Raw genomic sequence first — 46213 nt, 5'->3', positions numbered from 1 at the left:
AAGGAATGGTGGACGCGACAGGGATTGAACCTGTGACCCCTACGATGTCAACGTAGTGTTGGCCTCTGAAACCCTTGCTGTTGCAGGGATTGGCGTTCGTTGGTTCCCTGTTTTGTTCACGCCTTTTCGACGCCATTCTGGGAAATTACTGGGAACCAGCTTGCTCCGCCTGCCTTGGCTTTGGGGTTGGTGGAAAGCGGAAACTGATCTTCATCGCCGGATGCTCGGCCTTCACGAACGCGATCAGCTTCTCGGCAGCGCCCAAGGCGTTGAAGTACGCCTCGTCGGTGTCGGTCCATAAGAAGGTGGCCATTTGAAAGAGGCCCGGAAATCGAGGGTCCGCTTTGGCAAGGGCCTCGTTGGATGCGCCTTGGTTGATCAGATCTATATACTGCAGCGTCACCGCTGCCCGCGTTTCGGAGTACGATCGCATCAATGTGGTCACCCCCCGCGCATTGATCTCACAATCGTTTAGCTGTGCAACCAGATCGCTGCGGCCCTTTCGAATGAAGACGCCAAGGTCATCTGAATTAAAGCCGATAACCTCCGAGGTCAGAACGGGCTCGATCATCACGCGCCAGTAATCCTCCGGCTTGATGTCTGGCGTTGCGCTAAGGAAATTTTCCACCCCCAACTTGGCTCCGATGACGATTCCGACTATCCGGCCGAAGTTGTGGACGACGCGCCAGGTCGCGATCTCTTCCCTTTCGGCCTCAGCCTTTTTCTCTGCTCGAAGCGCCAGACTCCGGGTGTGTGCGTTGGCCATCGCGGTGGCGGTGAGCGTGACCGCGCCACCGATTACGGAACCGAACAAGGCGGCGATCAGCTCGGTCGATGTCCAGATGCTTTCAGCCGCAGGGGTGTTGCCAAATACAACAGTCAGGTCCGACATTTAGCTGAGTGCCTTCCGTGCCCGGGCGTTGTGGCTGGGCCGGTGATGGCCGTAGTTGTCCTCGAGCGTCTTCATGGTCATGCCGGTGAAGGCGGCGGCCTCCCAGGCCGGGCAATCAGCCTCCATCAACCAGGTGCAGCAGGTGTGTCGGAGCCAGTGCGGCGTGACCTCGGCCGCCAGGCCTGCGTCGGCGACGATCGCCTCAAAGCCCGTCCGGACGCTGTCGATCGGCGCGCCGCCGTGGTGCAGGACCGTGTTGGCCATCTCCAGGTTCTCCTCCTCGAGGAGCCTGGCGGCTTTCATGTCGTCGAGCTTTTTCCAGCGACGCATGTGCGCCAACAGGCGGCCGGTGATCTTCACGACAGGCCGGCGCTTGGTCTTGTGATCCTTCTCGCGCTTGCCGCGGCGCCAGATCATGCCGGCGTCGAGATCGATCCAGGCCTGCACGGGCGATTCCGCCCAGAGCAGCTTCATGGTCACCGTCGGCCGGCTGCCGGAATAGACGCCCATCACGACGAAGCGGCGTAGGTGGGCGCGGTTGGCCCGCACGCTGCCGCCCAGATATCTCCAGGAGCGCTTTCCGGCGGCGTCGACCTCGATGCGGTAGCCGCGCGCGGCCATGAGCAGGGCCGCGACCTGGTCGCGCGTCAGGGCGTCGCGAGGGCTTTCGGGCTTGTCGGGAAGCCAGACCTTGGGGCGGTTGCTGAGCGGGTATTCGCCATTCCAGTAGTGGATGGCGGCCGACAGGTCCTCGAGCTCGCGCCGGGCGCCCTGATCGCTGACGCGCTTGTCCAGCGCGTCGCCGTACTTGGCCTGCTTGAGCGGCTGGGTGATACGATCGGCGACGTAGGCCTGGCAGGTCGAGCGCCGAACGTCGGCCAGGGTGTCGGCCCCGAAGAACTTCATGAGCGCCTGGACGCGGACGTTCGTGGCCTTCGGGTCGGCGAGCTTGGGGGCCTTCTCGGTGAGATAGAGGGCCAGGACCTCGGCGATTAGGACCTTAGCTGGATCACCTCGGCGCTGGCGATCATCGACAACTTCTTCTTCCTGGGTCCGAACCGCCGACTTTTGGAGGATGTAGGCGGCGAGCTGCGCTTCGGCGCCATCAGGGCCAGCGAGGCCATCTGGACCGCAGCCTGTGCTGATCTCAACCTGTCCGTCTCGGATGTAGTAGATGTCGGGGATCGGCTTGCCGGTGCGGGCGTGGATCCGGCCGGAGCGGAGGTGGAGGCGGGGGCCTTTCGAACGTCGGGACATGCTCTTGCGGGCTCGGGTTGGAAGAGCGCGCGGACGCTCGCGGGAGTGATCCACAATAGCCCTCGGACTCGGGCAGGGGTCAATCGGCCCTTGGCGATCTCGGTGCGCAGTGACGACACGGTCACCGGACCGGCCGGCCAGAACACGGCGGCGTACTCGGCCAAGGTCATGACCTCGTCGGTGGCCCATTGTTCGGGCCTGGGGCGCTGCTGGGCGCGCGCCAAGGGGTCGCGACGGCCGGCCATCACTCGCCTTCGTGCTCGATCTGGCGCTCGCCGATCGGGGCGCTCGGATCGGTGGCGAACATCCAATAGTGGGCCTCGACGGCGAGGGCGACCGCCACCCAGAACGCCAGGGCGGCCGCGACTGCGATGACGCGCCCCAAAGCGAACAGGTGGCGATCGACGGGTTTCATATGGCGGTCGCCGAGGGCTGGTCGAGCAGGCGGAAGCGGCTCGGGTAGAAGTCGCAGCTGGTGTCGGTCGGGACGTGGCCGAACATCGCGCAGCACTTGCGGCAATGGACGCAGTCGCCGCAGCTCTTGCCCTCCGGAAGGCGCATAGCGGCGTCGTAGTCGATCTCGTTCTCGACCTGAGCGAAGGGCTGAAAGCCTTCCTCCAGCGGGAGGGTTTTGGGCTCGATGAAGGTAAAGGTCATGCTTGACCGCCTTCGAGATGATGCAGCACCAGTTCGTCGGCCAAGGCCGCTGCGCCGGCGACGCCCCAGTCGTGATCCGGGTGTCCGACTTCGATGCGATCGCCGGCCAGTGCGTCGTCGATCGACATCTCGACGATCGCCTGGGCGTCCTCGCGATCCGCACCGCCGGCGACGCAGGCCTGAACGACCAGGGCCACGAAGGCGTCGTGCTGGCGTTTGCGGCGGCCGAGCTCGGCGGCGATCAGTGCCCCGGCTCTCGCCAGGTCGCGGCTGGCAGATTTGGGCTTCCACCATTCCAGCGCCCATGGCCAGCCGGGCGGCGGCGCACGCTGGATGTCGGCCGGGGCGTGGCCGCTGACGAAGCGCAGGGCCGAGAGGATGTAGCAGTAGCCCGCCTCGGCCAGTTGGCCGGGGTAGTTCTGGTCGTCATGGTCGGCGTCGAAGCCTTCCTCCCGAACCTGCCTGACCCGCTCGGTGCGAATGACTTCAGCGCCGTGGTCGCGCTGCAAGTCGCGGAACCGGTCACACAGCACGGCGACCCAAGCTGGATCCCAGGCGCGCTCGTCTTCGATCATCTCGCCGATCAGCGCGACGAGCTCGGGGTTGGTGAGAAGGATTTTCGCCATCACAGCCTCCCCATCTCGGCCAGCTTCACCCGGGCCCGCTCGAGGCGTTCCTGGATCTGCTCGGCGGAGAAGAGATTCGTGGCCTCGAAGGCGATGACGTAGTCGCGGGGCGGCTCGCTCTCCTCCTGCTCGATGCTTTCGGGCGGCATGCGGACCTTGTCGCCCGTCTTGATCGAGCCCTCGTCATTGCAACTGGCGTGCAGGCGAACGTCAGTGCATGGCACTTCGACCTCACCTGGCCAGATCTGCTCCCCACACCCTTCGCAGCGGTCGAAATACTCACCCGCGACAGCGTCCTTTAGGCCCTGGTAGGCGCTGAGCAGTCTCTGGACCAGAAAGGCCTTGGGCGCGGCTCGCACCTCGAGCGCCTGCAGTAGCTCGCCGATTTCGCAGGCCTGGTGCTCGCGCCAATACTGGCGTTCGGCCAACAGGGCGCGCACCTCGACCGGCTCGCCGGTCGTATCCAGTACCATGAGTTGGGCGGGCCCGATGTCGCCCAGCTCGACCCAGTGGTCGACCTTGCCGACCACAGTGAGGGCCGCCTCGTCGCCGCCGACGATGCTGATCTCCTTGGCCTCGATCTCCACGCGCCCGCTCATTGGTCGAGCTCCCGCGCCAGATCGGCGGCATTGGCGCGGCCTAGCATGGCCAGCGGACCGCGGAAGGTCTCGACCCCGCAGACCATCCCCGCCAGGGCCCAGCACACACCCAGGAGGGCGGTGATCCAGGTTCTGGAGCCGAAGACCAGGTCGACGGTCGAGCACAGCAGCAGCAGCAAGCCAAAGGCTACGGTGACGACAGCGCACGCCGTCTTGATGGCCGCCCAGAACGACCGCCAACGGCGGCGGCGGGCCTTTTCGGCGGCGCGCGCCGCCTCGATCTCCCTGTTGACCGGCGGCATCACGCCGCCCTCCCGATGGTCGGCGCCACCGAGTGGCGCGCCTCGAGCGCGGCCTGCAGCTGGCGGCGGCCGCCGCCGGCGAGCCACGCCCAGCCGATCAGGCGCGTGCGCGCGCCGTCCTCGCCGAGCAGCCAGACCGCCACGCCCAGGACCTCGCCCAAGCCGCGGATATTGAGGGGTGCTCGGTCCTCAAGCTCGATCGCCGCGTCGCCGCGATCGACTTGGATGGCGCGCGCCAGGTCGCGTAAAGTCTCGTAGGCCGTCGGCTTGGCCAGGGGGTTGGTCGGCTCGCGCACAAGCGCGTAGCGGACGTTGGGATCGTCCATGCGGGGGCTCCTGAAATAGGCCAAGGCGGCCTCGATGAAGGTTGCGGTTGGCGCGGGGGCGCGTCCGACCGGGGTGGCGAAGGCGGGGGAAGCGATGGCCATGGTCAGGCGTCGGCCATGTGGTCGGCGGCCACGCCCTCGGATGCGAGCGGCGCTCGCACGACCTGGCCGTCTTCAATGAAGTCTTCGGCCCAGTCGTTGGCGATCTGACGCGCGGTTTCCCGGTCCCATTCGAAGCCGTCGTCGCCAAAGGCGCAGCCGCTATCCTGCTCGTAGCGCTTGAGGGCCTGCACGGCCTGGACAGAGGCAACGACGGCGTCGGAGACGCTGTGTTCTTCGGTCAGGGTCTCGGCGATCCACGCCTCGAAGGCCATGGGCGTGACAGGCGCTTCGTCTGCTTCGGGCCAGCACCCGGTTACGGCGTTAAGCGCCAGAATGGCGAGCCTTGCGCTGCGGCTGGCCCTGACGGTTATCTCCGTCCCGCTGGCGGTCCGGGCAAAATTGTAGCTGTTGGCGACAGCCGTCCACGGAGCCGCCGCCGTCGCTTCCTCGAGCATCTGCCGGATTTTCGCGCCGAGCTTCGGGAGCTCCATTGTCGGCGCCACCGCCTCGAGCTCGGCGAGGCGGCGCTCGGCGAGCTCGAGGCGCGCCTTCTCCTTGGCCTCGTGCGCCGCCCGATCGCGTTCCGATTGGGCCTTCCGGTCGAGCAAGGCTTGGGCCGCCGGCGATACCGGGAACGGCGCGTTCAGCCATTCCGTCGCATAGGCTTTGGCCTTCCGGCACTTGTCGGCCGTCTCCCGGCCCAAGAGGGCCTCGCGCAACTCGCCGATGACCTTCGTCCTGACCGACTGGCTGGTCAGGACTTCGGCCTTCCACTGGCCCATGAGCGCGCGCTCGGCGCGGTTTGTGATCTTGATCCGCGTGGATCCGTCGCTGCTGGGCTTTTCGGGGTCGCCGCCGGTGATCAGGTCCTCGGAACGTAGGTTCGCGATGACGCCGGGCGGGGCGTTGAACCGCATGGGTACGCCTTGGTAGTTGTCGCCCATGTAGCCGCCGGGCTGACGTTTGAACGCGTCGTGGATCTCCAGGAGGATGAGAGCGTGCTCAGCGCGCACGGTCGGCGCTGGCCCGGCCGAGGGCGGCTTCGGTAGGTTCAGCCAATAGGTCCAGTACTCACCGGCTTCCTGCAGGCGGTCGTGCTCTTCGTCGTCGTGCAGCGCGTCGGTACGCGCGAAGCGCAGCCCGTCGTCGCCCGCATAGATCATGCGAGCGACGAACTTCTCGCCGCGAGACAGCAGCGACACGGCTGAGCCGCCGTTGAAATAATTGAAGGTGATATAGCCGCCCTGCAGCAGGGCCTTTTCCGCCGGGTGACAGTTGTCGTTGACGGTCGGGATCTCGGTGACCCGGGTCGACCGACCGACTGCGAGGGGGTGACTGAACGGCTTGGCCCGGATGGCTGCTGCGACCTCCACCAGCATCAACGCCATGTGTTCGGTCGGCTCTTCGTCCTCCTGGGCGGCGGCGGAAATCGCCTGCTCGAGCTCGACTTGGCGCGAGGCTTCGCCTTCCCCCGTTGCCGCCGGCGAGGCCTTCTCCGTCTGCACGCTTTCGCGCAACTGCTCCCAGGTCCACACCCCGCTCTCATGCAGGGCGATGTTCGTCGGCGTCGCTTCCTCGACGGCCTTGATCTTCTGCTGGACGTCCTTGACGCCGCGCTCGCTGCCCTCGATGGCGCGTCCCAGCTTGAAGGCCACGGCCCGGGCCGACAGGCCGGTCAGGGCCTTGTAGGCCGCCAGGCCCTGCGCATCTTCCCAGGGCGACAGGTCGCCACGCTGGGCGTTGGCGATCAGGGCGACGAAGAGGGCCTCTTCCTCGGTCCCTTCTCGCTCGGTGAAGGGCAGGCCCTCGGCCAGCGCCGGCGGCAGGCGGTCCTGGCTGATCAGCAGGTCGCACGCCCGCCACCGGCATTCGCCGTCATGCAGCATGCGAACGCCGTTCGCATCGGCCGGGCGGAGGACCAGGTTGTGCAGTAGGCCGCCGACCTCGACGATGCTCTCGGCGATCTCGGCGATCTTCTCGGCCGGGAACGTCTTGCGCGGATTGGCCGGGTTGCGTGCGATCTTGTCGTGCGGCCAGACGGCGGCGCCGCCGGCGCTGGGATCCTCCGCCCTGCCAAGCGCATCGAGCGCGTCGACGCCGGCACGCGCGATGAAGTACTTCGGCGGATCGGACGCCTCGGCGCTGATCAAGCCCGCGTCGGCGAGCTTGCCCAGATCGCGCCGAGTGTTGGAGGTGTCGCGGGCCGTTGCCTTGGCCACCTCGGCATGGGTACGGCCGACCTTACTGTCCTGCAGATGGCGCAGGATGTCGGCGAAGGTCAGGGCTAGCGGCGTGAGCGCGCTCATACGTCGTCTCCGGAAAAGTCGTTGAAGGGGTTGTCCAGGCGCGCGTCGGACTGAGGCGTCGGGGCGGCCGGCTTGAACTTGCGAAGGTCGACCCGGTGCACGGGCCGGCGGCCCAGGCCCAGGTTCAGCCAAGTGGGGGACAGCCCGTCGACGCGGGCCAGGCGCTCGCCCGGCGCGACGCCGATCGCGGCGCAGACCCAGGTGAGCTCGTAGTTGCGGGGATCGGCCGCGACGCCGATCAGCTCGCCGGGCGTGCGGCCCAGCGTTCGGCAGAGGGCCCGTCCGACCTCGTGCGGGGTCGGGCCGTACATGACGGCGCGGATCTCCGGGCGGCCCTCGAAAGCGCGATAGACCAGCTTGACGATCTCGCCCGGCCGGAACACCGCGCCCTCTGGAGGCGGCCCGGCCAGGTCGGCCTTGTCGCCCCGGACCTCGACGATCTCGCCGCCCAGGACGCTCAGGCGGTCGACGGCGTCGGCGAAGCTGATCACGGTCATGACAGCACGCGCTCGAGGATCAGGGCCGCGACGCCGATCAGCACCAGCGACCAGGACCGCAGGGTGTCGCCGGCGCTCATCGCGTCGCGTCCTCGAGGCGGAGGCGCAGGATCTGGCAGTGGGCGCGAAGCCAGAGCAGTTCGGTCATGGTGGCCGCCATGCCGATCGAGGCGGCCAGGGCCTGGGCGTCGGGCGAGGCGTCCTCCATGCGCACGGCTATCGCGACGCAGCGCGCCTCCTCGAGGCTGAGGGTGAAGTGCCGGCCCGCCGCGTGCAGGCCGACGATCGGGAGCGGGGCGTCCTGCGACAGGACGACGATCGGGGCGCAGCGGATCGTGTCGATCGGCTGGCCTTCCATGGCCATGAGGACGTCGGCGACGCGCTCGTCCTGGGCTTGCTGGGCGGGCGTGGCCATCACGCGACGCGCCTCGGATCGTAGACGTCCGACGGCTCGGCCGCTCGAACGTCGTTGCGCGCCTGCAGGAGCGAGAGGAACGGCTCGGCCAACTCGGATCCGCTAAGGCCCGCGTCGACAGCGGCGGTCGGCAGGTCGCCGGATCCGTCGGCGAAGCGCCGGACCAGGCCGGCGACGATCGATCGATCCAGGTTTGACAGGCGGCCGAAGTCCCCGGCGATCTGAGCGCCGTAGGGCGCGCCCATCATGACCAGCATCGGATCGGGACCCGTCGGAACGTCTCCGTCGCCAGCGGTGTCGGCCAGACCCTCGAAGAACCAGGCGACCGTGGTCGAGAGCGCCCGGGCGGTGTCGTAGAGTTTGGAGGCGCTGACCCGGTTGGCCCCGCGCTCGTACTTCTGGACCTGCTGGAACGTCAGGCCCAGTTCGTCGGCCAGGACTTCCTGGCTGACGCCCAGCATCTTGCGGCGCATCCGGATCCGCATGCCGACATGCAGGTCGACGCGGTTGGGGGTCCTGGCTTGATCGGCGTCGACGGGCGGCCGCGCGGCCGACGGATTGCTGAATTGGGTCCGGGTGGACGACATCGGGGCGTCTCCTCAGCCCCGCGCCGATCCCCTGTCACGATCACGCCCATGCTGAAGCGCGACCGCCGGTCGGACCCTCCGAAGCGACGCGAGCGAGCGAAGCGGATCGGCGCGGGGTTGAGGTAATTGATGGAGCTTTTCTCCATTCGTCAAGTCCATCCATTATTTCCATTTTGGAAATTGGATCGACGCATGGAGACCACACGCTCTTGACCGGGCCTGCGCTCGGCGAAAAGGATTGTTCGCCAAGGGGTGGAGAGCGGCGAAATGATTATCGGATTGGCGCTCGTAGCACTCGAGCTCGGCCAGGCGCCGCTCGTACCCTACGACCCCAGCGGCGAGGCTAAGGCCCGGGTAGCAGCGCGGACGTCAGGTAGGAATACGGTCGAGGGCGACGCGCTCCTCCGCACGGTTGGCGGAAACGTTAAGACCTGCGCAGGCTTCGTCGCCCACTTGATTCCAGTTCGTGCTGAAGTCCGCGCCGGCGTCGAAAAGGCGTACGGATCTGCAGAGGCGGGCTTCTTATCAGCTGACCGCGTCACGGGCGGCAGCGGCCCGCTCGAGTCTCAGCTCCTCGCAGAGGGGCAAGCAGTCCCTTGCGATGCGGCGGGCCATTTCCGCTTTGAGGGCGTACCCGACGGAACCTACTACGCTCAAGCACGGGTTCAGTGGTCCGTTCCCACGCGATCGTGGGGCGGCCGCTATCATCTAGAGGCTGAGGGCGGGTTCCTGATACAGAGGCTTACAGTAGAAGGTGGAGAGACCAAACGATTGGTCTTGACCAACTAGTTACCTCAGTCGCCTGGTTGGCAAGTCTACGGCGTGAATGGCTTTCACGCTCGCGCCGTCAAATCGCAGTTCGTTCTCTTGGCCCTTTGGTGGATTGTATTGCCATGTGAACACCTGCCCGTCGCGCTGACCCCGGTAGTTCTTGATCACTCCAGACCCGTCATTGAACTCAATTAAGCAATCCTGCCCACGCCCGGGTGGAAGGCCGATGTGAACGACGACGGCCTCGCCCGCAAAGTAGCGGGGCTCCATGCTGTCTCCGATTATCCTCACGACGATGAGATCGCCCAGGCCGTTCCAAAGTGGTGGAGCATCAACCCAGTCAATCACCTGGCCGGCGTTGATCGCGACGCGCTCCTGCCCGCCAGCGGCCGCATATCCGTAGACCGGAATGCGCCGCGGGGCCGTGCTGCGGCGAGAAGATAGGGCCTCGACGGTGGCTTCGCGGTCGACCTTCTCGCCGAAGAACTGCTCAATCTTGATCAGCTCGTCGGCCTTCAGCCTCCGCTCCCCTTTCAACGTCTTGGTCAGGCTTGATGGGTCGATGCCGAGGTGACGTGCGAGGTCGGACTGCGAACGCTTCATGCTTCGCAGACGGGCGGGGATTTCGGGGATTTCCATAGCGGCAAGCATGGAAGAAATTTCCGTCCGGTGTCTCTTGAGGTTTGATCCAAATCAGTCCAGCGGTGGACATGGAGATTACCTCTAGACGGATTTTCCATAATGGCAACGGTTGAGCTCGACGAAACGCCTGCGGTACGCGCGGTGCGTCTCCTTGGTTTGATTGATATCGCCCACGCCTGCCGGCTCACTACAGATGCGGTTCGGAAGTGGCAAAAGAGCAAGGGCGGGCTCATTCCCGCGCAACATCAAGCGGGCGTCCTTCAGCTCGCGCTCGACAAGGGCGTGCAATTCGACGCGTCTGATGTTGTCGCTTTCCCGGCGCGATCGCACCAATGAGCTTGGCCCATCGCGTTGAACTGTGGACGGCCCTGGCGCGCGAAGCCGCCGACCTGGCCCGCGACTACGACGCCAGTTTCATCGTCGACGCCGACCACGCCCAGCCCAGCCTTGACGTGCGCATGAGCGCCGCCCGAGGCCAGGCCCGCGGCCTGGTGGCCGAGCGCTTGCCGTTCCCCGCCTGGGAGGACGGACGAACCTTCCTGTTCCTGCTGAGCCGCCTGGTCGACGACGATGCGACGCCGGCGGTGCGCCGCCAGCATGTCGAGGAACTGGTCTCGGCCTCGATCCGGCTGGTCGACGTGCTGGGTCGCTGCAGCGCCCGGCCGCGCGCGGACCTGGATGACTGACATGACGCGCGCCGGCCCCGTGGCCAACCGTTCCGTCGTCGAGCGCCGCGCGCCCCGCCTGGTCGAGCAGGACGACGACCATACCGCCCTGATGCGGGCGCTGGAGTTCTACCCCACGCCCCTCTGGGCGGCGCGAGCCTGCGGCGAGGTCGTGCGCCGGTTCGACCGTCGGGCCCGGCGTGTCTGGGAGCCCGCCTGCGGCGAGGGGCATATGGCCAGCGCCCTGGCCGAGCGGTTCCGGGTGCAGGCCAGCGACGTGCATCCCTACGGCTATGGCCAGGTGCAGGACTTCTTCTCACCGGCCGCGCTCGAGCTGAACCCCTACGATGCGGCGCTGAAGCCGACCGATTGGATCATCACCAACCCGCCATTCGCGCTAGCCCAGGCCTTCGCCGAGATCGGCCTGCGTCGAGTGCGTCGAGGCGTGGCCCTGCTGTGCAGGCTGCCGTTCGAGGAAAGCGTGGGCCGCCACGATCTGATGCGCCGGCTGAGTGTCAAGGCCACCTTCTGCGAGCGCGTGGGCATGCAGCTGGGCAGCTGGGATCCGGAGCTGTCGACCGCCACGGCCTACGCCCTGTTCGTCTGGATGACGCCGGCCGCCGAGGCGAGCTCGTCGTTCGGCGGCCTGATCGCCGCCAACCGCGCCGCCGGCGGCTGGCTGTCGATCCTGATCCCGCCCGGGACCAAGGACCGCCTGACCCGGCCGGACGACGCCGAGCGCTTTGGCGGCCGGAGAGCGGCATGAAAAAGCCCAAGACCTACAACCTGATCCCGCTGACCCCCGCCCGTTTCGCCGCCCTGCAGGCGCTGGCGCGGCGACCGGAGGGCGCCACCGCCGAAAGCGATGCGGTCCACGGCGCGCTCTGGCCGACGCTGGTCGCCATGAACCTGGCCCAGCGCCTGCCTCGCACCGAGCGGGAGCGCGGCATGCCTACGCGCTATCGCCTGCTGCCCGCCGGCGAGGACCTAGCCGGGGCCGGTGCGAGCGGCGCTCGCACCGAGGCGCGCCCATGATCGACAATCTGTTCGAGGAAGCCCGGGATCGCGTGTCGATCGAGGAGCGCGTCGAGCAGACGGGCGTGAAGCTGTACGGCAGCAAAGTCCAGAAGCGTGGGATCTGCCCTCTGCAGGCCTGCGGAAAGAAATCGGGCTCCAGGCCCTTTGCCGTCTATCCCGGCGATGGGCGGTTCAAGTGCTGGAGCTGCGACAAGCGCGGCGACGTGATCGAGCTCGAGCAGCTGCTTGAGGGCGGGACGCCGGTCGATGCGGCGCGCCGGCTGTTGGGCTTGGAGGTGGTCGAGCGCGCGCCGCGGCCGGTGATCACCGAGGCCGATGTCGACGACGACGCGGCCCGCAAGCTGAAGATGGCGCAACAGATGTGGGGCGCCGCGACGGTGGTCCTGGGCTCGCTGGCCGAGAAGTACCTACTGTCGCGCTGCATCCACCCGGCGGTAATCGCCCGCGCCGCGCCGGCCATGCGCTATCACCCCGCCGCGCGGCATAGCTGGGACCCGAAGCGCGAGACCTGGGTCCGGGCCCCGGCCCTGCTGGTGCGCCCCGTGACCGAAGAAGGCCCGACCGGTGGCGTGCACGCCACCTATCTGCTGCGCGACGGGTCCGGCCGCGACAAGGCGCTGGGCAAGCGGATGATCGGCCCTCAGACGTTGAACGGTCGGCCGGGCGGAGCCTGGCTGATCGGGCCGACCGGGGAGGGACTGGACGGGACGCCGCTGGCCAATGGCGAAGGTATCGAAACCGTTCTGTCGATCGTCTCCCTTGCCCAGATGCAAGGCCGGCGGATGCGGGCTGCCGCAGCCCTTTCGTTGAACCGGCTGCAGGGTGGCGTCCAGGTCGACGCTGATGGCTGCATCGATCTGGACGATCCCCGCGCCGACCTGGAGCGTCCGGCCTTCACCTGGCGATCGCCCGACGACCAGCCGTGGCCGGAGGTCGTGACCGGTATCGACCGCGACATGAAGGCCCTCAAGATCTGGGCTCGGAACGGGCGGGGCCGAAAGACCGCCATGCTGCTCGAGGGCGAGGCCCGGGCGGCGCTGTGTGGCCGCCTGGCGAGACAGCAATGGGCGGCGGCCGGAGCGGAGCGCGTCCGCGCCGCCCTGCCGCCCGTCAACAGTGATTGGAACGACGAGTTGCGCCGCCAGGTCCTGGCCGACCAGGCGCGCCTGGGGGTGAGCGTATGACTGACGATATCGACGAAACCGGCCTGGAAGACGACGACGGCGGCGGGCCGCCGGCCGAACCGGCCAGCTACGAGCCCATCGCCCTGGCGGGCATGGAAGACGCGCCCGAAGGCACCGAAAGCCTGCTGAAGGGCTTTCCGAACCCCGACGTTTCCGAAAGCCCGGTGATCCCTCTGGGCTTCGCCGGCGCCAAGGTGTGGTTCGCCATGCCCGAGGGCGAGCTGCGCAGCGAAGTGGCCAGCAAGGTCGGGGCGATGCTGCGCACCGACATATTCGCCTGTCAGGCCGGGGCCAGCTTCCTGACCTATTGGCGCGACCGCGCCGACAAGTTCCAGCGCGAGCCCTGCGCAATCTGGTTCGTCCGCAAGTGTCGCGAGGCGGGTTTCTGGGACAGCTCGCGCCCGATCCGCTCCCTGGGCGTTTGGCCCGGCGAGGCCGGCGCCGTGATGCTGCACCGGGGCGACGAGGTCTGGAGCTTCGCAAGCGGCCGCAAGGTCGACAAGCGCTCGATCGCCGAAATGATGCGCGTGCGCTCGGGCCCGCTCTACAGGCTGGCGGCCTCCGGGCCAAAGCCTGGGAAGCCCTGCACGGTCGAGGATGGGGCGTGGATCCGCCGCCAGTTCGACAACTGGCATTTCGAGCCCATCGGGATCGACGGCCTCACCGGGGCCGACGTGATGGCCGGCTGGCTGGTGGGTGCGCTGTTGGGCGCCGTGGCGCCGTTCCGCGGCCACCTGATGCTCAACGCCCTGCAGGGCTCGGGCAAGACGACCCTGGTGCACCTGGTGCACGCCCTGATGTCGGCCCTGGCGGGCCCCGTGATCGACAGCTTCTCCGAAGCCGGTTTCCGCTCGGATCTGTCGGGCATGGCCCGGCCGGTGCTGATCGACGAAGCCGAAGGCGGCGCGAACGCCCATGGCGGCGCGGGCGTCGTCGAGCAGGCCCTGGGCGTGCTTCGGCGGATGTCGACCGGTGACGGCGGCGTGCGCAAACAGGTCGGCCAGGACGGCAACGTCGCCACCCAGACGGCGGTCGGTTCGGTGATGTTGGCCGCCATCCTGCCGCCCAAGCTGGGCCCGGCCGACGGCTCGCGCATCGTCGAGGTCCGCCTGCTGCCCCTGGCCGCCAAGGAAGGCCAGGACCTGGCCTCCGACGACGACCTGGCCACGATCCAGGCCAAGGCCGAGGCCCTGGCTCCAAAGCTGCTCGCCAGGATCCTGTTGGGGGCTCGCCGCTACAGATCCGACGTCGCCATGGTCAAGGCGGCCCTGCAGCGCGCCAAGGAGAGCCCCCGCACCGCCGACCTGATCGCCATGCTGGCCGCCGGCCGAAGGCTGCTCCTGCACGACGAACCCCTCACCCCCGAGATGGCGGATACCCAAGCGCGGTTCTGGCGGCCTCTGCTGGCCCAGCGCGAGTCGATCGAGGTCGTGACCAACCCGGGGGCGGACGCCTTCGCCCATCTGATGGCGGCTTCCACGGACCAGTTCCGCAACGACCGGCGCTTGACGATCGGAATCATGGTCGACCGCCTGGCGGCCGGCGACCGCGAGTACATCGGGCCGCTGAAGGCCCATGGGATGCTGTTCTATGAGGACGTCGGCCCCGACGGCCGAACAGGCCCGTGGCTGATCGTCTCCAACCACCATCCGGTGCTCGAGAAGATCTTCTCCCCGACCAAGTGGCAGGACTGGCGACGCGCCCTGTCCTACCTCGACGCCCTTGGACCGGACTACCAGACCTGGCCGACCAAACAGCTGCGCTATGGCGCTGGCGTGCAGCAGCGCGGCTTGGCGATCCCCCTCACCCCCTTGTTGGACCGTCTGGCGTCCCAGGCGTCCCGTCCCGTCACACCTAGCGTCCCGGAGCAAGACATTGAGTGGCAAGAGTAATCCGCCGCCCGTGACGGGTGTGACGCCTGGGACGCCACCCAACCCCCCGCAGGAGCGAGCGGGCGCGGGGACGGGTGTATCCGTCACACCCGTCCCATCCGTCACACCTTCTAATTTATCTAAGAAAATCAAAAGAAAGAAGTGGGACGCCGGGTGTGACGCGGTGGGACGCGACGTCACGCCGTTCGTCGAGCGGGCTCCGGACGAAGGCGCGGCCGTCTATCTGCTGCGCAACGCCGTGCAGTTTGGCCTGACCGAAGACCAGCGCTCGCGGCTCAGCCGGGCCTACCGTCTCAACCACCAGCTCTATGTCGGCAAGGCCGCCCGGGCCGAGGCTCAACGCGAGAGCTATCAGCTGATCAAGGGCGTGCAGCAGGAGCTCGGCTCGGCCGTCGTCGCCGCCGTCGACCAGGCCATGCGCCGGGGCGAGAAGGTCGAGACCTACAACGACGCCGGGGCCAAGCGGATCAAGAGCCGGGACGGCCTGCGGTCCCTGGTTGAGAGCGGCGCTCTCACCGAGACCGACGAGCGGGTGGGCTTGGCCTATCGACTGCTGTTCGAACAGGCGGGCAAGGGCGCGGGCCTGGGCTCCCAGCTGGAGGACCGCCCCCGGTCGATCCGAGACAGCAGCCATGGCGCCGTGGCCGCTGGCCTCTTCCGCGCCTATGCCGGTGTGCGCCTGACCGGCGTCGAGACGGCCGTCGCCGCGGCTGATCGCACGGGCCGGGCGCTGTCCATGCTCAGGGCTGTGGCCGGTGAGGGGCGAACGATCGCGTCCGTCGGTGGCGGCGGCAACACCCGGCGCACCAACCTGCAGGCGCTGAAGGTCGGGCTTCGGGTCGCGCTCGCGGCGCTTCACGGCAATGGGGGCTTGCGAATCGGGGGCAGCTAATTCATGAAAAGGACCAAGCGTTGAACTGCGCACCGAAGCCCGCCCGACCCCGTCGAGGCGGGCTTTCTGTTGGCCGCGACACCGCGCAACCCCTTACGCCACAAGGGTTTCCGCGCCCCGACCTCACCGGCCCGGGTCCTTCCAGGCCACCCCCGCCCCTATGCGGTGCGGCTGAGTGCGACGTTCCGTTAGTTCCGGGCTGCAATTCATTATGAAGGCCGTGAATTCATGCCCTCATTGATGACAAAGGGCGAGTTCGCTGCCCACATGAATGTCGGGCCGTCGGCGGTTTCGAACTGGAACAAGAAAGGCCTGATCCTCTTCAGCCCAGACCCGGATCGTCCAGGCCGGCAACTGGTGGACGCCGAGCGCTCAGCCTTGCTGATCCGGGCGTCGGTCGACACGACACGAGGCCGTCCCCGCAAGGCCGAGCAGGCGGCTGCCGAACAGTTGCCCTCCACTCCGGGGGAAGGGGCCGGATCTTCATCGTCGCGGACTTTGCCAGCGATGAACGCCTTAGAAGAGGCGCGGCTTGCGGAAATGCGTGAGCGAACCACTACCCGGCAGATCGAGAACGGTCGCCTATTGGGCCAACTGGTGTCGCTGCCGGAATACGAGCGGCGAGCGGCGGACATGGGTCGTATGCTTCGTGAGCGCAGTCATGGCCTGGTGCGCAAGCTCGCTGAGCGTTTGGCGGCGGAGATCGATCCGAGGGCGATCGTCACGCTTCTGGGAGACGGTCTCGACGGCCTGTTCGACCAAGTGGCTGGCGAACTCGAAGCGTCGCTCGCTACGGAAACCGCAGTCGATACGTTGCTTGCGGACGTACTACCTGATGACGATGACCAGCATTCGTCTGGATCAGCACTCAACTAGGATATGCGCACCGGATTGAATTTTGACCGTCGCGCGGACCCCTCGCGCGTGCCGGTCGTCAAAAACGTCAAAGTACTCGTAGTCCAGGTACAGCATGAATCGTTGCTGTCCGTTAACGTAGTCGTTGTAGTCTTGAGCCGTAATTTGACGGTGCAATTGTATGAACATGGTGACGTCTCCACCGGCACCGATCTCTCTATAGGGCTCAGCAGCATAGCTCACTTGCGGCATGACGACCTGGTTCACCGGGTGAAAAACCAGTACCCCGGCCGAGCGAAACCGAGCCGGCGTTTGGCCGCTGTTGCGAAAAATCACTCGTACCTCGGGGTCGGCCCCACCATAGACTTCGCAGCTGGACTGCTGGACCGAGACATACGCCCTTAGTTGTCGCTTCGAGGTCTCAACGGTGTGCTCAAGAGCCTGGGAGGCGGCGTCCGCTGATCGTCCACTGTCATCCGCCGAACTCTTGGCGAACACGACGGTGAAAGCGAGACCGAGCAGACTGGCCAAGCCGATGAAGGCCTGAATGCCGGTCACTATACACATCCACTTCGCCCATTCTGCCATCGCCTCCTGCGCGCGCAGATCCTTCGCGGCCCTCGTCTCCTCGGCTTTCGCAAGCGCACGCGCTGTCTGCGCTTCGGCCGCCTTCTTGCTGATCATGGGCTCTGAGGCGCTAGTCGGTCGCGACGTTAGCGGAGCTTGAACGCTCGGAGGCGTCGCCGCCAGCGCGCCGCATCCCGCAACCAAGGCAAGGGTTAGTGCAACGACAGCGGCTTGAGTGGGTGCTGGCGAGCCCTTCCGGCGCATGTCTCTGATCTCCCAGTTTGAAGCTCCACCATAGCGAGGGTTTATGAACGCGCCATCGTTCGTGATGCCTTCGCCCCAAGCTGCTGAGGTTCTGGGTGCGAACGCCGCTCGCATCTCCAAGGCGTTCGCCCAAGGGGTCCGCCCGCCAGCTAAGATCTCGGTGTCAGAATGGGCGCTAAAGCATCGAAAGTTTCCGGAGGACAGCGCCTACCCGGGCGCTTGGTCGCACGAGACCGCGCCTTACCTGGTCGAGATCATGGACAAGCTCTCGCCGCACGATCCGTGCAGCGAGATCAACATACTGAAGTGCGCTCAGTCCGGCGGATCGGCGTCGGGCGAAAACTGGATCGGTTACATCAGCGACGTAGCCCCTGGGCCACTGATGTATGTTCAGGCCACGATCACCGCGGCCAAGGACTGGGTCGCCGAGAAGTTCTGGCCCATGGTCGAGGCTTCCCCTCGCCTGGACCCAGAGAAGCGCGGCACGATCATGCCCAAACGGGCAAGAGGCGGCGGCGGTTCAACGGGCAATCGCGTGCGCTTCGCCCGCGGCGGTTGGATGTTGATCGCAGGGGCCAATTCGGCCGCGACGCTGCGCCAGCACTCGATCCGTTATGCGATCGAGGACGATCTCGACCAGTTCCCCGACAACCTGGACAACCAGGGCTCGCCGGAGGGCATGGTCACCGCCCGTCTTCGGACCTACACGCGTCAGGGTCTTTCGAAGCGGCTCGGGATCTCCACCGGCACGAACAAGGGCGCCTCGAAGATTGGGGCGCGCTACGCGAAAAGCGATCGCCGCCGGTACTACCTGAAATGCCGCCACTGCGGTTCGCGCTTCGATCCGATCTTCGAGGACCTGCGCTGGCCGGATGGCCGCCCGGATCTCGTCGAGCTCGTCACGCCCTGCTGCGGCGTTTCAATCAAGCACTGGGAAAAGGCCCAGATGTCGATGATCGACGGTTGGGTTCCGACGGTCGAGCTCGACGGCCAAAAACCGCCTCGGGTCATGGCCGAGCAGGAGATGGCATTCTGGCGATCGCGTGATCTGCAGGGGCGACAGCCCGGCTACCATATCACCGGGATCATCACGGCGTTCATGACCTGGGCTCAGCTCTGCGTCGCCTTCGTGGCGGCCCAGGGCGACGTGAACAAGCTTCGCGTCTGGACGAACCTGGACATGGGCGACGAGTTCGTCCTGAAGGGCGACGCTCCCCCTGCCGAGAGTCTCGAGGTCCTGCGCGAACAGGACTGGGGCAAGGGCCAGGTCCCGTGGGGGCCGTGCGTGTTCACGCTCGGCGCCGACATCCAGGGCGACGGGATCTACTACGAGGCCCTGGGCTGGGGCGCCGGACTGGAGAACTGGAGCCTCGATCACGGCTTCCTGCCGGGCGCGACCGACGTCGCCGGCGAGGGGGCCTGGGCCCGCCTGGAAGAGGTGGCTACCCGCAAGTTCACCCTGCCGGGCGGCCGCCAGTACGGGTTCGACCAGATCTGCGTCGACGCCGGCTATCACACCGAGGCGGCCAAGGCCTTCTGCCGGCGGTCGGCCAAGCGCCTCCCGGTCTTCGGGCGAGACGGCTGGACGTTGCCGATCCTGGGGCGCGGCCAGGCCATCGCCTTCGAGGTCGGCAAGAACAACCGGCGCAAGCGTCGCAAGCAGGCCGGCGACGACGCCTACCTGGTCGGCACGTTCGGGGCCAAGTTCAGCTTCTACGGCCACTTGCGTACGTCGATCGCCGCGGCCGAGGAGGCGGCCAAGGGTGGCCGGCCCGAGCCGTTCCGGGGCCGCATCCACTTCGGGCGCGACGCCGGCGCCGACTACTTCGACATGCTGACGTCGGAAAGCGTCGTCACCGAAACCAAGAACGGCCAGGCCCGGCGGGTCTGGCGCAAGGAAGCGGGCCGGGAAAACCACTGGCTCGACTGCCGCGTCTATAACCGCGCCGCCGCCGAGGCGATGGCGCTGGACAGCCGCAGCGACGCCGAGTGGCTGGCCCTGCAGGCCGATCGCTACGCCAGCGTCGATCCCCTGCAGGGCGACCTGATCGCCCTGGCCAATCGCCCCGTTCCGGACACCGCTTTCCCCTCGGCGGCGCCCGAACCGGCCGCCGCCTCGTCCTCCCGGGCGGCGGCCGACCCTATCCCTGACGAGCCGGCCGTCGCGGCCGACTCCTGGATCGACACTTCAGGCTGGAGCCTCTGATGCCCGCACCCGACTACACGACCGAGATCGCGGCGCTTCGCGGCGCGTTGGCCACCGGCGAACTGACGATCGAGAGCAACGGCGAGCGGGTGACCTACCAGTCGTTCGCCGACATCCGGAACCGGATCACGTATTTCGAAGGCCTGGCGGCGGCCGCGGCCGGCGTCGCGGGCCGGTCGTCTTCCTCGTTCGGCTTCTCCGCCGTCGCGTTCGATCGGGAGTAGGCCATGCGCCTGGGCCGACTGATCGACCGCTTCATCGAGCCCTTCGCGCCGAACCTGGTGCGCAAGCGCGAGGCCGAGCGCACCGCCCTGCAGCTGCAGCGCCAGTACGACGCGGCCGGGCACGGCCGCCGCACACAGAACTGGAAGCGGACCAACGGGAGCGCCGATCGCGAGATCAAGCAGGGCCTCAAGGGGACCCGCAACGGCGTGCGTGAGCTGGTCCGCAACACCAAGTACGCGGCCAACACCCTGGAGCACATGGTGGCCGCCACGATCGGCGACGGGATCGCCGTGCGCATGACCCATCCCGACGAGGCAGTCCAAAAGAAGGCCCAGGAGGATTGGGACAGCTGGGCGGAAAGCCCGGTCGACGGCTGGCAGGACTTCTACGGCGCTCAGGAGCTGGTGTTCAGCGGCATGGCCGAAGGCGGCGACATGCTGGTCGCCTGGGAGCCGGACGACACGGGCCCTGATGGGTTCATCCGGATCCTCGAGGGCGACTACCTCGACGACGGCAAGAACGAGGAGCTGTCTGACGGCGGCCGCATCGTGCAGGGCGTCCAGTTCAACGCCCGCAATCATCGGGTCGGCTATTGGCTGTTCCCCTATCACCCTGGCGACGCCGGCGGCATGTGGGGGCGCTCGGTGTTCCATTCGGTGGAGGACGTCGACCATGTCTTCCGGCAGCGGCGGGCAAGCCAATCGCGTGGGATCTCGTGGTTCGCGCCCTACGCCATGGATTTCCGCGATATCGCCGACACCGAGCAGGCGCGGATGCTCAAGGAGAAAATCGCGGCGTGCCTGGCGCTGGTTCTGACCCCGCCAGACAACGGCGGGCCGACTTCCCCGTTTGACGAGGGTTCGGCGGCCTCGGTTTCGGTGAGCGGCGACAGGCTGCCCGACACGGTCAGGCCTGGCATGATCCTTCGGGCCCGGGCCGGCGAAACCGCAACAGCGGTGCAGCCGCCATCCGGCGGCGATACGACCGGTTTCATCAAGCAACAGGTCGCGGCCGCGACCGCCGCGCTCTCGCCCTACCACCTGGTGACCGGCGACGTGACCGACAGCAGCTACACGAGCCTGCGCGCCGCGCGCCTGGGCGAGCTGCAGCTGCTCGATGTGCGCCAGCAAAACGTGATGATCCCGCTGATGGTCGCCAAGGCCGTCAAGCGTCGGATGCGCCGCCTGGCCCTCGAGACCGGCGACAGGCGTTTCATGGCTGTCAAGCCCAAGTACTCGCCGCCGATCCGTCGCGTGACGGATCCGATCAAGGACACGGCGGGCGAAAAGGCCGAGATCCGCGCCGGCCTGAAGTCCGTGCCCAAGGCGCTGTCGGAACGCGGGATCGATCCGGTCGAGCACGCCGCCGAGGTCAAGGCCTGGCAGGATACGACCGACGCAGCGGGCCTGGTGTTCGACACGGACGCGCGACGCGTCGACGGCAGTGGCGGCCTGCAGCGGCCTGCCGGCTACATCGCGCCAAAGCGCGCTTCCGAGGAAAACTAGGAGACCGCCATGCCGCCGGAAGTTGCCCCCACGATCGCCGCCGACCCGGCGGTCCCCGCCCCTGTCGTCACCCGTCGGGAAACCCGTCTCCCGACCCAACGTCGCGCCGCAGCGCCGTCGAGCTACAACCCCGAAACCCACACCGTCGACCTGACGGCCGCGACGGGCACGCGGGTCCTGCGATGGGGTTGGGATGGCCCTTACCTCGAAGAGCTCGACATGAGCCCGCAGGCGCTGGTCACGACGCGGATCGACGCCGACCAGGTCCCTCTTCTAGACAGCCATAACCGTTGGTCGATTTCCGATCAGCTGGGCGTCGTGGTCGGCGCCCGCATCGAAGGCGGCCAGCTGGTGACGCCGGTCCGCTTCGACCAGGAAACCCCGCGCGGTCGCGAGGCCGAAGCTCGTGTGGCCGCCGGTAACCTTCGTGGCGTCAGCATCGGCTATCGCCCGCTCAAGATGATCCGTTCCGGCGAGGAAGGCGGCGTCCCGATCTTCCTCGTCACCAGCTGGGAGCTGACCGAAGCTTCCCTGACGCCCGTTCCCGCCGATCCTGACGCAGGGATGCGTTCGGCGGACGACCTTCATCCCTGCATCATTGAAATGGAGACCCGCGCCATGCCGCCGGAAGTTGCCCCCACGATCGCCGCCGACCCGGCGGCCCCTGCCCCCGCGCCCGAGACCCGAGCCGCCCCCGCGGCTCCGGCTTCGCCCGCGGCCCCCGCCGCCACCGCGCCTGCGGCTCCCGCCGCCGTGGCGGATGCGAGCGCCGTTCGCATGGACGCCGGCGAAGTCCTCGATTTTGTCGACTTCGCCCGGAGCTTCGGCGTCGAGGGCGAACAGGTGCGCACCTGGGCCACGACCCTGTCGCCGGACGCGGCCCGCCAGGCGCTGATGCGTTCGGCGGCCGACCAGCAGCGGGCCCGTACGCCGCTAACGCCGGCGATGGGCGCGGCCCGCGTCACCGTCGACGAACGCGACACCGCGCGCATGGCCATGGCCTCGGCCCTGCTGCACCGCCACAACCCGGCCAACGAACTGCACGAAGCCGGGCGCGAGTACCGCGGCATGTCCCTGCTGGAGATGACTCGTCGCAATCTCGAGCGGAACGGCGAGAAGGTGTCGGGCCTGGGCCGCCGGGAGATCGCCGACCTGGCCCTGCGCCAGCACTCCACGTCCGATTTCCCGAACGTCTTGTCGAACGTCTCCAACCGCACCTTGCGCGCGGGCTACGAGGCCGTTCCGCAGACGTTCAAGGCGTGGCAGCGCCGGGCGACCGTCCCGGACTTCCGTCAGGTGACGCGCCTGCAGCTGGGCGGCGCGCCATCCTTCCTGCTGGTCCCTGAAGGTGGATCGTTCAAGATGGGGACGATCGGCGAGGCCAAGGAAGTCTACGCCCTGGCCACCTACGGACGGCGCTTCGCGATCACCCGCCAGACGATCATCAACGACGACGTCGACGCCTTCACCCGCATCCCGTCGATGTGGGGCCGGGCGGCCGCCGACTTCGAAAGCGATGCCGCCTATGCGCCGTTGATCGCCAACCCGAACATGGGCGACGGCGTGCCGCTGTTCCACGCCACCCATGGCAACCTGCGCCCCGGAGCGGCGATCTCGGAAGACAGCTGGTCGGACGCCGAACAGGCGATGGCCGCCCAGGTCGGGATCGAGGGTCGCCCGATCTCGGCGACCCCGGCCTGGATGATCGTCGCGCCCAAGGACAAGGTCGCGGCGCTAAAGCTGCGGGGCTCGCCCGTGTCGCAGAAGGCCGGCGCCACCCCGGGCACGACCAACGTCTACGAGAACGCGTTCAACGTGGTCGTCGAGGCCCGGCTGTCGCGCTCGTCGGGCGCCGTGCCGTGGTTCTACGCCGCCGACAACTCTCAGATTGACACGATCGAGTACGCCTATCTCGAGGGCGACGACGGCGTGTTCCTGGATGAGCGCACCGGGTTCGAGGTCGACGGGATCGAGTACAAGGCCCGCCTCGACTTCGCGGTGAAAGCCATCGACGCCAAGGGCATGGGTATGAATCCGAGCGTCTAGCCCGACGGCCTGACATCCCCGCACCTCACGAAGGGCCGTTCCGAAAGGGCGGCCCTTCGTCTTTCGCGAAGATCTCCGGAGCCGCCGGCCGCCAAAGGGCGACGGCTCCCGACGTCTTCGCCGGAGACGCACCCCCGGCACCCTCCAGCAAAGGACCTGAAACCATGAAGACCCAGATTTCCGAGGGTGAAGTCGTCAACTTCACCGTTCCCAGCGGCGGCTGCACCTCCGGCGTCGGCCTGCTGATCGGCGCGCTGTTCCTGATCCCGGTGACCAGCAACGCCGCCGGTGACGTGGCGGCCGGCAAAATCACCGGCGAGTTCGATCACGCCAAGGAAGGCGCGGGTTCGGGCCAGGCCTGGGTGTTCGGCGACGACATCTACTTCGACGCCACCAACAAGCGCCTGACCAAGACCTCGTCGGGCAACACCAAGGTCGGGAAGGTCACCGCGGCGGCCGCCACGACCGACACGATCGGCCGCTTCGTCATCCAGCAGCCGGCCTAAGGGCCGCCTTCTTCGTCCTACCCCCTGAGAAAGGAGAGCCTGATGCGCTCGTTTGTTTCCCACCTGGCGCTCGGCGCCTGCCTGGCCGTGATGGCCGCCCACAAGGACCAGGGCCATGCGGCTCTGGACCCGAAGGCCGCCGACAAGTCGGCCGAGACCTCGTCAGCGGCCAGCGCCGATCCCGTCGTCAAGTCGGATCCGGCCCCGCACCCGCTGCCGGCCGACCAGGTCGTGCCCGCCCCGGCCCATGCCGAACCCGACGGCGCGGCCGTCGGCCTGGCGGCCGGCGCCGACGTCAACGCGCCGACCAACCTGGACGACGCTGAGCATCCGAAGAAAGGCCGCGTCGCCGTCGTTTGGGCCCAGCCGGGCCATGAGATGGTCGCGATCGGCGCGCTGCTGAGCGTGCCCGAGGACGAGGCCGAAGCTCTTCGCGCTGCCGGCCGCGCCCGGTTCGCGTCGGAAGCCGAGGTCGAGGCCGGCGGCGACGCGATCGTCGAGCTGTCGGGCATCTGATCGTCCATGAGCCCGGTCGTCGACCGCAGAGCCCGGCTCCTGGCCGCCGTCTACGCCCAGTGGGGCGAGGATGCGGCCTGGACGCCGGGCGATGGCCCCGACCCGGTCCGCGTCAAGCGCGAGGAAGCCGACGCCGACGTGCAGCTGGGCCAGTCCCGCGTGCGCGTGGACAGCATCGTCCTGCGGGTCCGTCGCTTTGAGGTCAGCGCGCCAGCAAAGGGCGACCAGGTCGCTTTCGTCGACCCGCCCGAAACCTTCACCCTGATCGCCAAGCCCAAGCTCGAACGCTTCGGCCTGGAGTGGATCTGCGAGGCCGCGCGCGCCTGATGCGCATGTCCGCCTCGGCCGATTTCGATTACGCCACGACCGCGCTCGAGGACGAACTGGCCGAGATCACCACGGCCGCGATGGTCGAGGGCACGGCGCTGCTGAAGCGCGATCTACGCGAGAACGTCGAGGCCGCCGGCCTTGGCCGCCGCCTGGCGCTGACCTGGCGCTCAAGGGTCTATCCGGAAGGCGGACGGTCGAGCCTGGACCCGGCCGGATGGGTCTGGACCAAAGCGCCGAAGCTGATCGAGGTCTACGAGGACGGGGCTATGATCCGTCCCACCGGCGGGCGCCACTATCTGGCGATCCCGTCCAAGAACGTTCCCCTGAAGGGCCGCGGCCGGCGCATGACGCCGCTGGACGTCGAGGTCGCCTTCAACCAGGACCTGATCATCCGCCGCGGGCGGGAGCCGGGGACCTGGACCGCCTGGATCAATGCGGTCGCGGCGCGCAATCGTCGCGGTTTCAAGCCCGCCACCCGAGGGCGTCTGAGAGGCGGCCGGCAAAGCCAGCTGGTCTTCATGTTCACCCTCAAGCCCTGGGTGAACGTCCGGAAGCGCCTGAATGGCCGGCAGATCGCCGAGCGGGCGTCCAATCGCATGCCCGAACTGCTCACCAAGCACTGGAGATGACGATGGCCAGCGTTCGCCTGCAGGTCCTCGACCGTGTCCAAGCGCTGGTCGAGACGGCCCTGCCCAACGCCGATTTCCAGCGCAATGAGCCCAAGCCCGAGGACCTGGCCCCGGGCGGCGTGGTCAACATGCGCGACGGCGACCCTGGCCAGCCCGACATCCTGATGTCGCCGCTGACGAAGACCTACAATCACCGGATCTCGCTGGAGCTCGCCCCGCCGGCGGGCGCGGACCCGGTCGTCTGGCTGGACGCCGCCAACACCGCCCTGCGCAACGCGGTCCGCGCCGATCGCACGCTCGGCGGCCTGGCCGAATGGCTGGAAGCTGAAGAGCCCGTCACCGACGATGTCGACCAGCTCGGCGCGCCCGGCGTCGTCTGGGCCGAGATCGGTCTGATCGCCGTCTACACCACCCTCGACTGAACCCGGGCCGAAAGCCCGCTTTTCCTAGGAGACGTCCCATGCGCGCTCGTGGCGCGAACGCCCAAGTGGCGATCGCCTTTCCCTCGTTCTACGGCGGTGTGCCCGGCTCGGGTTTCACCAAGATCCCGTTCTCTCAGATCGCCCTGGGCGAGACCCAGGGCCTGGTCGAGAGCGACGTCCTCGGCTACGGCCGCAACCCGCTCGAGCCGGATCTGGACGTCATCGTCAACGACGGGTCGATCACCGTGCCCGTCGATCAGCGTCTGTTCGGCCTGCACCTGAAGCTGCTGCTGGGCCCGCCTCAGACGACCCAGGGCGTCGCCGCCACCGGCAAACTGACCTTCGCCCTGCAGCCGACTGTCAACAGCACGATCACGATCGGCGGCCAGGCGTTCACCTTCAAGGCCAGCGCTCCGGGAGCCAACGATATCCTAATCGGGGCCACGGTCGCCGAGACGGTCCGAAACACCGTCTGGGCCCTCAATCGCAGCGCCGTGGCCGGCGTGGCGGTCGCGTCCTATTCGACAGACCTGGACGCCGCCGCCGTGACCGTGACCTACGACGCGGTCGGGACCGGCGGGAACGCCATGACGATCGCGGCCGGGACCTCGCCAGCGTCCAACGTCACGGTGTCGGGCGCGACCCTGGCCGGCGGCTCGGCCAGCGGACCCTACAACCACGTCTTCAAGGCGGGCGCCCTCACCCTGCCTGACGCGGCGATCGAGATCGGCATGCCCGACGTGCCGACCTTCGCGATGAACTACGGGGCGATGTACAACACCCTCGCCGTGCCCATGCAGCGCTCGGGCAATCTGAACGCCACGTTCAATATCATCGCACAGGGGGAAAAGCCCCGCACCACGACCAGCGCCGCCGGCACGCTGGCCGAACTGGTCCTGACGCGGTTCTCGCAATTCACCGGCTTCATCGAGCGCGAGGGCGTGCCGCTGGGCAACATCGTCAGTGGCGCGATGAACGTCAGCAACGGCCTGGACAAGGCCGAGGTGATCCGCGCCGACGGCCGGATCGACGGCGTGGATCCCGGCATGGTCGCCGTGACGCCGGAGATCGTCAGCCGGTTCGCCGACATGTCGCTGCTCGACCTGGCCACCGGCCGCACGCCCGTCGACATCGCGTTCGGCTGGCGGGCTGGGCCTGACGCCCGGCTGACCTTCCGCGTCCCCCAGCTGCGCCTGCCAAAGCCGCAACTGCCCGTGACCGGGCCTGGCGGCGTCCAGGGGACGTTCCCCGGCCAGGCGCATCGCAACGCCGCCGGCGACGTCCTGATCGTCACGCTGGTCAACGACGTCGCCAGCTACACCTAATCCTTCGAACCCTCGTCGCTCTTACCCACCATGCGGTTGGCTGCGTCGGCGAGGGTTTTAAGCGCAACCTTGAGGCTGTCGTCTTCAGCTCGATCCAAATCTTTCTGAGCTAAGTCGATGGTTGTCTCACCTTTCCTCAGGATGAAGTTTCGCTCAGTCGCGGCGACATTTTCCAGAATGCGAAGGAGCGTTACGTCAGCGTGGTCTCCCTTGCACATGTCGACGGCGTACATCCTGGATTGGACGTTCGTTAGCTCATTATGGAAATAACGGATCTCACTGAGATTGCGCCTATAGGTGGATAGAAAGAAAAACGCAAACAAACTAGCACCGCTCGAAAGAGCCATTTTCGCGGCAAAAGCTCCCCAATACTTCGCAAAGAGGTATGGCATGGCGGACGTTTCAATTTTGGTAGGCGCTTCCGACGCGCTGCTAACGGCGCTTGCGGCAAGCCAGACCAGAAATCCAATAGCGATCGCAGCAGCTACGACGCCCATCAAGAGGTTCAGGGTAGCTCGCCGCGATTGCGCTCCAACTTCCGCCACTAGTCGCGCGACGATCTGCTCTCCCGGTGACGGCAATGGCGCTTTTGCGGCGATATCGCCTTCATTCTTAGCTGATTGTTTTCGCAAATACTTCAGCAACTCGTCAGTCGCCGCGTCTGCACCAGGATGTTTGAGCTTTAACCAATCATCTATAAGGACAGAGGATAACTCTCTTTCAATATTGGCGCTTCTGGGGCCGACTTTTCCAGAATCCAAATATTCGATCAACTGTCGAATAACTATCACAACACCGACCGCGGCCGACAAAAGCGGAATTGTAAGGAAGAAGATAGAGCTTGAGTTTTCCCGAAGGAAAATTCCAAACAACCGCAGCCTTGGAGACTGGTCTGCCGTGAACACGGTAGACGTCCAGAGGGCGACCGTCACGGCGATCAACGCCATGCCGAGATCTTTAACACCGCGCTCACGCCACGCGCGATTGATCGACTGAAGAAGTTTCTTGAACACACGCGCCCCGCTCAATGCCCGCGCGACCATGCCCCCTCCACTCCCCTCCTACAAGTCACCGGTGCGAGCGGCGCTCGCACCGCGCCCCTTCCTCCTGTCCGAGAGCTCGAATGCGCATTCGCACCAAGGGCGGCCCCGCGCCGCTGGAAATCGCCCTGCCGGACGGCGGGGTCCTCACGCTGCGGCCGTGGGCGTCGGCGGCCAAGGTGGCCGGCCGCCAGGCCTTCACCGAGGCGCTTAACGCCGGGGCCTCGCGCGCCGACGCCGACGTGGCGTTCACCGCCGGGGTCGCCGCCTGGGCTGCTGTCAGCTGGTCGGGGGTTTTCGAGGAGCCGGAGGCTGACACCCCCGAGGACGTCCCGCTGACCCCGCTCGAGATGACGCCCGAGCTCGTGGTGGTCATGGTCACCGAGGATCCGGCGGTGTTCGACGCGATCGACACGCGCTACGTCCTGCCCGGCCTTCGTCAGGAGGCGGAAAAAAACGGATCCGCGCCCTCGCTCGCTGGCGCTGGGCCGGCGGGGGCGCTGAAGACGAGCTCGGAGCGCCCTGGGGCGGACGCGACTACTGCGCCGCCTGCAGCGACGTCGCCTGCGCCGAATGCCCCACCCGCGTCCATGCCTGCCAGACCCAGAAAGCCGAAGCGGTCTGGCGCACGTTCCTGATCGCAGAACGCCAGGTCCGCGTCGGGTTCAACGGCGCCTACGCCCTGGATCTGCCCGCCGTGATCGCCGCGGCCGAAGCGCTGAGGGCCGATCGGGCCCTGGTGCTCGAGCTCTTCCCCGACATCGAACCCTACATCGTCTACGCCTGGAGGCCCCCATGCCCGTCCGACAAGTAGGCTATCGCCTCAAGACCGAAGGCAAGGAAGAGGTCCGCCGCGATCTGGCCGACATCGGCAAGGCCGGCAACGCGTCCGGCGAGGCCGTCGCCGCCGGCTTCGATCGCGCCAGCCGTTCGGTCCAGGGGCTGACCACCTTCACCGACAAGCAGATGGAGCGGTTCAAGCGGATGGCCCAGGCCGCCCGCGAATTCCAGACCGCCGAAGAGCAGCAGATGAAGTTCAACGCGGCTCTGGGCGTCAGCGGCGGCACGGGGCTTCGCGCCAGCGATTTCCTGACCGCTGACGAGGTGGCCGCAAAAAAGAACGGGATGACTCGCCAGCAGAAGGCCGGCGCCGTCAATCTGGCGCGCCAAGGCGCAGATGTCTTCACCCAGCTGTTCAGTGGCGCGGGCTTTGGCACAATCGCCGCCCAGCAGGGCCCGCAGATCCTGGACGCCCTGGCGACCAGCGGGTTCAAGGCCTCGGCGTCGATGGTGGCCGTCGGCGCAGCGGTTGTGGCTACGGCGGGCGGGCTTATCGCCCTGACCGCCGCCCAGGCTAGCTACGAGTCCTCTACCTTGAAGCTTGAAACCGTCGCCCGCGGTCTGGGGGCGGCGGCTGGTGTCAGCGCCGACCAGTTGATGGCCCAAGCCAAGGCCGGCGCCGAGGCAGGGGACATTTCCGTACGTGCCGCGCGTGACATCGCGGCGGCCTTCGCCAGCACTGGCCGGATCGGCAGCGGCGTCATGAGCGACTTGATCGGTCTGAATCAACGTTATGCCCTGACGACTTCGCAGGACGCGGCCGGCGCGACAAAGGAACTGGGCGCGGCTTTCGCTGACCCGGTTAAGGGTGCTGCTGAACTCAACAGCAAGCTTCATTTTCTGAACGCCGCCGAGCAGGAGCATATCGAGAACCTGGCTCGATCTGGCGATCTGACTGGCGCGCAGACCGAGCTTCTAGACAAGCTGAGGGGCGCGCTGGTCAACGCCACGGACGCGACCACGGGCTGGGATCATGCGCTCCAGGCATTGGGGCGAACGGCCTCGAACGTCTGGGACGCCGTTGGCAGGGCCGTCGATCGCGCCGTGACCGGCGGTGATGACGCCCAACGCCTGACTGACCTGCGGGCGATGATCGGTAAGGAGCGACGAAAGCTTGGCGGCGGCTCTGAGCATCTAATCAATGAGGCGCAGAAAGAGATCGACGGGATCTACCAGCGCTATGCGGCGGATATGGATCGACAGCGCACCGCCGCCCTCAGCGAACAGAGTACCGATCGCAAGGCGCTGATCGACAAATACAATCCAAACGCCGTCAAGCTTAACGATCTAAAAGCCGATCGCCAAAACTTGCTGCGTCTAGGCGTCAACGACCCAGCCAGCAAGGCGGCGTTGAAGGAGCTAGACGACCAGATCAAGGCGCTGTCGGCCGGCTACAAGACGGCCGCCGCCCAGGCTGCGGCCCTGAGCAAGGCCCAGCGCGCCGCAGCGGCCGCCGCGCGCAAGGACGCCCGCGAGGACGCCAAGGAGGCCCGCGAGCAGGCGGAGATCGAGCGGCGGAACGAGGATCTTAAGACCCAGGCGCTGCGCAGCCAGCTGGAGATCGCCAAGGTCTCCAATGACCCGTCGGCGATCGACTACGCCGAGCGTCAACTGCGGATCCAGGAGCTGATCACCCAGGGCATGCGCGATCGTCAGCCCTGGGCCGTCGCCTTGGCCAAGGCCGAAGCCCAGGTGGCGGCCGAGATGGTCGCCCAGGCCTCGGCCTTGAGGCGCATGTATTCCGACGCTGAACTGGCCAAGGACCAGTTTCTGACCTCGGCCCAGCGCATGAGCCTGGCTGAGCCGGGCGAGGGTTTCATTCCGTATAACGCGAAGACCGCGTTCCTCGAGGACCTGCGCGTCAGCACGGGCCAATCGTTCCATGACGGCTTGGTGGCCGGGTTCACCGAAGGCGACTTCCTGGATGTATTCACCAGCCGCCTGAAATACGCCGCCGCTACGGCCCTGGCCGACAGCCTGACCAACAGCGCGTTCGGCAAGAAAGACGGCGGCGGGGGTTTCTTCTCCAAGCTTGCCTCGCTCGGCGTCTCGCTGCTAACCGGCGGTGGCGGGGGCAATGGCGACGCCCTAGCGGCCGCGGCGAACGTCCTGGCCGGCAACAACGCCAAGCTGGTGGCCGCCGGCTACGCCAAGGGGACCGATAGCGCCCTGGAGGGCTATGCCTGGGTCGGCGAGGACGGTCCGGAGCTGCGCAAGCTGCGGGCGGGCGACCAGATCAAAAGCCATACGGCCTCGATGGCCATGGTGCAGGCGGCCAACGACCGCTCGATGGCGGCAAGCGGCCCGGTAAACATCTCCGCGACTTACGCGCCCGTCCTGACCGTCGGCGCAGGCGCTGACGCCGAGGCCGTCGGCCGCCTCGAGGCGCGCATGGACGCGATGCAGGCCGGTTTCCGTGAGAACGTGATCGGCACGGTCAATGACGGCATGGCTCGCCGGCAGATCGTCCCGGGGCTCTGAGCATGGCCCTGGTGTTTCCGCGCGCCATGCCATCGGCGGGCGTGTCTCAAGAATATTTCGAGATCCAGCGCGTCGACTACCTGTCGCCCGAGGCCGGTGGGCGGCTGGGCGCGGTCTCGGCCGGCTTCCCGCTGTGGGAAGCCGAATGGAGCCTGCCCACCACGGGCCAGGCCCGGGCCGACGAATGGCGCGCCTGGATCTCGGCCCAGCGCGGCCCGGGGCGACTGTTCTTCGGGGCCGAGCAACATCGCCCCTTGCCGCTGTCTTGCCCCAACGGTTTCGCCGGCATGGTCCGCGCTGGCGGCGGCGCCTTCGACGGCGTGGCGACCAGTTGGTCGGTCAACGGCACGCGCGATGGTCTGACCCTGCAGGGACAGCCCGTCGGCCTCGCGCTGGGCTGGGGCGACTATGTCGGCTTCAAGTGGACGACGAGCGGGGCCCAGCGCCGGGCCCTGGTCCGCGTGGTCGAGCCCGGTGTCGCAAACGGCTCGGGCGCTCTGCTCGTCAGCGTGGAGCCGCCGCTGCCGACCCTGGTCCCGTCCGGCGCCGACGCCACGCTGGATCACCCCGACTGCCTGATGAAGCTGATCCCTGGCGAGACCAAGCTGGGCGGCAAGACGCGTCAGCAGGCGATCAGCGGGTCGTTCAAAGCCCTGCAGCAACTGCTGGACTGAGGTCTCCTTCATGTTCGTCTATCCCGAAGCCGCCCAGGCCGCCCTGGACGACGGCACGGCGCTGGCCGTGGGCGCCGTCAAGCTGGTGCTGACCACGGGGCCATGGTGCGTCTGGGGCGGCCATGGCCCCCAGATCCTGGACGGCGACACCTATGTCGGAATCGGCGATCGCGGCCTGGTCTCGGTCGCCGCCGGCCAGCTGGGCGGCGCCGAGCAGGGCGCGACCCTGTCGCTGTCCGGCGTGGATCCCGACGCTCTGGCCCTAGTCGACACCCTGACCGTTCGCGGCGCTGCGGCCGTGCTTTGGGAGTTGCTGTTCAATCAGACGGGTTCGACCTTGCTGTCGGCCCGGGTTGTCCAGCGAGGCCGCGTCGACCGCCTGACCCTTGAGGACCAAATCGGCGGGGCCTCGACCGTCGCCGCCGCTATCGAGGGCGCCGTGCGGGGCCTTAGCCGCAGCTCGGGTCGGATGCGCACCGACGCCGACCAGCGCCTGGTGGTCGGGGCGGACGGCGGCTTCAAGGCGGTGTCCTACGCCGGCGAGATCACCCTGAACTGGGGCGGCAAGCCGCCGCAACGGGCGGCCTCGGCCCTGCCCAACGCCCTGGTCTCAGCCTTCTACCAAAACACGGGGCTCTCCGGTCATGTCGAGTGAGCTCGCGCGCGACTACGTCGCTCTGGTCGAACTGATCGAGGCGCGGATGCGAGCGCCGTTCGCATGGGGTAAGCGCGCCAACGACTGCGTCAGTTTCTTCGGCGCCGCGATCTTGGCCCAGACGGGCGTCGACCGCCTGGCGGACCTGCCCGATTGGACGACGCAGCGCGGCGCGCTGCGCGTGCTCAAGGGGCTGGGCGGCCTCGAGGCCGCTGTTGACGGGGTTCTTACCTCCGTACCGTTGGCCCTGGCCGCGCGCGGTGACGGTGGCCTGGTCAGCACGGCCACCGGCCCGGCGGTGATGGTGATTGAAGGCGCGACCCTGGTGGGGCCGGGCCCGGCGGGCCTGGTCCGCCTACCCCGCGCGGCCATGCTGCGGGCCTGGAGCGCGGCTGGATGATCCGCCTGTCGCGTTCCTTCCGCCGCTGGCTTGCGGCCGGCGCCTGCGCGTCGGCCCTGCTGTGGAGCCCGGCCCAGGCCAAGGCCGACCCGATCAGCGCTTCGATCGTCGCGGCGATCGGCCTGACCGGCGCGGCCGCCACGGTGGCGACCTTCGTCATCACCACGGCCCTGCAGCTGGCCGGGGCTTTCGCCCTGTCGAAACTGACTGGGCCCAAGCAGAAACAGCAGGAGCGCCAGGCCAGCGTCACCACGCTCAGCGTCGGCGAAAGTCCGCGCGAGGCGGTGTTCGGTCGGGTCTGCAGCGGGGGCTCGCTGGCGGCGGCCGCCAACTTCGGCGGCGAGTTCAATACCGACTGGGAGGTCCTGGAGATCACCTTAGCCGACCACCCGATCGACGCCCTCGAAGGCTACTTCATCGGCTCGGACTACTACGCCTATTCCGCCAACGGCCTGCAGACGGGTTTCAGCGGCTGCCTGGACATCGAGTTCATCAACGGCTCGAACGACGTACCTCCACCGACACGGTTCGCCGGCGCGACCGGCATGGCCTCTGAAGACCGGCTGCGCGGCGTCACCAAAGTCTGGGCCGCCTACAAGGCCAACGATAAGGTTTGGCCGCAGGGTCGACCGTCGTTCAAGTGGGTGTTCCGGGGCAAACGCTGCTACGACCCGCGCAAGGACAGCACCGTCCCGGGCGGCTCGGGCAGCCATCGTTGGAACGCGCCCTCGACCTGGGAGTGGACCGACAACGCCTATGTCTGTCGCTATAACTGGGTACGCGGCGTCTACGCCCGCGACCTGGTCGACCAACCGGAAATGCTGCTGGTCGGGCGCGGCCTGACTGACATCGAGGCCCCGCCGGAGAACGTCTTCGCCCCGGCCAATGTCTGCGACGAACTGGTTCCCCTGAAGGCCGGCGGAACTGAGCCGCGCTATCGCGTCTCCGCCGTCATCCGCGCCGACGAAACCCACGATGAGACTGAGCAGCGGTTCGCCGCGGCCATGGCCGGCGTCATCGTCCAGCGCGAGGGCGGCGTCGAGATCGAGCCCGGCCAGGCCAAGAGCACAGTCGTCGAGATCACCGACGCCGACCTGGTCGTCGGTGAAAAGGTGGTCTTCGATCGCTTCCTGCCGGCCCCGCAGCGGATCAACAGCGTGGTCGGTCGCTACATCGAGCCGGCCCAGAACTGGAGCGATCACGCCGCCCCGATCCGCCGCTCGGTTTTGGACATCCAGGATGATCGTGGCCCGGCCGAAACGCCGCTCAGCCTCGACTTCGTGACTTCCGGGACGCAGGCCCAGCGCTGCGCCGAGATCGAGCGCCGCCTGGCGCGTATGGAGCGCCGGGCGACCATTCCCCTGCCCCCGCGCTTCTCCGGCCTGGAGGAAGGCGACTGGATCGGCTGGACCTCGGATCGCCGCCACCACGGCGGCCGTGTGGTCTACCGCGTCGAGGCCTGGTCTCGCGCGCCAAACTGGCGGCGCACCCTAGCCCTGCGGGAGGTCGCGTCCTCGGCCTACGGCTGGACAGCGGCCACGGACGAAATCACCCCGGGAACCCCGCCGCCGCCCGAACCGGCGCGGCCGGATCCGCTGGCGCTGAGCGGTGTCGACGTCTTCACGGTCAACCTGTCGGGTGACGACGGCTCCAAGGTCCCGGCGATCCGTGCGGTGTGGTCCACCCCCGTGGATCCGGCGGTGCTGGGCGTGCGGGTCGAGGTGCGGGTGCTGGGCGAGGCGGAGGCCGCGCCGACGTCAGCGACCACGCGCGAGGCGATCGACGCCGGCTTCCTGGTAACGACCAACGGCGTGGCGGCGTCGGCCACGCTCGAGGCCCGGGTGATCCCGCTGGCCGATCCCTCGCGTGAGGTTCAGGGCTCGGACTGGACGACGGTCGTCACCGGCAAGTCGACCGCCGGCGGCGCGACGACCGTCCCGTGGAGCGGCGTGGACGACGACGATGGTCAACGGCCCGAGGATGGGGCGGACGTCACGGGCAACCACACCTCGGCTGACACCGCCGCGATCGCCGGCCGGCCGCGCGACGACGTTCTGGCCGACGTTGACCAGACCAAGATCACCACGGCCGAGACGGCCCTGACGATGACCATCGTCAACGGTGAAACCGTCGAGCAAATCAACCAGCTGCAGAACGACGTCAACGGCAACAAGACCTTCATCCAGGACCTGCGCTCGATCGACGGCGAGGGGGTCGGCAAGGCGATCCTGTCGATCAATTCCAACGGCCACGTCGGCGGCACGGTCGCCATGAACGACGGGACGGTGTTCTCGTTCTACGTGGTGGCCGACGAGTTCGGCGTGGTCGGGACCGACGGCGTCGGGCGCAAGGTCGTCTATGTCGACACCGTCGCCGGCAAGATCAAGCTGACGGCCAATGTAGCGATCGACGGCGACCTGACGATCACCGGCACGCTGACCACCCGCACCCTAGCCAACAACTCAGTCACCATTCCCTTGGTTACGACGGGCTCGTCGACCATCAACTGCGACGGGACCGACAAAGAGATCATCGACCACGTCGTGGACCTGACCGACGACGCGACGCTGTTCGTCACCTGCTTCCTGTCGAGCCATTTCCCGAGCGGCGACAAGAACTGGAACGCCGTCCTCTATATCGACGGGGTGGCCGTCTACACGACGGGCGGAGCCAATGGCGAGGCCAACATCCCGCTGGGCGGCGCGCTCTTCTGCGCCGCCGGCGAGCGGGAGGTGAAGGTCACGCTCAATTCCCACAGCAGCGTCAATGTCACCAGCCGGACGCTGAGCTCTCTAGGGCCCATGCGATGAGACAGGTTGTCGCCTTCTACGATCACGAGACCGGCGAGATCACCGCCATCACCCAGGGCCTCCCGGGTTCGATCATCGCCCATCGCCGGCCCTATGTCGTGCTGCCCGAATTTCGGTCCGACTGGGACCTGACCCATGTCGTCATCGACGACCAGCTGGTGGAGCGCGGGTCCGCCGACATGGCCTCTATGGCCCTGACGCGGGCGATGGCGGCGCTTCGCGCGCGTCGCGATGGTCTGCTCCGCAATGAGTTCGACCCGATCCGCAGCAATCCCGAGCGCTGGGATCCGCTGTCGAGCGAGCAGAAGGCCGCCCTTCTGGCCTATCGCCAGGCCCTGCGCGACTGGCCCGACACCGAGGCCGAGCCACTGAACCCGACGCCACCCTCGCCGCCGGCTCTCTGACCATGTCCGACATCTCCGATCTCAACCCGCTGATCACTCGGCTCAACCGGCTCATGTCCAACTGGACAGGCTCGCTGACCAACCTGCAGACCCTGGCGTCGCTACTGACCCTAGCCGGCGGCAAATGGTGGCTGACCAAGGCCGACCTGGACGCCGACCTGTCGGCCGACGCTGGCGTGCCGGGCCTGGTCTATGCCGACGCCGATCCGGACAACAACGGGATCTATGTGAAGGTCGGCGCCGCCACGACGGGTTCGTGGTCGGGGCCGTTCTTCATGTTCGGCTCGACCATCACCCAGGCGATGCTGGATCCGGACGTTTTCGAGTCGTTCCGCGCCGACGTCACCCAGGTGATCGGCCGTCAGGGCGATCCGGTCGACGGTGGCGCGGTTTCGGACGCCATGTACATCCAGGCCCAGCCCGTCAGCCATCCCGGGCCCCTGGGCTGGCTGAAGATCTGGATCAAGGATCCGGGCGACCTGACGATCGCCCGCTACATCGTCAGTGACGACGGGACCCAGATCAAACAGGAGCAGGTCGCGACCGTCACCGTCTCGACGACCGGCCTAAAAACCCTAACCCCCGCCGACTTCGGCGACATGCCGTTCGAGGTTGGCGACCTGGTCGGTGTCGCTGGCGACGGCATGTTCGCCGGCAGCCCCACCCTGCCGGTCGACGCCCCGGGTTGGCGGCAGATCAACGCGGCCCTGACCGACTGGCGGCCGTTGCCGACCCTGCAGACGTCCATTCGCCTGGAATATGGCGTCGGGATCGACCAGCACTACCAAGTCGTCCTCGGCCCGGCTTTCCTCGCCCTGCAGACCCTGGCGGCCGGCCTGGATGCGCGCGCTACGCTCCTGGAGGCCCAAGCCGCCCAGCAATGGGCCGACGTGGTCCAGACGATCGGCAATCCCGACACCCTGGTCACGGGCGCGGGCGTTTCCGACGGCATGTACATTTGGGCGGACCCCTGCGCTCACACCGGCCCGCTGTTGACGTTGGATCTGTTCGCCGTCGACATCGGGACCGTGCAGCTGGCCAAGTGGTCGATCGAGAGCGACGGCAAGCTACATCGCAACGTCCTGATCGACCTGGCCGTGACGGCCACGGGTGAGGTGAACTTCACGCCGGCCGATTTCGGCGACATCATCGTCGCACAAGGTGAGCACCTGGGCCTGCATGGCCTGGGGATCCTGGCGGCGACCAGCGCCACGGCCGACGGGGCCGGCTGGTGGGACGTCAATGCCTACGCCACCCCCCGCGACATCCCCGCGGCCAATGTGGGAAATCGACTGCAGGCCCGGTTCCGGATCCAGCAGCAATACCTGGCCACGACGGCCGAGAAGATCTTCCAGATCGACGCCGCCCTCGCGGCGCTTGCCGCCCAGGTGGCCACGGTGGGTCAAGGCGTCAAGGACACCTTGACGGTCGCCAGCCCGGCGTCGCTGGACGAAACGATCGGGAACCACCAGGCCCCTTTGATCGGCGGCCGAATCCATCAGCGCCTGAAGCGCAGCCTGGGCCAGCGGACCCTGGCGCACCTGGCCACGGTCGCCGACGTCAACGGCACGATCACGGGACTGAGCGACGTGACGGCGGCCGACGCCCTGCTAGGCGCGACGGCGCTGCAGCTGGCCACGACGGGTTCGGGGTCGCTGGTCGCCATCGCGCCGACGGCGGCTGACGCCGTGCCTACCGACGTCACCGGCGGCCTGATCCGGATCTGGTTCAAGCCGATCGCCAACGTCTTCGCCAACATGGACCGCGCGGCGCTGGAGATTTATTCGGCGGGCTCACCGGTCTCGCCGGGGTCTGCCTATCACTCCACGACCAGCGGCACGAATTTCCAGCTGCTGGGCCATCTCAAGAGCCAGCTGACGTCCCAGAATGGCGTGGGGCGGTGGCAGAGCACGACCATTCCGGTTTCGGTGCTTGTCGCCGCGCCCGGAGGCGGGGCCAACCTGTCGGCCATTACCTGGGGTCGCCTGCTGCTTCGCGCCTCAAGCGGCAACAGCTTCACGATCCAGATCGGCAATATCGAGTTCATCCCGAACCCCTTGCCCAAGGGCAAGGTGATCTTGAGCTTCGACGACGGGCACGTGGGACAGTTCACCTTCGCGGCTGTCAGGATGGCCAAGTACGGTTTCCGCGGCATGGCCTATCTGAGCCCGCCAGCGCTGAACATCGGCGTGAGCAGCAGCTATGTCAGCCGCTCGCAGGCCCAGACCATGCACGACCTTCTGGGGTGGCAGTTCCCAGACCAGGCCTGGGATACCGAGACCTTGGGCGACATCCTGGACATGTCGGAGAACGAATTCACCGGCAACCTGGCCGCCCGCCGAAACTGGGACAACGGCATGGGCCTGACCGGCGGCGAACACGGGTCCTATTTCAGCGGCGTCGGGCCGACGATCCTGCAGGCCTATCCCAGCTTCAGGAAGCACTACCGGTCCATGCGGGCGTTCTTTGCTCCGCTCGGCGTCGGTGCGCCAGGGGTCAATCCCATGACCTTCGGTGAGACGTACCCCTGGGGCGACCCGTTCCAGATCCGCGCCCTGAATGGCGCCGGTTTCACCGGCGCGGAAAATGGCGACAAGCTGATCGCCCACGCCCAGCAGGCCGCGACCCACAAGGGCGTCGCCCAGTTTGTCTGGCACAACGAGATGACCTCGGCCGGCAACATCCAGAATGGCTTCCTGCAGCTCCTGGCCTGGCTGCACCAGAACCGCAGCCTCGTCGACGTCGTGACAGAGGAAGACCTTCACTACGGCTACGTCTGAGCCGCCGTCCTGCCCGGCCTTGGCTGGGCTCCTTCACCTCCGGAGATGCTACATGACCCTCGCCCTCGTGCGAGCGGCGCTCGCATGCGCCCTCGCCTGTTTCGCCGTACCCGCCGCCGCCCAGCAGATGAGCGTCGGGACCGGGAAGAAGCCGTCTACCTATACCGCCGTTTCAGTGATCGATCCGATCACAGGCGTGGCGACGACGCCCGCGCCGGCCTATGGGGCCAGCGGCGTGCCTCCGGTAACAGCCAGCCTCACGGCGCCGGGCAACACGTCGGCGCTGCCGGCGGTCGCCGGCCGGCCGATCAACGTCAGCATCACGGGCACCGCCAGCGGTTTGTCTGCGCGCCTGACGCGATCGTTCGACGGTGGCGCGACCTGGTTGCCGCTGACCGTCGCCGGCCAGCCGTACGCGGTGTGGACCGGCAACATCTCCGAACAGGCCTGGGTCGAGACCGAGGCCGGCGTCCAGTTCCGCGTCGAGGTCGCCGCCCTCGCGGCCGGGACCGCGACCATCCGCATCTCGCAATAAGGGGGCTTCCATGAAGACCATGCTTCGGCGCTTCGGCGTCCTCATCGCGGCGCTAGCCTGGTTGGTCGCGCTGCCTCAGCTCGCCTCGGCCCAAGGGGTCGATGTCGTCGCGCGGGGCCTGGCGGCCCAGGCCAGCGCCAACCTGCCAGGCTCGCGCCTCCAGACTTTCGAGGTCCCGCCCGGCTTGGGATGGGATCAGGCCACCTATCCGATCACCCCGACCGCACGCCAGATGGCCGACGGGACTTGGGTCGGCGACGCCGGCCTGTCGGTCAAGGGCCTCTTCCCCGGTTACGCCTCGTGGCCGACCTACTATGTCAACGTCAACACCGGGAACAACGCCAACGACTGCCTATCGTTCGCGTCGGCCTGCAAGAGCCTCTACCAGCCGCTCGTCAAGGCGGCGGCGGCCAGCCAGACCTCGATCTACATCAAGGCGCAGTGCGGCGTCGGCGTCGAGTTTGACCGCAACAACGGCTTTACTCTTGGCGGTGTCGTCACCACCATCCAGAACATCAACGTCCTGGCCGAAGCGATCGGCGGCCGATGCACCGTGGGGGCCATCCAACCGGCCCTTACCTGGACCGCGTCGGGTGACGGCTACACCGCCCCGCTGTCGACGACCGTGACCCGAGTGTTCGACAAGCTGGCCCGCGACCGGTTCGGAAACTACGTCGAGTTCAAGAAGCAGCTGACCCAGTCGTCCGCCCTGACTGGTATGGACACGTGGTCGCAGATCTCCAACGTCATGGCGCTGCGGCGCAGCGACGGCCTGGCCCCGACGGCCGCCAACACCTTGGTGCTGGTCAGCACCAAGAACGTCTATCTTGACGGCGCTAACCAGATCAATTTCGCCCTGACGGGCGCGACGCCGGCCGACGGATTTGACCTAGTCGGCGGTGACGCCGCGGCCTTCCGTGTCGCCTTCACGGGCGGCGTCGGCGGTCCGAAAGTCGTCATCGCCCTCGAAAATTGCTCGCTGAAATACAGCGGGACCACGGTCGCCAGCGGCGCCGTCGGAGACTACGCGGTCGAGGGCGTCAACGGCCTCTCCTATGTCAACAACTGCACGATGGGGGCCAGCGGTCGAGACGCGACCAACCAGCACAACGCGCTTGGCGCGGACTCTTCCGTGCTGTGGAACAACGTCACCGCCTACGACACCGGCAAGATCTCGATCTACGACAGCAACAACCTGGTCACCGGCCATGACGCCATGAAGATGGTGATCATCTGCGCGCGCGGATCGGCGGCTCGGGGCGTGTCGGCCCACTTCATCAACACGGTCAAGGTGGCGATGTTCTGCCCGCAAATCAGCGGCAGCCTCGGCGACCTGATGAACACGGCTGGCGGCAACAACCCGACCGAGTTCAAGGCCGAGGACAATGTCGAGGCCTGGATCGACGAGGGCAACCTGAAGCCGACGGCGTCGTCGGGCTACGGGATCCTGCTTTCCGGAGCGGCGAAACTGCATCTGCGCAACACGCCGGTGTTTGGGAAGACCGTGATTCAAGGCACGGCGACCGTCGACGCCTACTAGGCCTCAAATCACCACCAGCGACCAGGTCCTCGGGGCCAGGAGGGTAGGAGCGTGCAGTGGATTTTCCCACGGCGATCGAGAAGTACTGGACGCAAGCCGCCGGCGTCGCGGCCGCGATCGGCGCGCTGGTCAAGATGTGGATCGACGCCCGGGCCAAGAGGCGCACGGACGCTGTCGCGGCCGCTGCCGCCCGCCAGGTCGCGAAGCTCGACCTGGCGAGACTGGCGCGCGAAGCGGCCGCCGAGATCATCCAGACGCTTCGCGAGGAAGTCGATCACTGGACGGCCGAGGTCGACAAGCTACGGCACGAACTGGCCGAGGCGCGCCAGGAGCACGCCCGAATGATCGTCAGCAAGGAAGCCGAGATCTCGCTGCGCGACGCCCGCATCCGCGAGCTCGAGGCCAAGGTCGGCGCCTATCGCCGGATCCTGCTTGAGCATGGCTGGCGCGACCCCGAACCCCTGACCTTCGACGCGCTCGAGGTCACCGCAGACGGCCACTTGAAGCCCATGGGAGATCCTGGATGAAACGAGACTACGAAACCCTCGACGCGGTCGTCGTCGTCGGCTGCATGGTGATGGTGTCCGGCATGTTGGTCGGCTTCTTCACCGTCAAGCTGGAGGACAGCATCACGCCGGTCCTCTCCAGCCTGGCGACGGCCATCCTTGGCGTGCCGATCGCCTACGGCGCGTTCCGCTGGGGCAACAATGTCGGGGCCAAGCACGCGGCCGAGGCGGCGGCCGAGACCAGCCGCACCGCCACCGGAGCCTTGGCCCAACTGGCCGGCGCCAATGCCCCCCTACCAACCGCGCCGCCGGCGGATCCATCGGCAGCGCGAGACTGACGCGAGCGGCGCTCGCATCCCTGCCCATTTTTCTTGGAGATCTCCATGACGCAGCTGAGCGAGCACTTCTCGCTGGCCGAACTGACCGTGTCCGAAAATGCGCGGCGGCTTGGCCTGAGCAACACCCCGCCGCCCGACATCCTCAAGCGACTGACGACCACGGCCGAGCATATGGAGCGCGTGCGCGCCCTGCTGCTCGGCCAGGCGATCCATGTCTCGAGCGCCTATCGCTCGCCGGCGGTCAATCGCGCCGCCGGCGGCGCCAAGGCCAGCGCCCATATGTCGGGCTGGGCCGTGGACTTCACCTGTCCCGACTTCGGGCCGCCCCTGCTGGTGGCTAGGCGCATCGCGCTGTCGGGCCTGGCCTTCGACCAGCTGATCCATGAATTCGGCCGCTGGGTTCATATCAGCTTCGACCCGGACAATCGCGGCCAGGTGCTAACGATCGACGCCCAGGGAACGCGTCCTGGACTGCTGCCGGTGCGGCCATGAGCGCGCTGTCTCCGATCTTGCGCCAGGCCGGCGAGGGTACGTTGTTCTTCTACTGTCCGGGCTGCAATCAGACCCACCAGGTGCGGATCGGCCAGGGTGACGGGCCGCGTTGGGGCTACAACGGCAATCGCGACAAGCCGACGTTCACCCCGTCGCTTCTGATCCGCTCGGGGCACTACGTCGGAGGCGGCCAGCCTGGCAATTGCTGGTGCGATTATTAAGAGCGCTTAGGTCGACCGCCGCCCGGCTCCGGCTTCGCCTGCGGCGTCTGCCATTCGTTCATCATCGACGGTCGGATTCAGTTCCTCGCCGACTGCACCCATGCCCTCGCCGGCCAGACCGTCGACCTGCCGGAGTTTCCGGAATGACCCTCGCCCCGCCCTGGGTCGTCCCCGTGGTCGGGACGGTCGTGGCGATCGCCCTGATCGGCGGCGCTTACGGCTGGGCCCGTCACCAGGGGGTCGCGGCCGAGAAGCCCAAGACCGAGGCGGCCGCCGACGCCGGCGCGGCCGCCAACCTCAACACTGAAGGCGCCGAGGCCGCCGGCGACGCCGTCTCGGCGATCGCCGGCGTCGATCGCCGACTGCAGGAGATCAACCATGCCCTCGACCTCGAGGCCGCGCGCGACGCGGCTGCTGACGCGCCTCTGCCTGCTGGCGTCGTCGATCGGATCCGCCGTGGCGATGAGCGGGTGTGCTCATCTGTTCCGGCCCTCTGCGCTGAACCTAGCGCCGCCGGCGAAGGCGGAGGCGGGAACCCCGCCCCGAATCGAGCTTCCTGACGACGTCAAGCGACCGGCGCATCTGATGGCGCTGCCCACCGCTCGCACGCCCACCCTGGTCGACCTCGAGGCCGTGGCGCGCGATCGTGGCGCTCAGCTGGCCGTCAGCGAAACGCGCCGGGCCTCGGCCGTCGCCTTGCACCAGGCTGAGCACGACCTCGAGGACCGCTGGCTGGCCGAGCGTCGCCGGCGAAATCGCCCCTGGTGGAAATTCTGGTGATCCGACGTCCGGCCCCTCTTCCCTGCCCCGTGCAACCTTAGCCCCCCGGCGCTCCAGCGCCGGGGGGGCTTTTGCGTTTCAGCCTGTCTCGGCTTCCACCTTCGCCGGCGAAGCGACGACCTTCAGGTCCTCCGCCGGCAACGACCGTTGCAGCTGGACGGCCTCGGACCATGGCGCGGTGAGCCAGGTCTCGACCTCCTCGGCCGAGCGCAAGAACACCGGCATGGCCTTGCTGTGATAGGGCGCTACCACGGCGTTGGCTTCGGTCGTCAGGAAGCCGTACAGGTCGCATTCTTCCCAGCCGTTCTTGACCTTGCGTACGCAGGCCCAGGGCGTCCAGACGCCGGCGAAATAGGCCAGCGGACGATCGTCGCTCTGAGAAAACCAGATCGGCTTGTACATGCCGCCAACCTGGTCGGGCTCGCTGAAGGCGGTGATCGGCACGACGCAGCGGTTCTCGATCGCCTGCCATCGCCGCCAGTGCGGGCTTTCAAGGTTGCGCAGATTGGTCACGCCTTCGTCGCGCTGCATGCGTAGCAGCTCGGCGTAGTCGTACGCCTGGCCCTTCTTCGTTAGGGCGGCGACCTTCTTTTCGACCGCCTGTTTTAGCACGAACTGCGGCGACGGCATTCCCCAGCGGGCGAAGTGAATTTCGTCGGCTCCGTCGGCCCCACGCCGCACGATCGGGGCGCGGTAGTCCGGATAGAGCGTGGTCGACCAGGTCAGATCGATATTGGCCTGCTCGAACGCGACGCCGCCAGGCAGGGTCAGGTGGCGGTGCAGAAGATCGTCGTGGGCCTTGGCCCAGCCGAACAAATCGTACTTGAGCTCATAGACGTTGCACATCAGGGCCTCTTCCAGATCTTGGCGTGCCACCAGCCGCGCGGCGCGTGGATCGGGTCGCCATGGTCGATATAGACTTCCGCGTAATAGGCCTCGGCGGCCCGTACCTTGATCCCTTCCGGCGTCGGGCCTTCGCCGTGCAGCTCCGCGTCAGGCGGCCGATCGGGCCGTTGTCGGCCGACTTCGCTCATGAAAGCGAGCCTATGCGAACGTGGCTGGCGCGACTAGCGTGGCCGTCATGCCTATGGATGAGATCGAAAAGCGCGTGTGCGCCCTGGAGCTGCTCTGGATCGAGGCGGGGGCTTGGATGGATCCGAGCGTGCTCGAGGACGCCGCCCATTCGATCCGCGACGGTCTGAGCGATCCGGTGGGCGACGACGACGCCGAGATCCGCCGCCAGGCGTTGTCGATCATCGAGGACGCCCAGAAACGCTTTGTCGGCCATGGCTGGGTGCTCCGGCCCAAGCGTTGACCAGGCGGTCGAGGATCTCTTCGGCGATCTGTTCCGGCCGGCGCCGGCCGATACTGGTGCGGCCGGATCCGAAGGCGCTCGTAACGCAGACATCCTTGCCTTCGCGCGCCCAAATCCCCGACCAGGTCTGTCCGCGGGTCTTGATCCGGAAGGTATGTCCATAGGGCGTAAGCATGGGACCTCAACGAGGCCGCCGGCGAGAACGCTCCGACTCACCGTTTCTCCCCCGAGATCTGGACTTTCGGCGGCCCCTTGGCGCCGCAAGCCGTACAGCGCACCGCCGTGCGAAGATCGTGCGGCCGCACCCAGGGTCCGACCTTGGCCAGGATGACGCTGCTGGGCCAGGTCACACTGTAGCCGCAAGCGCACCAGATGCGCAGCGACGCCAGCCGCCCGGTGCGTGGATCCATGTCGGCCATCGATCAGCGCTCGGCCGGCGTCCACGCCAGGCCGACGTCGGCCGGCATGATTCCGGCGTCCAGCAACGCCTCGATCAGCCAGGCGCGTCGCCGGGTCGCGTCGGCCCGGTCGAACCCGTCCTGATAGCCGCCCTGCATCAACCGGATGATCGGCATGGGACCGCCGCACCCCCGGATCGGGCAGACGACCGCCCGCTGGATCCGATCGAGCGGCCAGGCAAGGCGCACCCGAAGCTTGGATCCCAACATCTCCCGCCGTCCCCAGGTGCGCTCCATGCCGCAATATTGGCACTTGAACCAAACGTCGTGGCCCAGCTCGACGCAATCGATCAGCAGGGTCGACGCCACCTCGTCTTTCAGCGCGGCCGCCTTCCGGCGGTCGCTGGCGCTAGGCTCAGGCATTGGCCGGCCCCTCCACCTGGCGCACCGCGCGCCAGTAGTTCCAGGGGAGGCCCTCGACCAGTTCCATCTCGAACCACGCTTCGTCGCCCTCGAAGGCGGGGACCTGGTCCGGCCCAACGAACCCGGCCGCCGACCTTCGGCCCCCGCCTGTGTTCTGGGGAAAGGTGAAGTGCAAGGTCCGGTCCTGGAATTTGACGCGGGTCAGCTTCTTCACGCCCCGCTGGTAGACGCGAGGCGGTCTAGGCACGCGCGGGTTCGCGCGCTGATGGGCGCGTGGGGGTGACATTGGCGGCTCTCGATGTTCCGCTAATGTTCTCATCCTGACGACCGAAAGAGTCAACGGCCGATGCGAGCGGCGCTCGCAAACGGTCGCTTTCGCCGCAGGCATTCCGGGAACCATTCTGGGATCCAACGCCCGCGCCGACGCCGCGAAGCATGCTGCTAAACCGGCGTAAGGTATTGATTTTTATGGAAGAAAAGGAATGGTGGACGCGACAGGGATTGAACCTGTGACCCCTACGATGTCAACGTAGTG

General features: G+C 67.4%; 55 protein-coding genes and 1 pseudogene. 36 read left to right on the top strand and 20 right to left on the bottom strand.

What is annotated here, in order from left to right:
- Window positions 1-145 precede the first annotated feature (145 nt).
- From BM066_RS21215 to BM066_RS27150, 12 genes and pseudogenes are all read right to left on the bottom strand, one after another.
- Window positions 146-892, bottom strand: a complete 747-nt coding sequence (locus BM066_RS21215; RefSeq protein WP_018061893.1) for a hypothetical protein — start codon at window positions 890-892, stop codon at window positions 146-148.
- Window positions 893-2149, bottom strand: a complete 1257-nt coding sequence (locus BM066_RS21210) for a site-specific integrase (protein WP_018061894.1) — start codon at window positions 2147-2149, stop codon at window positions 893-895.
- Between the two features lie 244 nt (window positions 2150-2393).
- Window positions 2394-2564 (bottom strand): hypothetical protein, encoded by a 171-nt coding sequence (locus tag BM066_RS26570; RefSeq protein ID WP_018061895.1) that lies wholly within the window; start codon window positions 2562-2564, stop codon window positions 2394-2396.
- Window positions 2561-2806 carry a hypothetical protein gene (locus BM066_RS21205; protein WP_018061896.1) on the bottom strand — a complete coding sequence of 82 codons (246 nt, stop codon included), beginning with the start codon at window positions 2804-2806 and terminating at the stop codon, window positions 2561-2563. The genes BM066_RS26570 and BM066_RS21205 overlap by 4 nt, the downstream gene beginning before the upstream one ends.
- Entirely contained in the window at window positions 2803-3432 is a 630-nt protein-coding gene (locus BM066_RS21200) for a hypothetical protein (protein ID WP_018061897.1), read from the bottom strand. Before BM066_RS21200 ends, BM066_RS21205 begins: the two co-directional genes overlap by 4 nt.
- Window positions 3432-4031: a hypothetical protein gene (locus BM066_RS21195; RefSeq protein ID WP_018061898.1), complete on the bottom strand. Its 600-nt coding sequence runs from the start codon at window positions 4029-4031 to the stop codon at window positions 3432-3434. Before BM066_RS21195 ends, BM066_RS21200 begins: the two co-directional genes overlap by 1 nt.
- On the bottom strand, window positions 4028-4333 hold the full coding sequence (locus tag BM066_RS21190) for a hypothetical protein (RefSeq protein ID WP_018061899.1): 306 nt from the start codon (window positions 4331-4333) through the stop codon (window positions 4028-4030). Before BM066_RS21190 ends, BM066_RS21195 begins: the two co-directional genes overlap by 4 nt.
- Window positions 4333-4761 carry a hypothetical protein gene (locus BM066_RS21185; protein ID WP_018061900.1) on the bottom strand — a complete coding sequence of 143 codons (429 nt, stop codon included), beginning with the start codon at window positions 4759-4761 and terminating at the stop codon, window positions 4333-4335. Before BM066_RS21185 ends, BM066_RS21190 begins: the two co-directional genes overlap by 1 nt.
- A 2-nt stretch (window positions 4762-4763) precedes the next feature.
- Entirely contained in the window at window positions 4764-7067 is a 2304-nt protein-coding gene (locus BM066_RS21180) for a ParB N-terminal domain-containing protein (RefSeq protein ID WP_018061901.1), read from the bottom strand.
- On the bottom strand, window positions 7064-7564 hold the full coding sequence (locus tag BM066_RS21175) for a hypothetical protein (RefSeq protein ID WP_018061902.1): 501 nt from the start codon (window positions 7562-7564) through the stop codon (window positions 7064-7066). The genes BM066_RS21180 and BM066_RS21175 overlap by 4 nt, the downstream gene beginning before the upstream one ends.
- A 76-nt stretch (window positions 7565-7640) precedes the next feature.
- Window positions 7641-7979, bottom strand: a complete 339-nt coding sequence (locus BM066_RS21170; RefSeq protein WP_018061903.1) for a hypothetical protein — start codon at window positions 7977-7979, stop codon at window positions 7641-7643.
- A 280-nt stretch (window positions 7980-8259) separates the two neighbouring features.
- A pseudogene (locus BM066_RS27150) lies at window positions 8260-8464 on the bottom strand (helix-turn-helix domain-containing protein); the annotation flags it as partial.
- 369 nt (window positions 8465-8833) lie between these two features.
- On the opposite strand from BM066_RS27150, the gene BM066_RS26700 reads away from it, so the two are divergent.
- Window positions 8834-9355, top strand: a complete 522-nt coding sequence (locus BM066_RS26700) for a hypothetical protein (RefSeq protein WP_018061905.1) — start codon at window positions 8834-8836, stop codon at window positions 9353-9355.
- On the opposite strand, the gene BM066_RS21155 is transcribed toward BM066_RS26700, so the two are convergent.
- Window positions 9356-9988, bottom strand: a complete 633-nt coding sequence (locus BM066_RS21155; RefSeq protein WP_018061906.1) for a helix-turn-helix domain-containing protein — start codon at window positions 9986-9988, stop codon at window positions 9356-9358.
- Between the two features lie 90 nt (window positions 9989-10078).
- Here BM066_RS21155 and BM066_RS21150 point away from each other — a divergent pair, with 90 nt between their 5' ends.
- The 8 genes from BM066_RS21150 to BM066_RS21115 all read left to right on the top strand — a co-directional run bounded on the left by BM066_RS21150 (window position 10079) and on the right by BM066_RS21115 (window position 16526).
- Entirely contained in the window at window positions 10079-10315 is a 237-nt protein-coding gene (locus tag BM066_RS21150) for a hypothetical protein (protein ID WP_018061907.1), read from the top strand.
- On the top strand, window positions 10312-10665 hold the full coding sequence (locus tag BM066_RS21145; RefSeq protein WP_018061908.1) for a hypothetical protein: 354 nt from the start codon (window positions 10312-10314) through the stop codon (window positions 10663-10665). Before BM066_RS21150 ends, BM066_RS21145 begins: the two co-directional genes overlap by 4 nt.
- A 1-nt stretch (window position 10666) precedes the next feature.
- Window positions 10667-11410 (top strand): hypothetical protein, encoded by a 744-nt coding sequence (locus tag BM066_RS21140; protein ID WP_255367678.1) that lies wholly within the window; start codon window positions 10667-10669, stop codon window positions 11408-11410.
- Entirely contained in the window at window positions 11407-11679 is a 273-nt protein-coding gene (locus tag BM066_RS21135) for a hypothetical protein (RefSeq protein WP_018061910.1), read from the top strand. The genes BM066_RS21140 and BM066_RS21135 overlap by 4 nt, the downstream gene beginning before the upstream one ends.
- A complete protein-coding gene (locus BM066_RS21130) occupies window positions 11676-12866 on the top strand; it encodes a DUF7146 domain-containing protein (RefSeq protein WP_018061911.1) in 1191 nt (396 codons plus the stop codon). Before BM066_RS21135 ends, BM066_RS21130 begins: the two co-directional genes overlap by 4 nt.
- On the top strand, window positions 12863-14758 hold the full coding sequence (locus BM066_RS21125; RefSeq protein ID WP_018061912.1) for a hypothetical protein: 1896 nt from the start codon (window positions 12863-12865) through the stop codon (window positions 14756-14758). Before BM066_RS21130 ends, BM066_RS21125 begins: the two co-directional genes overlap by 4 nt.
- Window positions 14759-14921: 163 nt before the next feature.
- The gene (locus tag BM066_RS21120; RefSeq protein ID WP_018061913.1) at window positions 14922-15650 is read left to right on the top strand and encodes a hypothetical protein; all 729 of its coding nucleotides are present in this window, start codon (window positions 14922-14924) and stop codon (window positions 15648-15650) included.
- Window positions 15651-15878: 228 nt separating this feature from the next.
- On the top strand, window positions 15879-16526 hold the full coding sequence (locus BM066_RS21115) for a hypothetical protein (protein WP_049801082.1): 648 nt from the start codon (window positions 15879-15881) through the stop codon (window positions 16524-16526).
- Here BM066_RS21115 and BM066_RS21110 read toward each other — a convergent pair.
- Window positions 16512-17189: a hypothetical protein gene (locus BM066_RS21110; RefSeq protein ID WP_018061915.1), complete on the bottom strand. Its 678-nt coding sequence runs from the start codon at window positions 17187-17189 to the stop codon at window positions 16512-16514. The two genes, BM066_RS21115 and BM066_RS21110, sit on opposite strands and share 15 nt — an antisense overlap.
- 190 nt (window positions 17190-17379) lie before the next feature.
- Between BM066_RS21110 and BM066_RS21105 the strand changes: the two genes are divergently transcribed.
- The 10 genes from BM066_RS21105 to BM066_RS21060 all read left to right on the top strand — a co-directional run bounded on the left by BM066_RS21105 (window position 17380) and on the right by BM066_RS21060 (window position 27046).
- The gene (locus tag BM066_RS21105) at window positions 17380-19542 is read left to right on the top strand and encodes a phage terminase large subunit family protein (RefSeq protein ID WP_018061916.1); all 2163 of its coding nucleotides are present in this window, start codon (window positions 17380-17382) and stop codon (window positions 19540-19542) included.
- Window positions 19542-19766 (top strand): phage head-tail joining protein, encoded by a 225-nt coding sequence (locus tag BM066_RS21100; protein WP_018061917.1) that lies wholly within the window; start codon window positions 19542-19544, stop codon window positions 19764-19766. Before BM066_RS21105 ends, BM066_RS21100 begins: the two co-directional genes overlap by 1 nt.
- 3 nt (window positions 19767-19769) lie before the next feature.
- Window positions 19770-21272 (top strand): phage portal protein, encoded by a 1503-nt coding sequence (locus BM066_RS21095; protein ID WP_018061918.1) that lies wholly within the window; start codon window positions 19770-19772, stop codon window positions 21270-21272.
- Window positions 21273-21281: 9 nt separating this feature from the next.
- Complete coding sequence (locus BM066_RS21090; RefSeq protein WP_089930187.1) at window positions 21282-23318, top strand: prohead protease/major capsid protein fusion protein; 2037 nt, start codon at window positions 21282-21284, stop codon at window positions 23316-23318.
- A 164-nt stretch (window positions 23319-23482) separates the two neighbouring features.
- The gene (locus BM066_RS21085; protein WP_018061354.1) at window positions 23483-23824 is read left to right on the top strand and encodes a DUF2190 family protein; all 342 of its coding nucleotides are present in this window, start codon (window positions 23483-23485) and stop codon (window positions 23822-23824) included.
- A gap of 42 nt (window positions 23825-23866) precedes the next feature.
- The gene (locus BM066_RS21080; protein WP_018061353.1) at window positions 23867-24340 is read left to right on the top strand and encodes a hypothetical protein; all 474 of its coding nucleotides are present in this window, start codon (window positions 23867-23869) and stop codon (window positions 24338-24340) included.
- 6 nt (window positions 24341-24346) lie between these two features.
- Entirely contained in the window at window positions 24347-24667 is a 321-nt protein-coding gene (locus tag BM066_RS21075) for a head-tail joining protein (RefSeq protein ID WP_018061352.1), read from the top strand.
- Entirely contained in the window at window positions 24667-25299 is a 633-nt protein-coding gene (locus BM066_RS21070) for a DUF6441 family protein (protein ID WP_143093783.1), read from the top strand. The genes BM066_RS21075 and BM066_RS21070 overlap by 1 nt, the downstream gene beginning before the upstream one ends.
- Window positions 25300-25301: 2 nt before the next feature.
- Window positions 25302-25721 (top strand): hypothetical protein, encoded by a 420-nt coding sequence (locus tag BM066_RS21065; RefSeq protein ID WP_026176438.1) that lies wholly within the window; start codon window positions 25302-25304, stop codon window positions 25719-25721.
- A 38-nt stretch (window positions 25722-25759) separates the two neighbouring features.
- Window positions 25760-27046 carry a phage tail tube protein gene (locus BM066_RS21060; protein WP_089930186.1) on the top strand — a complete coding sequence of 429 codons (1287 nt, stop codon included), beginning with the start codon at window positions 25760-25762 and terminating at the stop codon, window positions 27044-27046.
- Here the strand turns inward: BM066_RS21060 and BM066_RS26120 are convergent.
- The gene (locus BM066_RS26120; protein ID WP_143093782.1) at window positions 27043-28089 is read right to left on the bottom strand and encodes a hypothetical protein; all 1047 of its coding nucleotides are present in this window, start codon (window positions 28087-28089) and stop codon (window positions 27043-27045) included. The two genes, BM066_RS21060 and BM066_RS26120, sit on opposite strands and share 4 nt — an antisense overlap.
- An 80-nt stretch (window positions 28090-28169) precedes the next feature.
- On the opposite strand from BM066_RS26120, the gene BM066_RS21050 reads away from it, so the two are divergent.
- The 16 genes from BM066_RS21050 (at window position 28170) to BM066_RS20975 (ending at window position 43542) form a co-directional block, all read left to right on the top strand.
- Entirely contained in the window at window positions 28170-28724 is a 555-nt protein-coding gene (locus tag BM066_RS21050) for a hypothetical protein (protein WP_089930185.1), read from the top strand.
- Between the two features lie 328 nt (window positions 28725-29052).
- A complete protein-coding gene (locus tag BM066_RS21045) occupies window positions 29053-31407 on the top strand; it encodes a phage tail length tape measure family protein (protein WP_177218520.1) in 2355 nt (784 codons plus the stop codon).
- Between the two features lie 2 nt (window positions 31408-31409).
- Window positions 31410-32081: a hypothetical protein gene (locus BM066_RS21040; RefSeq protein WP_089930183.1), complete on the top strand. Its 672-nt coding sequence runs from the start codon at window positions 31410-31412 to the stop codon at window positions 32079-32081.
- Between the two features lie 10 nt (window positions 32082-32091).
- Window positions 32092-32736: a hypothetical protein gene (locus BM066_RS21035; protein ID WP_089930182.1), complete on the top strand. Its 645-nt coding sequence runs from the start codon at window positions 32092-32094 to the stop codon at window positions 32734-32736.
- Window positions 32726-33136, top strand: coding sequence for a DUF6950 family protein (locus tag BM066_RS21030; protein WP_089930181.1), 411 nt, complete (start codon window positions 32726-32728; stop codon window positions 33134-33136). The genes BM066_RS21035 and BM066_RS21030 overlap by 11 nt, the downstream gene beginning before the upstream one ends.
- Window positions 33133-35946, top strand: a complete 2814-nt coding sequence (locus tag BM066_RS21025) for a phage tail protein (RefSeq protein ID WP_089930180.1) — start codon at window positions 33133-33135, stop codon at window positions 35944-35946. The genes BM066_RS21030 and BM066_RS21025 overlap by 4 nt, the downstream gene beginning before the upstream one ends.
- Window positions 35943-36350, top strand: coding sequence for a tail fiber assembly protein (locus BM066_RS21020; protein WP_089930179.1), 408 nt, complete (start codon window positions 35943-35945; stop codon window positions 36348-36350). The genes BM066_RS21025 and BM066_RS21020 overlap by 4 nt, the downstream gene beginning before the upstream one ends.
- Before the next feature lie 2 nt (window positions 36351-36352).
- Window positions 36353-39130 carry a polysaccharide deacetylase family protein gene (locus BM066_RS21015; RefSeq protein ID WP_089930178.1) on the top strand — a complete coding sequence of 926 codons (2778 nt, stop codon included), beginning with the start codon at window positions 36353-36355 and terminating at the stop codon, window positions 39128-39130.
- Window positions 39131-39182: 52 nt separating this feature from the next.
- The gene (locus tag BM066_RS21010; RefSeq protein ID WP_143093781.1) at window positions 39183-39665 is read left to right on the top strand and encodes a hypothetical protein; all 483 of its coding nucleotides are present in this window, start codon (window positions 39183-39185) and stop codon (window positions 39663-39665) included.
- Window positions 39666-39675: 10 nt separating this feature from the next.
- Window positions 39676-41205 carry a hypothetical protein gene (locus BM066_RS21005; protein ID WP_089930176.1) on the top strand — a complete coding sequence of 510 codons (1530 nt, stop codon included), beginning with the start codon at window positions 39676-39678 and terminating at the stop codon, window positions 41203-41205.
- 56 nt (window positions 41206-41261) lie between these two features.
- Window positions 41262-41732 (top strand): hypothetical protein, encoded by a 471-nt coding sequence (locus tag BM066_RS21000; protein ID WP_089930175.1) that lies wholly within the window; start codon window positions 41262-41264, stop codon window positions 41730-41732.
- Window positions 41729-42049 (top strand): hypothetical protein, encoded by a 321-nt coding sequence (locus BM066_RS20995; protein ID WP_089930174.1) that lies wholly within the window; start codon window positions 41729-41731, stop codon window positions 42047-42049. Before BM066_RS21000 ends, BM066_RS20995 begins: the two co-directional genes overlap by 4 nt.
- 45 nt (window positions 42050-42094) lie before the next feature.
- Complete coding sequence (locus BM066_RS20990; RefSeq protein WP_218150928.1) at window positions 42095-42541, top strand: D-Ala-D-Ala carboxypeptidase family metallohydrolase; 447 nt, start codon at window positions 42095-42097, stop codon at window positions 42539-42541.
- A 41-nt stretch (window positions 42542-42582) separates the two neighbouring features.
- The gene (locus tag BM066_RS26695) at window positions 42583-42762 is read left to right on the top strand and encodes a ubiquitination-like system serine protease family protein (protein WP_218150927.1); all 180 of its coding nucleotides are present in this window, start codon (window positions 42583-42585) and stop codon (window positions 42760-42762) included.
- A 143-nt stretch (window positions 42763-42905) separates the two neighbouring features.
- Window positions 42906-43322 carry a hypothetical protein gene (locus BM066_RS20980; protein WP_089930173.1) on the top strand — a complete coding sequence of 139 codons (417 nt, stop codon included), beginning with the start codon at window positions 42906-42908 and terminating at the stop codon, window positions 43320-43322.
- A 25-nt stretch (window positions 43323-43347) separates the two neighbouring features.
- Window positions 43348-43542 carry a hypothetical protein gene (locus BM066_RS20975; RefSeq protein WP_089930172.1) on the top strand — a complete coding sequence of 65 codons (195 nt, stop codon included), beginning with the start codon at window positions 43348-43350 and terminating at the stop codon, window positions 43540-43542.
- Window positions 43543-43620: 78 nt separating this feature from the next.
- Here the strand turns inward: BM066_RS20975 and BM066_RS20970 are convergent, their stop codons facing one another.
- Window positions 43621-44388: an SOS response-associated peptidase family protein gene (locus BM066_RS20970; RefSeq protein WP_089930171.1), complete on the bottom strand. Its 768-nt coding sequence runs from the start codon at window positions 44386-44388 to the stop codon at window positions 43621-43623.
- Complete coding sequence (locus BM066_RS20965) at window positions 44388-44576, bottom strand: hypothetical protein (RefSeq protein WP_089930170.1); 189 nt, start codon at window positions 44574-44576, stop codon at window positions 44388-44390. Before BM066_RS20965 ends, BM066_RS20970 begins: the two co-directional genes overlap by 1 nt.
- Before the next feature lie 38 nt (window positions 44577-44614).
- On the opposite strand from BM066_RS20965, the gene BM066_RS20960 reads away from it, so the two are divergent.
- Window positions 44615-44857, top strand: coding sequence for a hypothetical protein (locus tag BM066_RS20960; RefSeq protein WP_143093780.1), 243 nt, complete (start codon window positions 44615-44617; stop codon window positions 44855-44857).
- 212 nt (window positions 44858-45069) lie between these two features.
- On the opposite strand, the gene BM066_RS26115 is transcribed toward BM066_RS20960, so the two are convergent.
- The 3 genes from BM066_RS26115 to BM066_RS20950 are packed head-to-tail and all read right to left on the bottom strand — an operon-like array spanning window position 45070 to window position 45925.
- On the bottom strand, window positions 45070-45267 hold the full coding sequence (locus BM066_RS26115) for a hypothetical protein (protein WP_143093779.1): 198 nt from the start codon (window positions 45265-45267) through the stop codon (window positions 45070-45072).
- Window positions 45268-45279: 12 nt separating this feature from the next.
- Window positions 45280-45678, bottom strand: a complete 399-nt coding sequence (locus BM066_RS20955; protein ID WP_018061177.1) for a hypothetical protein — start codon at window positions 45676-45678, stop codon at window positions 45280-45282.
- Complete coding sequence (locus BM066_RS20950) at window positions 45671-45925, bottom strand: hypothetical protein (protein ID WP_255367676.1); 255 nt, start codon at window positions 45923-45925, stop codon at window positions 45671-45673. Before BM066_RS20950 ends, BM066_RS20955 begins: the two co-directional genes overlap by 8 nt.
- Between the last annotated feature and the right edge of the window lie 288 nt (window positions 45926-46213).

This window comes from Caulobacter sp. UNC279MFTsu5.1 (assembly GCF_900114015.1).
Taxonomy (GTDB): domain Bacteria; phylum Pseudomonadota; class Alphaproteobacteria; order Caulobacterales; family Caulobacteraceae; genus Caulobacter.
This window is presented reverse-complemented; position numbering and strand designations above follow the sequence as displayed.

Coding starts and splice junctions, on each gene's coding strand:
- BM066_RS21215 (WP_018061893.1), bottom strand. CDS start 892: ATGTCGGACCTGACTGTTGTATTTGGCAACACCCCTGCGGCTGAAAGC.
- BM066_RS21210 (WP_018061894.1), bottom strand. CDS start 2,149: ATGTCCCGACGTTCGAAAGGCCCCCGCCTCCACCTCCGCTCCGGCCGG.
- BM066_RS26570 (WP_018061895.1), bottom strand. CDS start 2,564: ATGAAACCCGTCGATCGCCACCTGTTCGCTTTGGGGCGCGTCATCGCA.
- BM066_RS21205 (WP_018061896.1), bottom strand. CDS start 2,806: ATGACCTTTACCTTCATCGAGCCCAAAACCCTCCCGCTGGAGGAAGGC.
- BM066_RS21200 (WP_018061897.1), bottom strand. CDS start 3,432: ATGGCGAAAATCCTTCTCACCAACCCCGAGCTCGTCGCGCTGATCGGC.
- BM066_RS21195 (WP_018061898.1), bottom strand. CDS start 4,031: ATGAGCGGGCGCGTGGAGATCGAGGCCAAGGAGATCAGCATCGTCGGC.
- BM066_RS21190 (WP_018061899.1), bottom strand. CDS start 4,333: ATGCCGCCGGTCAACAGGGAGATCGAGGCGGCGCGCGCCGCCGAAAAG.
- BM066_RS21185 (WP_018061900.1), bottom strand. CDS start 4,761: ATGGCCATCGCTTCCCCCGCCTTCGCCACCCCGGTCGGACGCGCCCCC.
- BM066_RS21180 (WP_018061901.1), bottom strand. CDS start 7,067: ATGAGCGCGCTCACGCCGCTAGCCCTGACCTTCGCCGACATCCTGCGC.
- BM066_RS21175 (WP_018061902.1), bottom strand. CDS start 7,564: ATGACCGTGATCAGCTTCGCCGACGCCGTCGACCGCCTGAGCGTCCTG.
- BM066_RS21170 (WP_018061903.1), bottom strand. CDS start 7,979: ATGGCCACGCCCGCCCAGCAAGCCCAGGACGAGCGCGTCGCCGACGTC.
- BM066_RS26700 (WP_018061905.1), top strand. CDS start 8,834: ATGATTATCGGATTGGCGCTCGTAGCACTCGAGCTCGGCCAGGCGCCG.
- BM066_RS21155 (WP_018061906.1), bottom strand. CDS start 9,988: ATGCTTGCCGCTATGGAAATCCCCGAAATCCCCGCCCGTCTGCGAAGC.
- BM066_RS21150 (WP_018061907.1), top strand. CDS start 10,079: ATGGCAACGGTTGAGCTCGACGAAACGCCTGCGGTACGCGCGGTGCGT.
- BM066_RS21145 (WP_018061908.1), top strand. CDS start 10,312: ATGAGCTTGGCCCATCGCGTTGAACTGTGGACGGCCCTGGCGCGCGAA.
- BM066_RS21140 (WP_255367678.1), top strand. CDS start 10,667: ATGACGCGCGCCGGCCCCGTGGCCAACCGTTCCGTCGTCGAGCGCCGC.
- BM066_RS21135 (WP_018061910.1), top strand. CDS start 11,407: ATGAAAAAGCCCAAGACCTACAACCTGATCCCGCTGACCCCCGCCCGT.
- BM066_RS21130 (WP_018061911.1), top strand. CDS start 11,676: ATGATCGACAATCTGTTCGAGGAAGCCCGGGATCGCGTGTCGATCGAG.
- BM066_RS21125 (WP_018061912.1), top strand. CDS start 12,863: ATGACTGACGATATCGACGAAACCGGCCTGGAAGACGACGACGGCGGC.
- BM066_RS21115 (WP_049801082.1), top strand. CDS start 15,879: ATGCCCTCATTGATGACAAAGGGCGAGTTCGCTGCCCACATGAATGTC.
- BM066_RS21110 (WP_018061915.1), bottom strand. CDS start 17,189: ATGATCAGCAAGAAGGCGGCCGAAGCGCAGACAGCGCGTGCGCTTGCG.
- BM066_RS21105 (WP_018061916.1), top strand. CDS start 17,380: ATGAACGCGCCATCGTTCGTGATGCCTTCGCCCCAAGCTGCTGAGGTT.
- BM066_RS21100 (WP_018061917.1), top strand. CDS start 19,542: ATGCCCGCACCCGACTACACGACCGAGATCGCGGCGCTTCGCGGCGCG.
- BM066_RS21095 (WP_018061918.1), top strand. CDS start 19,770: ATGCGCCTGGGCCGACTGATCGACCGCTTCATCGAGCCCTTCGCGCCG.
- BM066_RS21090 (WP_089930187.1), top strand. CDS start 21,282: ATGCCGCCGGAAGTTGCCCCCACGATCGCCGCCGACCCGGCGGTCCCC.
- BM066_RS21085 (WP_018061354.1), top strand. CDS start 23,483: ATGAAGACCCAGATTTCCGAGGGTGAAGTCGTCAACTTCACCGTTCCC.
- BM066_RS21080 (WP_018061353.1), top strand. CDS start 23,867: ATGCGCTCGTTTGTTTCCCACCTGGCGCTCGGCGCCTGCCTGGCCGTG.
- BM066_RS21075 (WP_018061352.1), top strand. CDS start 24,347: ATGAGCCCGGTCGTCGACCGCAGAGCCCGGCTCCTGGCCGCCGTCTAC.
- BM066_RS21070 (WP_143093783.1), top strand. CDS start 24,667: ATGCGCATGTCCGCCTCGGCCGATTTCGATTACGCCACGACCGCGCTC.
- BM066_RS21065 (WP_026176438.1), top strand. CDS start 25,302: ATGGCCAGCGTTCGCCTGCAGGTCCTCGACCGTGTCCAAGCGCTGGTC.
- BM066_RS21060 (WP_089930186.1), top strand. CDS start 25,760: ATGCGCGCTCGTGGCGCGAACGCCCAAGTGGCGATCGCCTTTCCCTCG.
- BM066_RS26120 (WP_143093782.1), bottom strand. CDS start 28,089: ATGGTCGCGCGGGCATTGAGCGGGGCGCGTGTGTTCAAGAAACTTCTT.
- BM066_RS21050 (WP_089930185.1), top strand. CDS start 28,170: ATGCGCATTCGCACCAAGGGCGGCCCCGCGCCGCTGGAAATCGCCCTG.
- BM066_RS21045 (WP_177218520.1), top strand. CDS start 29,053: ATGGAGCGGTTCAAGCGGATGGCCCAGGCCGCCCGCGAATTCCAGACC.
- BM066_RS21040 (WP_089930183.1), top strand. CDS start 31,410: ATGGCCCTGGTGTTTCCGCGCGCCATGCCATCGGCGGGCGTGTCTCAA.
- BM066_RS21035 (WP_089930182.1), top strand. CDS start 32,092: ATGTTCGTCTATCCCGAAGCCGCCCAGGCCGCCCTGGACGACGGCACG.
- BM066_RS21030 (WP_089930181.1), top strand. CDS start 32,726: ATGTCGAGTGAGCTCGCGCGCGACTACGTCGCTCTGGTCGAACTGATC.
- BM066_RS21025 (WP_089930180.1), top strand. CDS start 33,133: ATGATCCGCCTGTCGCGTTCCTTCCGCCGCTGGCTTGCGGCCGGCGCC.
- BM066_RS21020 (WP_089930179.1), top strand. CDS start 35,943: ATGAGACAGGTTGTCGCCTTCTACGATCACGAGACCGGCGAGATCACC.
- BM066_RS21015 (WP_089930178.1), top strand. CDS start 36,353: ATGTCCGACATCTCCGATCTCAACCCGCTGATCACTCGGCTCAACCGG.
- BM066_RS21010 (WP_143093781.1), top strand. CDS start 39,183: ATGACCCTCGCCCTCGTGCGAGCGGCGCTCGCATGCGCCCTCGCCTGT.
- BM066_RS21005 (WP_089930176.1), top strand. CDS start 39,676: ATGAAGACCATGCTTCGGCGCTTCGGCGTCCTCATCGCGGCGCTAGCC.
- BM066_RS20995 (WP_089930174.1), top strand. CDS start 41,729: ATGAAACGAGACTACGAAACCCTCGACGCGGTCGTCGTCGTCGGCTGC.
- BM066_RS20990 (WP_218150928.1), top strand. CDS start 42,095: ATGACGCAGCTGAGCGAGCACTTCTCGCTGGCCGAACTGACCGTGTCC.
- BM066_RS20980 (WP_089930173.1), top strand. CDS start 42,906: ATGACCCTCGCCCCGCCCTGGGTCGTCCCCGTGGTCGGGACGGTCGTG.
- BM066_RS20975 (WP_089930172.1), top strand. CDS start 43,348: ATGGCGCTGCCCACCGCTCGCACGCCCACCCTGGTCGACCTCGAGGCC.
- BM066_RS20970 (WP_089930171.1), bottom strand. CDS start 44,388: ATGTGCAACGTCTATGAGCTCAAGTACGATTTGTTCGGCTGGGCCAAG.
- BM066_RS20965 (WP_089930170.1), bottom strand. CDS start 44,576: ATGAGCGAAGTCGGCCGACAACGGCCCGATCGGCCGCCTGACGCGGAG.
- BM066_RS26115 (WP_143093779.1), bottom strand. CDS start 45,267: ATGGATCCACGCACCGGGCGGCTGGCGTCGCTGCGCATCTGGTGCGCT.
- BM066_RS20955 (WP_018061177.1), bottom strand. CDS start 45,678: ATGCCTGAGCCTAGCGCCAGCGACCGCCGGAAGGCGGCCGCGCTGAAA.